Consider the following 47,452-nt stretch of genomic DNA (forward strand, 5'->3'; position numbering starts at 1 on the left):
GGAAGGCGACAAGGTCAACGCGATGGTGATCAACATCGATCGCAAGTCGCGCGGTATCAACCTGTCGATCAAGGCGAAGGATTCGGCCGAACAACAGGAAGCGATTCGCGGCCTGCAATCGGACTCCAGCGCTGCTGCGACCGGTACGACCAACCTCGGCGCGCTGCTGAAGGCGAAGCTCGACGGCCAGAACCAGTAAGCCTCACGAGGTCTGCTGAAGTATGACCAAATCCGAGTTGGTCGCGCAGCTGGCATCGCGATTTCCGCAACTTGTCCTCAAGGATGCGGATTTCGCGGTGAAAACGATGCTCGATGCGATGTCTGAAGCCCTGGCGAAAGGGCATCGCATCGAAATTCGGGGTTTCGGCAGCTTCGGCCTCAACCGTCGCCCGGCGCGTGTCGGACGCAACCCGAAGTCGGGGGAGAAAGTGCAGGTGCCCGAGAAGTTCGTGCCGCACTTCAAGCCTGGCAAGGAATTGCGTGAACGCGTCGACGGCCGCGCCGGTGAGCCGCTGAAGGCTGATGATCCGGACGACGAGCGTTGAGCGTCGTTCGGTTTGCCCGGAACCTGTCCGGCGAAGGCTGAAGAAAAAAGCGCCCCTAGCGGGCGCTTTTTTCGTTTCCGGCAGCCGCGGCGCAATGGGGCGAGCAGGATGTGCGCAGCCGCTGAAACGCATCCTTTACAATACGGGTCGATTCGGTGGGCGAAGGGGAGTCGCGCGCCGCGGCAAACCTCAACAAAGAGAGGGCTTCATGAAGTTTATCGTCTGGCTGATCCGGGTACTGGTGTTCGTACTGCTGCTGGTGCTCGCGCTGGCCAATACGCAAACCGCGACGCTGAATTTTGTTGCCGGCTATGCATGGCAAGCGCCGCTGATCCTGATCGGCCTCGCGTTCTTCGCCGTGGGGCTGGTGGCCGGCCTGCTGTCCGCGCTGCCTTCGATCTTCCGTCTGCGTCTCGAGAACGGGCGCCTGAAGCGCGATCTGCGCGCGGCGCGTGAAACGCCTGCCGTCATCGACCAGCCGCCGATGCCGCCCGTCATTTAACACGGACGCCGCGCGATAATCGCGCGGTTTTCGTCTCTGCTTCGATATTTCGCATGGATCTGGATTTCTGGTGGTTGCTCGCGATTCCGGTTGCGTTCGCGCTCGGTTGGGCGGCGTCACGCTATGACCTGAAGAATCTCCTGTCGGAGAGTGCCAACCTGCCGCGATCGTATTTTCGCGGCCTGAATTTTCTGTTGAACGAACAACCCGACAAGGCGATCGACGCGTTCATCGAGGTCGCCAAGCTCGACCCCGAGACGGTCGAGCTGCACTTCGCGCTCGGCAACCTGTTCCGCCGTCGCGGCGAAACCGACCGCGCGATCCGCGTGCACCAGAACCTGCTGAGTCGCACGGATCTGCCGGTCAACGAGCGCGACCACGCGCTGTACGAGCTCGGCCAGGATTTCCTGAAAGCAGGCCTGCTCGACCGCGCCGAGGAGGCGTTCCACAAGCTCGCCGACGGCGATTACGCGCTCGGCGCACAGCGGGCGCTGCTGACGATCTATGAGATCGAGAAGGACTGGAACAAGTCGATCGATACTGCGAAGCGCATCGAGTCGATGAGCGACAAACCGCTCGGCACCGAAATCGCGCAGTTTCACTGCGAACTCGCGCAGGACGCGCTGCAGCGCAAGAACGCGGCTGCGGCCGCGGAACAACTGCGGCTCGCGTTGACCGTGAACCCGCAGAACGTTCGCGCGACGATCCTGTCCGGCGATGCCGCCGAGGCGGAGGGCAATCACGCGGCCGCGATCGAGCACTGGAAGCGCGTCGAAGCGCAGAACCCGGCGTATCTGCCGGTCGTCGCCGACAAGCTGATGAAGGCCTATGTCGCGCTCGGCAAGAACGTCGACGGCGCGGAACTGCTGATGGGGTATGTCGACCGCTATCCGTCGAACGACCTGCTCGACATTGCCTATCAGCACATCGCGGGGTTGCGCGGCCAGGATGCGGCGCACACGCTCGCGCGCGCGCAGATGGAGAAGTCGCCGAACCTGTCGGGGATGCTGCACCTGCTCGATGCGCAGATCGCGGCGGCCGACGAACCGCGTCGTAAGGAACTTGAAATGATGCGTGCGCTGATCAAGCAGCGCACGAAAAATCTGCCACGGTATACGTGCCAGAATTGCGGTTTCCGGGCGCGGCTCTTCTACTGGCAGTGCCCCGGATGCAGCGGCTGGGAAACCTATGCGCCGCGCCGCGTCGAACCTGCGATGTCGAGCTGATCCCGGCACGCGGAGCCAACGCGCAGCGGTTGTCGCCGGGTTCGTCCCGGCGGCCAAGTTAGTCAATTACCGGGAAGTACCGGAACATCTATGAAAATCACCATCATCGGCACCGGCTATGTCGGCCTCGTCACGGGCGCATGCCTCGCGGAGATCGGTCACGACGTGTTCTGTCTCGACGTCGATTCGCGCAAGATCGACATCCTGAATAACGGCGGGATGCCGATTCACGAACCGGGGCTGCTGGACATCATCGCGCGCAACCGCACGGCGGGGCGCCTGCGCTTCTCGACCGACATCGAGGCGAGCGTCGCGCACGGCGAGATCCAGTTCATTGCGGTCGGTACGCCGCCCGACGAGGACGGCTCGGCCGACCTGCAATACGTGCTCGAGGCGGCGCGCAACATCGGCCGCTACATGACGGGCTTCAAGGTGATCGTCGACAAGTCGACGGTGCCGGTCGGCACCGCGCAGCGCGTGCGCGGCGTGGTCGACGAGGCGCTTGCCGCGCGCGGGCTCGCGGGCAGCGTCGCGCATCGCTTCTCGGTCGTGTCGAACCCGGAATTCCTGAAGGAAGGCGCCGCGGTCGAGGACTTCATGCGCCCTGACCGGATCATCATCGGTGTCGACGGCGACGAGACGGGCACGATCGCGCGCGAGAAGATGAAGAAGCTTTACGCGCCGTTCAACCGCAACCACGAGCGGACGATCTACATGGACGTGCGTTCGGCCGAATTCGCGAAATATGCGGCGAATGCGATGCTCGCGACGCGTATCTCGTTCATGAACGAGATGTCGAATCTCGCCGACAAGGTCGGTGCCGACATCGAGGCCGTGCGCCGCGGGATCGGCTCCGATCCGCGCATCGGCTACCACTTCCTGTACGCGGGCGTCGGCTACGGCGGCTCGTGCTTCCCGAAGGACGTCCAGGCGCTGATTCGCACCGCGGGCGAGAACGGCCAGCCGCTACGCATCCTGGAAGCAGTCGAGGCAGCCAACCATGCGCAGAAGGACGTGCTGATCGGCAAGATCGAGCAGCGCTTCGGCGCCGACCTGACCGGCCGCGAGTTCGCGGTCTGGGGGCTTGCGTTCAAGCCGAACACCGACGACATGCGCGAGGCGCCGAGCCGCCGCCTGATCGCCGCGCTGCTCGAGCGCGGCGCGATCGTGCGCGCGTACGATCCGGTCGCGGTCGACGAGGCGCGGCGCGTGTTCGCGCTGGATTTCGGCGACGATGCGAACGCGCTCGCGCGGCTGCAGCTCGTCGATACGCAGGACGTTGCCGTGACGGGTGCGGACGCGCTCGTGATCGTGACCGAATGGAAGGAATTCCGGAGCCCCGATTTCACGCGCCTGAAGGCTGAACTGAAGGCGCCGGTGATCTTCGACGGGCGTAACCTGTACGAGCCGGACGCGATGGCCGAACTGGGCATCGACTACTACGCGATCGGCCGGCCGTATGTCGATCCCCAGTCGTTCTCCCGTGGCTGATCACACGATGAATACTCTTCGCGAAATCGTTCCGGTGCCGCGCGAGCAGCTCGCGCGCTCGCGTGTGCTTGTCGTCGGCGATGTGATGCTCGACCGTTACTGGTTCGGCAACGTCGATCGAATTTCGCCGGAAGCGCCCGTGCCGGTCGTGCACGTGCAGCGTCAGGAAGAGCGGCTCGGCGGTGCGGCCAACGTCGCGCGCAATGCCGTGACGCTCGGCGGCCAGGCCGGGTTGCTGTGCGTCGTCGGTTGCGACGAACCCGGCGAGCGGATCGTCGAGTTGCTCGGCAGCAGCGGCGTGACGCCGCATCTCGAGCGCGACCCGGCGTTGCCGACCACGATCAAGCTGCGCGTGCTCGCACGCCAGCAGCAACTGCTGCGCGTCGATTTCGAGGCGATGCCGACGCACGAGGTGCTGCTCGCAGGGCTCGCACGCTTCGACGCGCTGCTGCCGCAGCACGACGTCGTGCTGATGTCCGATTACGCGAAGGGCGGCCTGACGCACGTCACGACGATGATCGAGAAAGCGCGTGCGGCCGGCAAGGCCGTCCTCGTCGACCCGAAGGGCGACGACTGGGAGCGCTATCGCGGCGCTTCGCTGATCACGCCGAATCGCGCGGAACTGCGCGAAGTGATCGGGCAATGGAAATCGGAAGACGACCTGCGCGCGCGTGTCACGAATCTGCGTGCGGAACTCGGCATCGACGCACTGCTGCTCACGCGTTCGGAAGAGGGCATGACGCTCTTTTCCGCCACCGGCGAACTGCACGCACCGGCGCTCGCGCGCGAGGTGTTCGACGTGTCGGGCGCGGGCGATACCGTGATCGCGACGGTCGCGACGATGCTCGGCGCAGGCGTGCCGCTCGTCGACGCGGTCGTGCTCGCGAATCGCGCGGCAGGCATCGTGGTCGGCAAGCTCGGCACGGCCACGGTGGACTACGACGAACTGTTTCACTGAGCGCATTCGGCGGCGCGACGAGCGCGTCGCACGAATGGCTCGCACTTTTCAGGCAGGACGATCATGACCCTCATCGTCACCGGCGCAGCCGGTTTTATCGGCGCGAATATCGTCAAGGCGCTCAACGAGCGCGGCGAGACGCGCATCATCGCGGTCGACAACCTGACGCGCGCGGACAAGTTCCGGAATCTCGTCGATTGCGAGATCGACGACTATCTGGACAAGACGGAATTCGTCGAACGCTTCGCGCGCGGCGATTTCGGCAAGGTGCGCGCGGTGTTCCACGAAGGCGCCTGTTCGGACACGATGGAAACCGACGGCCGCTACATGATGGACAACAACTTCCGCTACAGCCGCGCGGTGCTCGACGCGTGCCTCGCACAGGGCGCGCAGTTCCTGTACGCATCGTCGGCCGCGATCTACGGCGGCTCGACGCGTTTCGTCGAGGAGCGCGAGGTCGAGGCGCCGCTGAACGTGTACGGCTATTCGAAGTTCCTGTTCGACCAGGTGATCCGTCGCGTGCTGCCGACCGCGAAGAGCCAGATCGCCGGCTTCCGCTATTTCAACGTGTACGGCGCGCGCGAGACGCACAAGGGGCGCATGGCCTCGGTTGCGTTCCACAACTTCAACCAGTTCCGCGCGGAAGGCAAGGTGAAGCTGTTCGGCGAGTACAACGGCTATGCACCGGGCGAGCAGACGCGTGACTTCGTGTCGGTCGAGGACGTCGCGAAGGTGAACCTGTTTTTCTTCGATCATCCGGAGAAGTCGGGCATCTTCAATCTCGGCACGGGCCGTGCGCAGCCGTTCAACGACATCGCGTCGACGGTCGTGAATACGCTGCGCGCGCTCGACAACCTGCCGCCGCTGACGCTCGCGCAGCAGGTCGAGCAGGGGCTGATCGAATACGTGCCGTTCCCCGATGCGTTGCGCGGCAAGTACCAGTGCTTCACGCAGGCCGATCAGACGAAACTGCGCGCGGCCGGCTACGATGCACCGTTCCTGACCGTGCAGGAAGGCGTCGACCGCTACGTTCGTTGGCTGTCCGGCCAGGTTTAAGCGGAAGCGTTGTATCGATAGACTGGGTCTCACGGTCGGCAGTCGCCGGCCGTTTTCAACGGAGATCCAGCACATGATCAGAAAATGGTTTGCCGCAGCGGTCATGCTCGGCGCAGTCGCGTCGGCCTGGGCGGCCGTCGACGTCAACACCGCGAACGAGGATGCGCTCGTCGGCATCAAGGGCATCGGTCCGGCCCGGGCGAAGGCGATTCTGGACGAACGCGGCGCGCGTGGTCCGTTCAGGAGTGCGGAAGATCTCGCGTCACGCGTGAAAGGCATGGGCGGCCATACCGTCGAGCGACTCCAGCAGGAAGGGCTGACGGTAGGTGCGGCCGGCGCAGGTGCGGCCGGCTCGGGCACTGCAGCCGCGCCGGTCGTGGGCAAGGCGGCAGCGGCAAAGCCCGCCGCTGCGCCTGCCCGCACCGCGCAGAAGTAACGCGTCGCGCGCGACCGACGAAGAGCTCCTTCAGTCGCCGTCATTGCGACGGCTTCCCGCGGCATGCCGCGGGTTTTTTGCGTGCGCACTACGTGCGCGGCGATCGCGAATCGCGGGGCATGCGTATTCCATCGTCGCAAAGGGGTTGCCGGCGCGAGCGGCGGTGCTGGTTTACAATCGATCGATTGATCGGCCTCGTACTCACGGTATACCCATGGCTTACAAAACTATCGAAGACACGATCGGCAATACGCCGCTCGTGCAACTGGTCCGCTTGCCGGACGACGAGATTCGCGCGCGCAACAACGTGGTGCTCGCGAAGCTCGAAGGCAACAATCCGGCCGGTTCCGTGAAGGATCGCCCGGCGCTGTCGATGATCGGCAAGGCCGAGGCGCGCGGGCGCATCAAGCCGGGCGATACGCTGATCGAGGCGACGAGCGGCAATACGGGCATCGCGCTCGCGATGGCTGCGGCGATCCGCGGCTACAAGATGGTGCTGATCATGCCGGAGGATCTGTCGGTCGAGCGCCGTCAGAGCATGGCCGCCTATGGCGCCGAGATCGTCCTCACGCCGGTGAAGGGCGGAATGGAACTGGCGCGCGACCTCGCTGACCAGATGCAGCGCGAAGGCAAGGGCGTGATCCTCGACCAGTTTGCAAATCCCGACAATCCCGTTGCGCACTACGAAGCGACGGGCCCGGAGATCTGGCGCGATACCGACGGGCGCGTGACGCACTTCGTGTCGGCGATGGGCACGACCGGCACGATCATGGGCGTGTCGCGGTATCTGAAGGAACAGAATCCCGCGATCGAGATCGTCGGTGCGCAGCCGGAAGAAGGTTCGCGCATTCCGGGCATCCGCAAGTGGCCGGAAGCCTATCTGCCGACGATCTTCGATCGCAGCCGCGTCGATCGCGTCGAGAGCGTGAGCCAGGCCGCCTCCGAAACGATGGCGCGCCGGCTGGCGGCTGTCGAAGGCATCTTCGCGGGCATTTCGTCGGGCGGCGCGTGCGAAGTCGCGATGCGCATCGCGCGTCAGGTCGAGAACGCGACGATCGTGTTCATCGTTTGCGATCGCGGCGACCGTTATCTGTCCACGGGCGTGTTCCCGGCCTGAGCCCGGCCAGCACGCGATAAAAAAACGCCGCAGTTGCGGCGTTTTTTGTTTGGGCGGGTGCGTTGCTTACTGCGCTTGCTCGTCTGCATTGGCCGGCTTCGGCGCGCCGCTCGCTTCCATCTGCGCCTTCACGGCCTCGCCGAGCTGATACACGGTAAGTGCGTAGAAGAAGCTGCGGTTGTAGCGCGTCAGCACGTAGAAATTCTTGAGCCCGAGCATGTATTCGGTCGCGCGCCCCGGCGACGGCAGGTCGACCACGGTCACCGGCGTGCCGGCTTCGGTGGTGATGTTGACCGCCGGCTCGTTCAGCGTCATGCCCGCGCGCATCAGTTGCGACAGCGCCCAGTGCGGTTCGGGCTGGCCGTCGGCGGCAGCCTGTGCGATGCCCAGGCTGCCCGTATCGGGCGTGATCTGCCAGACCACCGGTCGGTCGGTTTCCCAGCCGTGCTGTTTCAGGTAGTTCGCGACGCTGCCGATCGCGTCGACAGGACTGCTGCGCAGATCGACGTGGCCCGTGCCGTCGAAGTCGACTGCATATTCGCGGATGCTGCTCGGCAGGAATTGCGGAATCCCGATCGCGCCCGTGTACGAGCCGAGCACGGTGCTCGGGTCGAGCTGGTTGTCGCGGGTCCAGACCAGGAAATCCTCGAGATTCTTGCGGAACGTTGCCTGGCGGCTGTCGCGATTCGGCGTGTCCGGATAGTCGAACGTGAGCGTCGTCAGTGCGTCGAGCACGCGGAAATTGCCCATGTAGCGGCCATAGATCGTCTCGACGCCGATGATGCCGACGATCACCTCGGGCGGCACGCCGAATTCCTCGGATGCGCGCTGCAGCGTCGCCTGGTTGGCCTTCCAGAACTTCACGCCCGCGTTGATGCGGATCGGCTCGATGAAGCGCGAGCGATAGACGCGCCAGTTCTTGACCGTCGGCGACGCGGCGGGTTTCACGAGCTTGACCGCCGTCGCCGAATAGCTGATGCGCGAAAACAGCGCATGCAGGCTCGCGGAGTCGAAACCGTTGCGGCTCACCATCTCGTCGATGAATGCGTCGACCTTCGCGTTGTTCGCGTAACGCTGCGGAACGATTTCCTCTTCGAAGGTCTGGCCTTGCGGCGCCGGCTGCTGGGGCTGGGCCTGTGCGACGCGCGTACCGGCAGGCTTCGCAGGCTGCGTCTGCGCGCCGGCAGGCGCGGCGCCGAGGGCTACGGCGACGGCGGCGACGACGAGCGGAGCGCGAACACGGAGCAGCGCGGAGAGAAGGGCGGCAGGCTTGCTGGAATTCATGTCGAAGCGGGCGGACGGGGCGATTGGGTTCGGCGCAGTATACCCGACGCATCAGGCGTGCCGGGGCGAAGCGGGGCTCCGTTGTGGTAAGTTAGCGGCGAATTCGCGGCAGACGATGGACATCATTGATGGAGACCTGCGGCGCACCGCGCGCTGCGGATGACAGCTTATGGCAACCGCTTTCTATACGCACCCCGACTGCATGCTGCACGAGATGGGGGAATGGCATCCGGAATGCCCTGCCCGATTGTCGGCGATCCAGGATCAACTGATTGCGAGCCGCATCGACGACCTGATCGTGCACGAAACCGCGCCGTTCGCGAGCGAGGTGGCGCTGGGTCGTGTGCATACGCAGGCGCACATCGACTACATCCGGAGCATGACGCCGGTCGACGGCTACGTCGAGATCGATCCCGATACGCTGATGAACCGCGACACGTGGCGCGCGGCGCTGCGCGCGGCCGGTGCCGCGATCGCGGCGACCGACGCGGTGATCGAAGGCCGCTACGCGAATGCGTTCTGCAGTGTCCGCCCGCCCGGTCACCATGCGGAGCCCGCGCGCGCGATGGGTTTCTGCTTCTTCAACAACGTCGCGATCGCCGCGCGGCATGCGCTCGACGTACACGGCATCGAGCGTGTCGCGATCATCGATTTCGACGTGCACCACGGCAACGGCACCGAGGCTGCGTTTGCAAACGACGAGCGCGTGCTGATGTGCAGTTTCTTCCAGCATCCGCTGTACCCGTTCTCGGGCGTCGATCACCAGGCGCCGAACATGGTCAACCTGCCGATGCCCGCGCGCAGCAACGGGATGGCGATCCGCGAAGCCGTCGACATGTTCTGGCTGCCGCGTCTCGACGCGTTCAAGCCGCAGATGCTGTTCGTGTCGGCGGGTTTCGACGCGCATCGCGAGGACGACATCGGCAACCTCGGCCTCGTCGAGGCCGATTTCGAATGGCTGACCGCACAGATCGTCGACGTGGCGCGTCGTCATGCGCAGGGCCGCATCGTGAGCTGTCTCGAGGGCGGCTACAACCTGTCCGCGCTCGGGCGCAGCGTCGTCGCGCACCTGCGCGTGCTGGCCGGCATCTGACCGGTCGGCCGCTGCCGTCGGGGGTGCGCGCTCAGCGCGCCGGCACGCGCGCGTGAATCCACGCGATCAGCGCGTCGATCACGCGGTCGCGTTCGAGATCGTTCATCGTTTCGTGGAAGCCGCCTTCGTATAGCGTCAGCGTGCGATCGGGCGAGCCGACGTGCGCGCCGAACGCGCGGCTGCCGTCGGGTTCGGTCAGCTTGTCCTCGGTGCCGTGATAGACGAGCACCGGGACGCGCAACGCGTCGCGGCCGCGTTCGATGCGCGTCATCGCGTCGAGAATCTCCGCGCCGGTGCGCGCGGGCACCGCGCCGTGATGCACGAGCGGATCGGCGCGGTTGGCCGCGACGATGGCCGGGTCGCGCGACAGCAGCGCCGCATCGATCCTGATCGCGGGAAAGGTCGGCCACGCGCGGCTGATGACGCGGCTCACCGCGAGCATCCAGCGCGGCACGTCGCGCCCCGGTGCGAGCGCCGGGCTCGACAGCACGAGGCCCGTCAGCGCATGGTCGCGGGCCGGCGCGCGTTCGATCGCGTACAGCGCGGCGACCGCGCCGCCCATGCTGTGTCCCATCAGGAACAGCGGCGTATCTCCGCGCCCGGCTTCGGCGACCAGCGCATCCGCATCGTCCAGGTAACCGTCGAAACGCTCGACCCAGGCTCGCTTGCCGGGCGACTGGCCGTGCCCGCGCAGATCGATCGCGAGCACGTCGATGCCGGCCGCGTTCAGCCTGCCTGCGAGCGCGGCATAGCGGCCCGCGTGCTCGGCGAGGCCGTGCACGAGCGCGATCGTCGCGCGCGGCGGCGCGGTGCCGTCGCCGGCCGGCCAGCGGTACGACGCCAGTTCGAGCCCGTCCGCGGTGCGCAGCCGGCCCATTTTCGGCGCGGGCGGCGACGAAGGCGCCGATCCGGCGGTGGCGGGCGCGGTGGCCGGCGTGGTGGTGGCGGTCATCTGGCGTGTCCCCTGTTCGTTTGTCGGTGTTCCGGATCATAGTCGCGGCATTGTCGCGACGGGCCAGCGGCGCTCCTCTAATTTCGTGAGGTTATGAAAAGATCGAAATCGATTATTAAGGGGAATGAGGGGTTTGCGGTAAAATCGCCGGCTATTCCAGATGCATCGGTGGCCGACTGGCGGGCCTGCTCACCAGTCGGCCGCCGTTTTGTTTACATGATCGAATTACGCAATCTTTCGCAGCGTTTCCCCGGGCCGAGCGGCTGGGTCGAGGCGCTGCACAACGTCAACCTGACGATCCCGCAGGGCGAGGTGTTCGGCATCATCGGCCGAAGCGGCGCCGGCAAGAGCACGCTCGTGCGCACCATCAACCTGCTCACGCGGCCGACCGAAGGCAATGTCGTCGTCGGCGGGCGCGATCTCACGCTGCTGCCGGCCGGCGCGCTGCGCGAGGCGCGCCGCGAGATCGGCATGATCTTCCAGCACTTCAACCTGCTGTCGTCGCGCACGGTGTTCGACAACGTCGCGCTGCCGCTGGAGCTGGCCGGCGCAAGCCGTGTCGACATCGAGGCCGCCGTGCTGCCGCTGCTCGACCTCGTCGGGCTGTCCGCGCAGAAGGATCGCTACCCGTCGCAGATCAGCGGCGGACAGAAGCAGCGCGTCGGCATCGCACGCGCGCTCGCGAGCCAGCCGAAGGTGCTGTTGTCGGACGAAGCGACGTCCGCGCTCGATCCCGAGACGACGCGTTCGATCCTCGACCTGCTGAAGCGTATCAACCGCGAACTCGGCCTGACGATCGTGCTGATCACTCACCAGATGGAAGTGATCAAGCAGGTGTGCGATCGCGTCGCGGTGCTCGACGCGGGGCGTGTGGTCGAGGACGGCCGCGTGATCGACGTGTTCCTGCAGCCGCATCACGAAGTGACGCGCGCGCTGATCGGCGACGTGATCGCGCAGGAACTGCCGCCCGCGCTGAAGGTGCGTGTGGCCGAGCGGCTGAAGACGGGCAGCGGGCATCTGCTGCGGCTCGCGTTCACGGGCTCGGGAGTCGACCAGCCGATCCTGTCGGAGACGATCCGCCGTTACGAACTCGATTTCAACATCCTGCACGGCCAGATCGACGAGATCCAGGGGCAGGCATTCGGTTCGCTCGCGGTGCTCGCGGGCGGCGAGCCGGGCAAGGTCGGGCAGGCGCTCGCGTTCCTGCGCGAGCAAGGTGTGGTGGTAGAGGAGCTTTCGTATGTTGAGTGAGATGTTCGATATGTTCGTGCAGTCGTTCTGGGAGACGCTGATCATGGTCGGCATCTCCGGAGCGGTTGGCGCGCTCGTCGGTCTGCCGCTCGGCGTGCTGCTCTACCTGACCGATCGCCAGGGCGTGCTGCAGAACCTCGCGTTGAATCGCGTGCTCGGCGGTATCGTGAACGCCGTCCGCTCGACGCCGTTCATCATCCTGCTGGTCGCGGTGATTCCGTTTACGCGGCTCGTCACGGGGTCGTCGATCGGCACGGCCGCGGCGGTCGTGCCGCTGACGCTGGCGGCCGCGCCGTTCATCGCGCGTCTCGTCGAGACGGCGCTGCGCGAAGTCGACCGCGGGCTGATCGAGGCTGCGCAATCGATGGGGGCGACCACGTCGCAGATCGTATTCAAGGTGCTGTTGCCCGAATCGCTGCCGGGCGTCGTGGCGGGCCTGACGATCACGTTCGTGTCGCTGGTCGGTTATTCGGCGATGGCGGGCGCGATCGGCGGCGGCGGGCTCGGCGATCTCGGGATTCGCTATGGTTATCAGCGCTATCTGCCGGAAGTGATGTGGACGGTCGTCGCGATCCTGATCGTGTTCGTGCAGATCGTGCAGTCGTTCGGCGACTGGCTCGTCCGCCGGCTGAGCCACAAATAAGACGAAATTGATCCATTAAGGGAGAGACGATGCAACGACGCTTCATGCTGAAGTTCGCGGCGGCACTCGGCGCAGCCGCGCTGTTCGCGGGTGCGCACGCACAGGCCGAAACCATCAAGGTGGGTGTGACGGGCGGGCCGCACGCGCAGATCATGGAAGCGGTGAAGAAGGTCGCGGCGAAGAGCGGCCTCGAGATCCGCATCGTCGAATTCTCCGATTACGTGCAGCCGAACGCGGCCCTCGCGTCGGGCGATCTCGACGCGAACAGCTACCAGCACGATCCGTATCTGCAGGCGCAGGTGAAGGATCGCGGCTACAAGCTGATCAAGGTCGCGGATACCGTCACGTTCCCGATGGGCATCTATTCGAAGCGCGTGAAGTCGCTGGCCGAACTGAAGCCCGGCGCGCGCATCGCGGTCCCGAACGATCCGACCAACGGCGGCCGTGCGCTGCTGTTGCTGCAAAAGCAGGGTCTCCTGAAACTGCGCGCGGATGCGGGGCTGAAGGCGACGCCGCTCGATATTGTCGACAATCCGCGCAAGCTGAAGATCGTCGAGCTCGATGCAGCGCAGATTCCGCGCTCGCTCGGCGACGTCGACGCGGCCGCGATCAATACCAACTACGCGATGGAAGCGGGGTTGAAACCGAAACAGGACGCGATCGCGATCGAGGGTCCGAACGGCCCGTACGCGAACATCCTCGCGATTCGCGACGCGGACCGGAACAAGCCGTGGGTCGCGAAACTGATCGCGGCCTATCATTCGGCCGACGTGAAGCAGTTCATCGAAGCCAAGTTCGGCGGCGCGGTCATTGCTGCCTGGTAACGGGCAGAGCACGGGGCGCCCGGCGGGATTAGAGTTGGTGATCGAAAACCCGGGCTTTGCGTCCGGGTTTTTTCTCTTTTAAAATAGAACGACCGTTCGCTATCATTGGCGCGTCGCCAAGAAGCGGTATCCTCGACAGCCACGATGGATGGGTCCGCTTGGCCGCGCAGTCATGAGGCCTCGCTATAGAATGGCCTCTGGTCGTATTCGTAACTTTGGAGCGTGTGCATGAAAATCCTGGTGCCAGTGAAAAGAGTGGTCGATTACAACGTGAAGGTCCGCGTGAAGTCGGACAACACGGGTGTCGACATCGCGAACGTGAAGATGTCGATGAACCCGTTCGACGAAATCGCCGTTGAAGAAGCCGTGCGCCTGAAGGAAGCGGGCGTCGCGACCGAAGTGATCGCGGTGTCGGTCGGCGTCACGCAGGCGCAGGAAACGCTGCGCACGGCGCTGGCGATCGGTGCGGATCGCGCGATCCTGGTCGAGTCGACCGACAGCGTCGAGCCGCTGGCCGTCGCGAAGATTCTGAAGGCGCTGGTCGACAAGGAACAGCCGCAGCTGGTGATCCTCGGCAAGCAGGCGATCGACGACGATTCGAACCAGACGGGCCAGATGCTGGCCGCGCTGGCCGGCCTGCCGCAAGCGACGTTCGCGTCGAAGGTGACGGTTGCCGACGGCAAGGCGACGGTTGCGCGTGAAGTCGACGGCGGCGCGGAAACGCTGTCGCTGACGCTGCCGGCGGTGATCACGACCGACCTGCGCCTGAACGAGCCGCGCTACGTGACGCTGCCGAACATCATGAAGGCGAAGAAGAAGCCGCTGGAAACGGTGAAGCCGGAAGACCTGGGCGTGGACGTCGCGCCGCGTCTGAAGACGCTGAAGGTGGTCGAGCCGCCGAAGCGCGCGGCCGGCGTGAAGGTGCCGGACGTGAAGACGCTGGTCGAGAAGCTGAAGACCGAAGCCAAGGTGCTGTAAGAGGGAGCGGATAGAAATGACGATTCTGGTGATTGCAGAACACGACAACGCGTCGATCAAGGCCGCGACGCTGAACACGGTGGCGGCGGCGGCGAAGATCGGCGGTGACATTCACGTGCTGGTCGCGGGCCACAATGCGCAAGCGGCTGCAGACGCGGCAGCGAAGATCGCGGGTGTTTCGAAGGTGCTGCTGGCCGACGCGCCGCAGCTCGAAGCGGGCCTCGCGGAAAACGTCGAAGCGACCGCGCTGAACATCGCGAAGGATTACTCGCACATCCTGGCGCCGGCCACCGCCTACGGCAAGAACATCGCGCCGCGTATCGCCGCGAAGCTGGACGTCGCGCAGATTTCGGACATCACGGCGGTCGATTCGGCCGATACGTTCGAGCGCCCGATCTACGCAGGCAACGCGATCGCGACGGTGCAGTCGAGCGACCCGATCAAGGTCATCACGGTGCGCGCGACGGGTTTCGATCCGGTTGCGGCCGAAGGCGGCAGCGCAGCAGTCGAGAAGATCGAAGCGGCGGTCGATGCAGGCAAGTCGCAGTTCGTGAGCCGTGAAGTGACGAAGCTGGACCGTCCGGAGCTGACGTCGGCAAGCATCATCGTGTCGGGCGGCCGTGGCCTGGGCAGCGGCGAGAACTACACGAAGGTGCTGGAGCCGCTGGCCGACAAGCTGAGCGCGGCACTGGGCGCATCGCGCGCGGCAGTCGACGCCGGCTACGTGCCGAACGACTACCAGGTCGGCCAGACCGGCAAGATCGTCGCACCGCAGCTGTACATCGCGGTGGGCATCTCGGGTGCGATCCAGCACTTGGCAGGCATGAAGGATTCGAAGGTGATCGTCGCGATCAACAAGGATCCGGAAGCGCCGATCTTCAGCGTGGCCGACTACGGCCTCGTCGGCGATCTGTTCGCGCTCGTGCCGGAACTCGTGGCCGAGCTCGGCTGACGCGGCGTGACGCTTCAGCGGTAAGCACACGGAAAAAGGGGCGCTACGAGCGCCCCTTTTTTTCGATGCCGGCCGGCCCGCATCGCTGCGGGCCGCCGCGGCTTATGCGTATGCCGGGCGCGTCTGGCCGGCCACTTCCTTCAGGTAACGGTGCACCGACAGATCGTCGGCCTGGATCGCCGGCTTCTTGCCCGAGATCAGGTCCGCGAGCAGTTGGCCTGAACCGCACGACATCGTCCAGCCGAGCGTGCCGTGGCCGGTGTTCAGGAACAGGTTCGACACCGGCGTGCGGCCGACGATCGGCGTGCCGTCCGGCGTCATCGGGCGCAGGCCCGTCCAGAACGTCGCCTTCGACGTGTCGCCGCCGCCCGGGAACAGGTCGTTCACGCACATCTCGAGCGTTTCGCGGCGTGCGGCGCGCAGGTTCTTGTCGAAGCCGACGATTTCCGCCATGCCGCCGACGCGGATGCGCTGGTCGAAACGCGTGATCGCGATCTTGTAGGTCTCGTCGAGCACGGTCGACACGGGTGCGGCTGCCTCATTGACGATCGGCGCGGTGATCGAATAGCCCTTCAGCGGATAGACCGGGATCTTCATCAGGTTCGAGATGAAGTTGGTCGAGTATGACCCGAGCGCGACGACGTACGCGTCCGCGCGCACCGTCTCGCTGCCGCATTGCACGCCGGCGATCTTGCCGCCGGCAATCGCGAGCGCATCGATTGGCGTGTTGTAGCGGAACTTGACGCCGAGCGATTCGGCGAGCGCCGCGAGGCGCGTCGTGAACAGCTGGCAATCGCCCGTTTCGTCGCCCGGCAGGCGCAGGCCGCCCGTCAGCTTGTGCGACACCGCGGCGAGAGCCGGTTCGGCATTCTTCAGGTCGGCCGGCGACAGCAGTTCGAACGGCACGTTCGCTTCCTGCAGCACGGCGATGTCCTTCGCCGCGCCGTCGAGTTGCTGCTGCGTGCGGAACAGCTGCAGCGTGCCGCCCGTGCGCCCTTCGTACTGGATGCCGGTGTCGGCGCGCAGCGCCTGCAGGCAGTCGCGGCTGTATTCGGCGAGGCGGACCATGCGGCCCTTGTTGACTGCATAGCGCTCGGTCGTGCAGTTGCGCAGCATCTGCCACATCCACTGGAGCTGGAAACGCGTGCCGTCGAGACGGATCGCAAGCGGCGCGTGCTTTTCGAACATCCACTTGACGGCCTTCAGCGGCACGCCGGGCGCGGCCCACGGCGCGGCATAACCGGGGGAGATCTGGCCCGCGTTCGCGAAGCTCGTCTCGAGCGCGGGGCCGGCTTCCCGGTCGATCACAGTGACCTCATGACCCGCGCGCGCGAGGTAATACGCGCTTGCCACGCCCACTACACCGCTGCCCAGAATGACGACTCGCATAGCTGCTCCAGATGGAAGGGACCAGATCGAGGCCGGGCGCACCCGCGGCTCCGTGTAACCTCTAGCTGATCTAGTTTTTTGAGCTATGGTATTGTCGAATGTGCAGGTTTTGTTATCGTATTTTTGAGGTTTTCAGCAGAAACAAATGAGAACGCAACGTCAGCCCGTACGCTCGCTCGACAAGCTCGACCGGCGCATCCTCAAACTGCTCCAGGACGACGGCAGGATGGCGATGAAAGACCTCGCGGAACAGGTCGGATTGACCGTCACGCCGTGCATCGAGCGCGTGCGGCGCATGGAGCGGGACGGCGTGATCACCGGCTATCACGCACGGGTCGACCCGGGCCAGCTGGGTGCCGCGCTGCTGGTGTTCGTCGAGATCACGCTCGGCCACAAGGGCGGCAACATGTTCGAGCAATTTCGTCGGGAAGTGATGAAGATCGACGAGGTGCTCGAATGCCACCTCGTATCCGGCGATTTCGACTACCTGATCAAGGCGCGGATCGGCGAGATGGCCGACTACCGGAAGCTGCTCGGCGACATCCTGCTGCAGTTGCCCGGCGCCGTGCAGTCGAAGAGCTATGTCGTGATGGAGGAAATCAAGGAAACGCTGACGATCGCGGTCGGCGAGTGACGTGCCGGCGGCCCCGCCGGCGGCCCGTTACCGGGCCCCTTATCCCGCCCTTGGCATGCTGCGCCCAATACTGTATAAATGTACAGTATTGGGCGCAGGCGAATGGGTGGGCACATGGACGATCGGTCCGACAACGAATTTCCGGTAGCGGCGCCCGTGCCCCGCAAGGGGCGCGGTGCGGTCGACAACCTGCAGGGACGGTACGAGATCGCGCAGCGCGAAGCGGTCGACGACGGCTGGACGCACGAGTCGGACGATGCCGACTTCCCCGCGCCGCTGCGCACGCAGGTGTTCGAGGAGCGTGCGAAGAGCATACTGACGCACAACCAGTCGCCCGATATTCCGTTCAGCGTCTCGCTCAATCCGTATCGCGGTTGCGAGCACGGCTGCATCTACTGCTTCGCGCGGCCGACGCACAGCTATCTCGGCCTGTCGCCGGGGCTCGATTTCGAAAGCCGTATCTACGCGAAGGTCAATGCGGCCGAACTGCTCGAGCGCGAGATTTCGCGCAAGCGCTACGTACCTGAGCCGATCGCGCTCGGCGTCAACACCGACGCCTACCAGCCGGTCGAGCGTGACCTGCGCATCACGCGCAGCGTGATCCAGGTGATGCACGATCGCGGGTTGCCGTTCGCCGCGATCACGAAGTCGTCGCTGATCGAGCGCGATCTCGACCTGCTTGCACCGATGGCGGAGCGCGGGCAGGTGATGGCGGCAGTCACGATCACGACGCTCGATGCCGATCTCTCGCGCACGCTCGAGCCGCGGGCGGCGACACCGGCGCGCCGGTTGCGCACGATCCGCGCGCTGCGCGATGCGGGCGTGCCGGTCGGCGTGAGCATTGCGCCGGTGATTCCGTTCGTCACCGAGCCCGACATGGAGCGCGTGCTCGAAGCGTGCGCGGAAGCGGGCGCGACGCACGCGAGCTACATCATCCTGCGGTTGCCGTGGGAGGTCGCGCCGCTGTTCAAGAACTGGCTCGCCGCGCATTTTCCCGATCGCGCGGAGCGCGTGATGAACCGCGTGCGCGACATGCGCGGCGGGAAAGACTACGACTCGGATTTCTCGAAACGGATGAAGGGCGAGGGGATCTGGGCCGACCTGTTGCGGCAGCGGTTCCGCCAGGCCGTCAAGCGGCTCGGGCTGAACGAGCGCACGAACGGCATCCTCGATCTGTCGCAGTTTCGCGGCGCGCCGGCCGCCGCGGTGCCCGCGCCGCGCGTTGCAGTTCGCGCAGCCGGCGCGAAGTCGCGCGACGACATGCAGTTGAACCTGTTCTAAGCGGCGCGCAATCCCGGTGCCCGTCGGCACTGGTGCATTGCGCTCGTTGCGCTTACTGCGAAATCTGCTTTGCCGCTTCGACCTGCGATTCGAAATACGTCTGGAACGACAGCGCGAGCGCGGTCATCAGCAGGAACGCACCGATCAGCAGCGAGGAGATCACGACAAAGATCACGGTCCAGCCCGACCGGCTGTGCTTGCCCGTTTCCGCGTTGAATTGCGCGTCCCACTTTTCGTCGGGGCGCAGCCCGTAGACGAGTGCGGCGAGGAACGCAGCCAGCAGCGAGATTGCGCCGGGTACCGCGAGCCACCAGCCGAGACCGGCGCTGCGCTGGGTCGCAGCGAGCAGCAGGAAGCCCGGGATGCCGACGATCGTCGCGAGCAGGTGCGCCCAGCCGTACACGTCGCGAAAGCCGTACAGATAGAAGCGGTGCGCGCCGAGCGATCCGAACAGGAATGCGAGGGCGGCGGTGAGCGTCTTGGAGCGGAAGCGGCGGGACGGTGCGGTGCTGCTGGACATGGATGGCGGCGTATTGTCGTTGGCATGGGCGGCCCCTGCGGGCCGGCGCGGGCGCGCGGCCCGGCACGCATTCTACGATGCTCGGTCGGGCCCGGTCACCCCCGGCCTGCGTCAAGGTGCCGCATAGGTTACGCGGTAGATTGCACCTGCGTAGTCGTCGCTGACGAGCAGCGAACCGTCCGGCAGCGGCAGCACGTCGGCCGGGCGTCCCCATACCGTGCCGTCGGGCCGCAGCCAGCCCGTGACGAACGGGGTCTGGCGCGCCTGGCTGCCGTCCGCCGACACGACCACGCGCATCACGCGGTAACCGACCTTCGTGCTGCGGTTCCATGAGCCGTGCTCGGCGATGAACACGTTATTACGATACGAAGCCGGAAACATCGGCCCGGTATAGAAGCGCATGCCGAGCGCCGCGACGTGCGCGCCGAGTTTCAGTACGGGCGGCACATAACGACGGCATACGTCGGCGCTGCCGAATTCGGGGTCGGGCGTATCGCCGCCATGACAATACGGAAAACCGAAGTCGAGGCCGGCGCGAGGCGCGCGGTTGAGCTTGTCGTCGGGCACGTCGTCACCCATCATGTCGCGCCCGTTGTCGGTAAACCAGAGCTCGCCCGAATCGGGGTGCCATGCGAAGCCGACCGTATTGCGCACGCCGCGGGCGACAACCTCGCTTCCGCTGCCGTCGGCCTTCATGCGCGCGATGATCGCGTAGCGGCTGCGATCGGCGAGACAGACGTTGCACGGTGCGCCGGTCGGCATGTAAAGCTTGCCGTCGGGGCCGAACGCGATGAATTTCCAGCCGTGATGGTGTTCGGTCGGCAGCGCGTCGGTCACGACGACAGGGGGCGGTGGCTTGGCGAGCCGGTCATCGATGCGATCGAGGCGCAGGATGCGCGACACGGCTGATATATAGAGCGCACCGTCGCGGTAGGCTACTCCGACGGGCATGTCGAGCCCGGACGCGATCACGTGGCGCGCGCTGATCCGGCCCTCGTGCATCTCGAACGCATGGACGCGGCCTTCCCGCGTGCCGACATACAGGATGCCGCGCGGCGACCACGCCATTTCGCGCGCAGACGGTACCGCGTCGGTCAGCACGTCCACGTGGAAGCCGGGCGGCACGACGAGTTCGCCCACCGGCAACGGCGCGGCGAACGCTGTTGCGAACGCGAGGCAGGCAAGGCCGGCAAGCAGCGGCATGAAACGGTGCTGCGCGCGGCGCGCCGGGGCGGCGCGAAGGAGCGGCATGACGGTCGGGAGCGTCCTGGACACGACGATTGTATGCCCGGCGAACGGGCCGTCCGTGGATTTTTTGCGCGTAAGTGTTTGTTGTGCCTCTGGTTTCCGGCTATAATCGCGTGTTTCAGTAGTTTCGAACCCGGTTTTCCGAAGGACATCATATGGTTATCATCCGTCTGGCTCGTGGCGGCTCGAAGAAGCGCCCGTTCTACAACATCGTTGCTACCGATTCGCGTAACCGTCGTGACGGCCGCTTCATCGAGCGCGTTGGCTTCTACAACCCGGTCGCCACGAAGGGCGAATCGCTGCGTATCGCTCAGGACCGCCTGACGTACTGGCAAGGTGTTGGCGCGCAACTGTCGCCGACCGTCCAGCGTCTCGTGAAGGAAGCGCAAAAGGCGCAACCGGCTGCCTGACATGGCACGGTGTGCCGGTCGTGCCGGCTGTGAGGTGCATTGATGGCGGGTCACGATTCCGGTAATGCAAGGCGCGGGCGTGCGTCATTCGGCGCATTCGTCCGCAAGCCGGTCGAGCGCGACGTTGTCGCGAACGCCGGACAGGCTGCCGAACAGGGCGGTCTCGAAGCGACGCAAGCCTGGCCCGACGATGCTGTCGAGGTCGGGGCGGTGGTCGACGCCTACGGCCTGAAGGGCTGGATCAAGGTGGCGACGCATGCCGACGCCGGTCGCGGCGGCGACGCGCTGTTGAACGCGCGCCGCTGGTGGCTGGAACGAGGTGCGGAGCGGCTTTCCGTCCGCATCATGCAGTCGAAGACGCACAGCGACACGGTCGTTGCGCAACCCGTGGGCGTCAGCGACCGCGATGCCGCGCTGGCCATGCGCGGCTTTCGCGTGTTCGTGCGCCGGGAAGATTTCCCGGCATTGGCCGCGGACGAATTCTATTGGGTCGACCTGATCGGTCTCGATGTCGTCAACGAGCAATCGGTGGCGCTCGGGAAGGTGAGCGGGATGATCGACAACGGCGTGCATTCGATCATGCGTGTCGAGTATCCGGCGACCGGCAAAGACGGTCAGCCGACCACCGACGAACGGTTGATCCCGTTTGTCGGCGTATACGTCAAAACGGTGGATCAGGCGGCGCGTCGCATTGTCGTCGACTGGGAAGCCGATTACTGAAATGAACCAGGTTACCGAGAGCGCGGTGCAGTTCGACGTCGTCACGCTCTTCCCCGAGATGTTCCGCGCACTGACCGACTGGGGAATCACCAGCCGGGCCGTCAAGCAAGGGCGCTTCGGGCTGCGCACCTGGAACCCGCGTGATTTCACGACGGACAACTACCGCACGGTCGACGATCGTCCGTACGGCGGCGGTCCGGGCATGGTGATGCTGGCCAGGCCGCTCGAAGCCGCGATCGGCGCCGCGAAAGCAGCGCAGGCGGAGCAGGGCATCGCGAGCACGCGCGTCGTGATGATGTCGCCGCAGGGCGCGCCGCTCACGCACGAGCGAGCGGTGCGGATGGCGCAGGAGCCGGGTGTCGTCGTGCTGTGCGGCCGCTATGAAGCGATCGACCAGCGCTTGCTCGACCGTTGCGTCGACGAGGAAATCAGCCTCGGCGATTTCGTGTTGTCGGGCGGGGAACTGCCGGCGATGGCGATGATGGATGCGGTCGTGCGGCTGCTGCCCGGTGTGTTGAACGATTCGCAGTCGGCCGTGCAGGACAGTTTCGTCGACGGCCTGCTCGATTGTCCGCACTACACGCGCCCCGAGGAATATGACGGCGTGCGCGTGCCGGACGTGTTGCTCGGTGGGCATCATGCCGAGATCGAGCGGTGGCGGCGCCAGGAAGCATTGCGGAATACGTTGCGGAAGCGGCCGGACCTGATCGTCCGGGCGCGTCGCGAAAAGTTGTTGAGCCGTGCCGACGAGGCGTGGCTTGCGAACCTCGCACGCGAAGCGAAGGACGCCTCCTGAGGCGGTGTCGCGAGCGGGAATTGGCGGTGCCGTGCATGCGTGCGCGGCGCCTGATGTGAATCCATCCTCTATCGGGGCCATGCCTGGAAGCAGGCAGGCGCAAACGCCGACACGATGGCAATAGGAGTCAGTGATGAACCTCATCGCAAAACTTGAGCAGGAAGAAATCGAGCGCGCGCTCGCCGGCAAGACGATCCCCGAATTCGCCCCGGGCGACACGGTGATCGTGAACGTGAACGTGGTTGAAGGTAACCGCAAGCGCGTTCAGGCTTACGAAGGCGTCGTGATCGCGATTCGCAACCGTGGCCTGAACTCGAACTTCATCGTCCGCAAGATCTCGTCGGGCGAAGGCGTCGAGCGTACGTTCCAGACGTACTCGCCGCTGCTGGCGAGCATCGTCGTGAAGCGCCGCGGTGATGTGCGTCGCGCGAAGCTGTACTACCTGCGCGAGCGTTCGGGCAAGTCGGCTCGTATCAAGGAAAAGCTGGTGTCGAAGGATCGCACCGCAGCAGCTTCCCAAGAGTAAGAGCTGTAAGGAAAAAGCACCCACCCGGGTGCTTTTTTCATTCTGGCGCGACAATATGCTCGATACGACACGAACCAGAGAGCCCCATTGAACCGCCGCCCCATCATCGATCCCGAAGTATTGCCGGTCGAAGGCACCGGCGCCGGCCTGCCCGCCATCGATCCCCGCCTGATGACGCCGTCCGGCTTGCGCGATCGTTTCGCGCGCACGCTCGACTGGAACGTCGAGCCCGGAGAGGCGAGGCTGCAGGAAGGCGTCGATCCGCGCAGCGCGGCCGTCCTCGTGCCGCTCGTCACCCGCGAGTCGGGCCTCACCGTGCTGCTGACCCAGCGCGCCGATCACCTGAACGACCACGCCGGGCAGATCAGCTTTCCCGGCGGCCGTCGCGAACCGTTTGATCGCGACGCGACCGCCACCGCGTTGCGCGAAGCGAAGGAAGAGATCGGGCTGGCCGCCGAACGCGTCGAGATCCTCGGCGCGCTGCCCGACTACCTGACCGGCACCGGCTTCTGCGTGGCGCCGGTGGTCGGCCTCGTGCATCCGCCGTTCACCGTGCAGGCCGACACGTTCGAAGTCGCCGAGATCTTCGAGGTGCCGCTCGCGTTCCTGATGAATCCCGCGAACCATCAGGTCCGCGTGTTCCGTTGGGAAGGCGGGGAGCGTCGTTTTTTTGCGATGCCCTATCCGACGGGCGAACCGGGCGGGCATTACTTCATCTGGGGCGCAACTGCCGCCATGTTTCGCAATCTGTACCGCTTCTTGGCCGCCGCATAGACGCGTGCACCGGCTCACGCGCGCGGCCGGCCGCCGGGCGACCGCGCCGGCAGCCATGCGCGGCTTACGCTGTGCTATCGTTATGCAAAAAATGACATAACTCCGAAGACGGCGCCACGCATGACTTTCTTTTCGGTTCTCCTCGCCCTCATCATCGAACAGGTCCGCGCGTTGTCGCCGAACAATCCGGTGTTCGCGCTGTTCCAGTTTCATGCGGAGACCGTCGCGCATGGTCTCGACGCAGGCAAGCAGAAGCACGGCATCCTCGCGTGGCTCGCGGTCGTGCTGCCGTGGGTGCTGGTCGTCGCGCTGATCTATTTCCTGCTGTACAAGGTGAGCTTCGTGCTCGCGTTCCTGTGGAACGTGGTCGTCGTGTATTTCACGCTTGGCTTCCGCCAGTTCAGCCATTACTTCACCGACATCCATCTCGCGCTCAACAACGACGACGTGCCGCGCGCGCGCGAAATCCTGCGCGAGTGGACGGGCATCGACACGGTCGACATGCCGGTCGGCGAAATCGTCCGCCATACGCTGATCCACGCGGTTGTCGCATCGCATCGCCACGTGTTCGGCGTGTTCTTCTGGTATGTGCTGCCGATCGGGCCGGCCGGCGCCGTGCTGTACCGGATTTCCGAATACCTCGCGCGTAGCTGGTCGACGCCGGGCGACGACCGCACGGCGGCCTTCTCGACGTTCGCGCAACGCGCGTTCTTCGTGATCGACTGGATTCCCGCGCGACTGACCGCACTCGGCTTCGCGATCGTAGGCAATTTCGAGGATGCGATCTACGCGTGGCGCAACCACACGCGCCAGTGGCCCGACCCGAACGACGGCGTGCTGCTGGCTGCCGGCAGCGGGGCGCTCGGTGCGCGTCTCGCCGGGCCGCTCGCGGAACCGTCGAGCCTCGACGCGCTGGCAGTCGGCGACAGCGGTCCGCTGACGGTCGGTGATGATTGCACGCCGCGTACGCTGCAGTCGGCGGTCGGCCTCGTCTGGCGTGCGGTGATCTTGTGGATGATCCTGCTGCTGATGCTGACGCTCGCCGTCTGGGTGTCGTGACGGGGCAGCGCAGCGCCCGATGAAAGGCAAAGGCCGGCTTGATGCCGGCCTTTTTGCTGTGGGTCAGTCGTCGAGCGGATCGCGCACGGCGCCGCATTGCCAGCACGCGGTGAACTGGGCCTCGAGCGCTTCGCCGCACTGTCGGCAGCGCCACGGCGCGGCGCCGGCCGACGGGCCGTGCGACGCGGCATCGAGCAGCCGGCGAGCGAGCGCGTCGTCGCGTTCGTCGTCGAGCCACAGCTCGGGCGTGCACGCGTCGGCGGGCAGGCCGCCGAGTGCGCCGGTCGCGTAGCAGTTATGCAGCTCGCAACGGACGCCGGCCACTTGGAGCACGTTGGCCCAATGCTGTGCCGTCGCAAGATCGGGTGCCTTGAAACGCATGGCGGCTCCTGTCGATGAAGGCCGGCCCGAACGGCACCGGCCGTCGTGCGCCAGTCGCGCGATCAGCGGACGATCTGGCTCGCCTCGTGCACGAGCTGCGCGTACAGTGCGTGCCGCGACGGCGCGATGCGGCCGTCGGTGACCGCTTCGAGAATCGCGCAGCCGGGCTCGTGCAGATGATGACAATTATAGAAACGGCAGTCCGCGAGCAGCGGCCGGAACTCAGGAAACGCGCGCTCGAGACGGCCTTCCGTCAGATGGTAGAGGCCGAATTCCTGGAAGCCCGGCGAATCGATCAGCGCGCCGCCGCCCTCCAGCGGGTAGAGGCGAGTGAACGTCGTCGTGTGGCGGCCGCTGTTGAGCGCGGCCGAGATCTCGCGCGTCGCGGCTTCGGCATCGGGAACGAGCAGGTTCACGAGCGTCGACTTGCCCATCCCGGACTGGCCGAGCAGGATCGTCGAATGGCCGGCGAGGTGCGGCATCAGTTGTGCGCGTGCGTCGTCGGGCGAGCCCTTTACCGACAGCTCGAGCACGTCGTAGCCGAGTGCGCGGTACGGCGCGAGGCGCTCTCGCGCGACCGGCAGCGCGGCTTCGACGTCGATCTTGTTCAGCACGACGAGCGGCTTCAGCTCGTTCGCCTCGGCGGCGATCAGCGCGCGGCCGAGCAGGTCTTCGCTGAAATAGGGCTCGGTCGCGAGCACGATCAGCAACTGGTCGAGGTTGGCTGCGAAGAGCTTCGACTTGAACTGGTCGGAACGGTACAGCAGGTTGCGCCGTTCGCCGATCTCGACGATCACGCCCTGGTCGGCCGACGCGTGTTCGTACACGACGCGGTCGCCGACCGCGATGTCGCTCTTCTTGCCGCGCGGGAAGCACTGCAGCATCGGGCCGCCGTCGTCGGGCGCGACGATGTAGTGGCGGCCGTGCGCCGCGATCACGCGGCCTTCGACACGTTGCGCGCCCGACGCGCGCGGGGCCGGCTTGCGGGAAGGCGGCCGGCTCATGCGAGCTGCAGCAGGCGGTCGATCCGCTGCGATGCGGGCGGATGCGAGTAGTAGAAGGCCGTGTAGACGGGGTCCGGCGTCAGCGTCGACGCGTTGTCCTCGTAGAGCTTCACGAGTGCGCTGACGAGATCCTGCGCGTCGGTCTGGCTGGCCGCGAACGCGTCGGCCTCGAATTCGTGCTTGCGCGACGTGAGGCTGCTGAACGGCGTCGCGAAGAACAGGAACACGGGAATCGCGAGGAAGAACAGCACGAGCGCGGCGCCCGCGTTGCTCGTGTCGAGCGACGGCGTGACGCCGAGCCCCGTATAGAACCAGGTGCGTTGCGCAAGCCAGCCGAGCAGCGCGAGCAGCGCGAGGCTCAGCACGAACGACACGAGCATCCGCTTCATCACGTGGCGGCGCTTGAAATGGCCGAGTTCGTGCGCGAGCACGGCTTCGATTTCCTGGCCGGACAGGCGCGCGAGCAGCGTGTCGAAGAACACGATCCGCTTCGATGCGCCAAAGCCCGTGAAGTAAGCATTGCCGTGCGCGGAGCGACGGCTGCCGTCCATCACGAACAGCCCCTTCGCCGCGAAGCCGCAGCGCTTCATCAGCGACTCGATGCGCGAGCGCAGCGCGTCGTCCTTCAGCGGTTCGAACTTGTTGAAGAGCGGTGCGATGAAGGTCGGGTAGATCAGCAGCACGAGCATCTGGAACGCGACCCAGACGATCCAGGTCCACAGCCACCACAGGCTGCCGGCCTGGTTCATCAGCCACAGCACGACGAACAGCAGCGGCAGGCCGAGCGCGGCGCCGAGCAGCGAGTTTTTGAGCATGTCGGTGAAGAACAGCCGCTTCGTCATCCGGTTGAAGCCGAAACGCTGCTCGATCCCGAACTGGCGGTAATACTCGAACGGGATGTCGATCACGCTCGTGATCACGAGCACCGCGGCGACGAGCGCGACCTGCTGCCCGTAGCCGCGGCCGAGCCAGCCGGTCAGCAGCGTGTCGAGCGCGCCGACGCCGCCGAGCAGCGTGAGGCCGACCAGCACGGCCGCGCTGACGACGATCTCGAGCATCGTCAGCCGGGTGCGCTCGACCGTATAGTCGGCCGCGCGCTGGTGGGCGGTCAGCGGGATGGTTGCGCTGAACTGCGCGGGCACGCCGTTGCGGTGCGCGGCGACGAAGCGGATCTGCCGCGACGCGAGCCACAGCTTGGTGACGACCATCGCGAGCACGGCGAGCGCGAACAGCAGGGTGAACGAAAAGGGTGACATCGAAGGCGCCAAAGGGTTCTATGCGAGAATTATATGTTCTTGCGGACCGGGCCCGCTGATGCGATGCCGGCCGCCTGGGCGGCGCCGCGCGCCGTCCGCCATTTTCCAGGATGACTCATGACCGATACCGCCGCTTCCGCCAGCCAGCCCGCGCTCGTGCGCAACGAGTTGAACCTCGTCTGGCTCGACATGGAGATGACGGGCCTCGACCCGGATAACGACCGCATCATCGAGATCGCGGTCGTCGTGACCAATTCCACGCTCGACGTTGCCGTCGAAGGCCCCGTGTTCGCGATCCACCAGAGCGACGAAACGCTCGCGAAGATGGACGACTGGAACAAGTCGACGCACGGCCGCTCGGGCCTGATCGACCGCGTGCGCGCGTCGACCGTGACCGAGGCGGACGCCGCCGCGCAACTGCAGGCGTTCCTCGCGCAGTACGTATCGCCCGGCAAGTCGCCGATGTGCGGCAACTCGATCTGCCAGGACCGCCGCTTCATGGCGCGCTGGATGCCGGAATTCGAGAAATTCTTCCACTACCGCAACCTCGACGTCAGCACGCTGAAGGAGCTGTGCCGCCGCTGGCAGCCCGCGATCTACAAGGGCTTCCAGAAGCGCGCGATGCACACGGCGCTCGCGGACATCCACGAGTCGATCGACGAGCTGAAGTACTACCGTGAGCATTTCCTGATTCCGGCCGCGTCGGCGTCGGCAGGCGAGTCCGCGCCGGCCGCCTGAGCGGGCCGGCACGCGCTCAGCGCGGCGCGCGCTGCGCGCTTTTCGGCCGGAACGCCGCGACCACCGCGGCGTCGGTCTCGATGTACGGGCCGCCGATCAGGTCGATGCAGTAGGGCACCGCGGCGAAGATGCCGGGCACCGTCGACTTGCCGTCGGCGTCGCGCAGCCCTTCGAGCGTTTCCCGGATCGACTTCGGCTGGCCGGGCAGGTTGACGATCAGTGCCGCATGGTCGGCCGTCTCGCGGATCACCGCGACCTGCCGCGACAGGATCGCGGTCGGCACGAAATTCAGGCTGATCTGCCGCATCTGTTCGCCGAATCCCGGCATTTCCTTCGTCGCCACGGCCAGCGTGGCCTCGGGCGTCACGTCGCGGCGCGCGGGGCCCGTGCCGCCCGTCGTCAGCACGAGGTCGCAGCCGGCGACGTCGACGAGCTCGGCGAGGGTCGCGGAGATCGTCGGCGCGTCGTCCTGGATCAGCCGCGTTTCGGCCCGCCACGGCGAGACCAGCGCGCCGGCGAGCCATTCCTGCAGCGCCGGAATGCCTTTATCTTCGTAGACGCCCGTGCTGGCACGGTCGCTGATCGACACGAGACCGACGACGAGTTCGTCCGGGTGCTTAGACTTCGTCGTCGTCATGGTCGTCTCCGGCGTCGTCGGCCGCTTCGTCATCCCCACCGGGCGTGCCACTCGCGGTCTTGACCCACTGGAACAGCTCGCGGAAATAGCGCGGCGGCTTGCCTTGCTGCGCTTCCTTGCGCGCGTTGCGGATCAGCGTGCGGCCTTCCTGGATGTCGGCGTCGGGGTGCTGGCGCAGGAATTCGGTCAACGCGTCGTCGCTGGCGAGCAACTTTTCGCGCGTGCGTTCGATCCAGTGCAGGCGGGCCGTCGCGGCCTTGTTCACGCCGCGCTGCGCGTCGAGCGCGGTGCGCAGCGCGGCCGTCTCGTCGTCGGCCAGCGAGCGCATCACGCGGCCGACGTACTGGAGCTGGCGGCGCTTGCCTTCGTGATCGGTGATCCGGCGCGCCTCGCGAACGGCGTCCGCGAGGGCTTCCGGCATCGGCATGCGCTTGAGCGCGTCCTTCGGCAGGTCGACGAGCGCCTGGCCGAGCTCCTGCAACGCGTGCATCTCGCGCTTCAACTGGGATTTGCTGGGGCGATCGTAGCCGTTGTCGTCGTCTTCGACGGCAGGCTCGATCGGCTGAATTCGGGTTTTGCGTGTCATGGGCGGCATTGTATCGCGGCGCGGACACCCCAAGCTTGTCTGTGTCCGTCCCCGGACCTTGCTATGATCGCGGGATACGCAACATTTTGAACATGCGGGCGCCCGCCCGCCACCGGATACCAAGACGATGGCAGCCAATCTCGACGTACAAGCGCGCTATTTCCCGCACACGCAGGACCAGCTCAAAGAAATCGCGTCGGACATCCTTCGCCATGCGAAGGCACTCGGCGCGACGGACGCCGCGACCGAAATCTCCGAGGGCGACGGCCTGTCGGTGTCGGTGCGCCGCGGCGAAGTCGAAACGATCGAGCACAACCGCGACAAGATGGTCGGCGTGACCGTGTTCATCGGCAAGAAGCGCGGCAACGCGAGCACGTCCGATTTTTCGCCGGCCGCGATCAAGGATACCGTCGCTGCCGCCTACAACATCGCACGTTTCACGGCCGAGGACGAAGCGGCCGGCCTTGCCGAGGCCGAGTTGCTCGAAACCGACCCGCGCGACCTCGATCTCTATCATCCGTGGGCGCTGACGGCCGACGAGGCCGTCGAACTCGCCCGCCGCGCGGAAGACGCCGCATTCGCGGTCAGCCCGCAGATCCGCAATTCGGAAGGCGCGAGCGTGTCGGCGCAGCATTCGCAGTTCGTGCTCGCGACGTCGCGCGGCTTCCTGTCCGGCTATCCGTACTCGCGCCATTACATCGCATGCGCGCCGATCGCGGGCAGCGGCCGTCACATGCAGCGCGACGACTGGTATTCGTCGAAGCGCAGCGCGATCGATCTCGCGGCACCCGAAGCGGTGGGCCGTTACGCGGCCGAGCGTGCGCTCGCGAGGATGGGCGCGCGCCGTCTCGACACCCGCAAGGTGCCCGTGCTGTTCGAGGCGCCGCTCGCGGCCGGCCTGCTCGGCGCATTCGTGCAGGCCGTGAGCGGCGGCGCGCTGTACCGCAAGACGTCGTTCCTCGTCGACAGCCTCGGCAAGCCGGTGTTTGCGCCGCACATCCAGGTCGTCGAGGATCCGCACGTGCCGCGCGCGATGGGCAGCGCGCCGTTCGACGAGGAAGGCGTGCGTACGCGCGCGCGCAGCGTCGTCAAGGACGGCGTCGTAGAAGGCTACTTCCTGTCGACCTATTCGGCACGCAAGCTCGGCACGCAGACCACCGGCAACGCAGGCGGCTCGCACAACCTCGCGCTGCGCAGCTCGAACACGCAGCCGGGCGACGATTTCGACGCGATGCTGAAGAAGCTCGGTACGGGCCTGCTGCTGACCGAGCTGATGGGGCAGGGCGTGAACTATGTGACGGGCGACTATTCGCGCGGCGCGGCAGGGTTCTGGGTTGAGAACGGCGTGATCCAGTATCCGGTCGAGGAAATCACCGTCGCGAGCACGCTGCAGGAGATGTTCCGCCATATCGTCGCGATCGGCGCCGATTCGATCGTCCGCGGTACGAAGGAAACGGGCTCGGTGCTGATCGAGCAGATGACGATCGCAGGGCAGTAAGCGGTGCGCGGCGCAGGCCGCCATGAAACGAAAAAACCCGACCGGCTCACGCCGGTCGGGTTTTTCTCATTGGGCGTGACGTGTCAGACGCGCTTGCGCTCGTAGACGACGAACGCATAACGGAACGTGTTCGGCGCGGCAGCCTGGTGTGCATCGCGCGACACTTCCTGCCAGTGTGCGGCGTCGGGCGCAGGGAACGATGCGTCGCCGTCGAAGTCGGCATCGATCTCGGTGACGACCAGTTTATCCGCGAGCAAGATGCCTTCCGCATAGAGTTGCGCACCGCCGATCAGGAATGCCTCGGGCACGCCGTCACGGGCGGCGAGCGCCAGCGCGTCGGCGAGCGACGTGACCGTGTCGCAGCCGTCGAAGCGGCGCGCTGCGTCGCGTGTGACGACGATATTGCGGCGGCCCGGCAGCGGCCGGCCGATCGATTCGTGGGTCTTGCGGCCCATCACGATCGGTGCACCCATCGTCGTGCGCTTGAAGAACGCGAGATCCTCGGGAAGTTTCCAGGGCAACTGGTTGTCGCGGCCGATGATGCCGTTGCGGGCACGCGCGACGATCAGGGTCAACGTCGTCATGAAGGTCGGGTAAGAGGAAAACCGGAATGGCGCCGATTCTACCGGAACGGCAGTGCATGCCGGATTCCGCGCGCGTGCATCGGCTCGTCGGTGCCGTGCGCCGCGACGCGCGATGCAATGCGACGCAGCGACGAATTGAATAAAAAGAGTGCCCGCCGGGGGACGGAGCACAAAACCGTTTCATGCTGCGAGGTCGGTGAGGATGGTTACGATCGATGCAGTCCGGCCGATTCGAGTAAATTCGGAATGCTAATGGAGTGTGTGGGCGCATGCTCACTGGTGCGTCGTGCCTTGTGCGTTCTTTTCCATCGCGTGCTGCGGGTCATGTGGCTGCGGTACCGGGAGCGGTGTCGGCAATTGAGGCGGAGGCGGGATCTCGTCCCATAGCGTCACCGAAGTCTTGCCGGCCGGCAGCGGTTGCGGTGACGACACGGTCACGATGCCGAACCCGTTGCCGGGCTGCATGCCCGGCGTGTTTTCGGCAAGCAGCATCGCGCGATCCAGCTTCACGTTTTCATCCGCGTGCGCCGGCGCGGGCGGGCCGGCAGCCGAGAGCGAAATCGCCATCGGCACAAAAGAAAGTAACAGATGTTTTCGCATGGTCGCTGTCTCCGATGTATTCCATATTCAGCGAAATACATGCCATCATGCCGGGACCCTTGTCACGACTGCGATTCGCGCGCTAGCGTCGATAATTGAGGCGGAAAACGCCTGAAAATGTTTCAGGCCTGAAACGAGGGGGCTCGGGAATACTGCGGATTCAATCGATACGCTACAAGGATGAAAATCGACGCGTGTGTCGATGAAAGAACACGTCGCTGCGCAAGTGCTATGTGCAGATGATTGACATGCGTCGACTTCCCGAGCGATTCGACCGCATCGCCCGAGGTGCTGAAATGGGTTTGTCGCATTCAGTGCCTATAACTAAGCTGTCTTGAAAAAAACGGACGCGAGATAAGCGCCATCATGCGAGGCTTTGTCGTTGCCGCGCATCGGCATGGCGAATCGAGCCACCTTTGGCTGACCCGATTCGATCCTTTCGCACGCGACCTGGCGTGCGTGGCAATCGTTAGATGGTTGATGAACGGGGTGGGCATATGGGAGCCGATCAGCGACACGTGATCTATTATTCGCGCGAACCAAGCGACGCATTGCGCGGCCATTTCGACGAATGCGGTTGGCGGGTCGATCTCGCGGAGACCGTGCGCGACGTACGGCGCGTCGTGCAGCACGGTGTTGCAACGGCCGGCCTGCTCGATTTCTCGCCGGGCTTCAAGCCGTCGGACCTGCGCGAACTCGAATCCTGCCTGAGCATCCAGCACATCGGCTGGATCGCGGCGACGCGGCGCGGCCAGTTGCAGGATGCCACGCTGCGCCATCTCATTCGCGACTATTGCTTCGACTACGTGACGATGCCGTACGAGATGTCGCGGATCGTCGAGACCGTCGGTCATGCGCATGGCATGGTCGCGCTGACCGAGCCCGTTGTGCCGCCCGCCGGTGCAGGACGCAGCGAAGGCGAGATGGTCGGCACTTGCGATGCGATGCTCGGACTCTTCAGGACGATCCGTCGCGTCGCGGCGACCGATGCGCCGGTGTTCATCTCCGGCGAATCGGGCACGGGCAAGGAACTGACGGCGGTCGCGATTCACGAGCGCTCGTCGCGCGCGCAGGCGCCGTTCATCGCGATCAATTGCGGTGCGATTCCGTCGACACTGCTGCAGGCCGAGCTGTTCGGCTATGAGCGCGGTGCCTTCACCGGCGCGAACCAGCGCAAGATCGGCCGCGTCGAGGCCGCCAACAGCGGCACGCTGTTTCTCGACGAGATCGGCGACCTGCCGCTCGAAAGCCAGGCGAGCCTGCTGCGCTTCCTGCAGGAAGGCAAGATCGAGCGGCTCGGCGCACACGTGTCGGTGCCGGTCGATGTGCGCGTGATCTGCGCGACGCACGTGGACATGGAAGCGGCGTTGCGCGAAGGGCGATTCCGCGAGGACCTGTTCCATCGCCTGTGCGTGCTGAAGATCGAGGAGCCGCCGCTGCGCGCGCGCGGCAAGGACATCGAGGTGCTCGCGCGCCACATGCTCGAGCGTTTCAAGGGCGACGCGCATCGCCGCCTGCGCGGCTTTTCTCCTGATGCGGTGGCCTCGCTGTACGGCTATTCGTGGCCGGGCAACGTCCGTGAGCTGATCAATCGCGTGCGCCGCGCGATCGTGATGTCGGAGGGCCGTATGATCACCGCGGCCGATCTCGAGCTGAACGACTACGCGACGCTCGCGCCCGTGTCGTTGCTGGAGGCGCGGGAGGCGGCCGAACGGCAGGCGATCGAGCAGGCACTGCTGCGCCATCGCGGCCGTTTCGCGGACGCCGCGCGCGAACTCGGCGTGTCGCGTGTCACGCTCTACCGGCTGATGTGTGCGCACGGAATGCGCGATCGCGGCGACACGCTGACAGGGTTTCCGACGTCGTTGCCGGACCTTCCGCATCACGCTTGCTAAAATTGGCGGGTACGGCCGCCCTCGCGGCCGAAGGAACCCGCATGAAACAGTATCTCGACCTCGTTCGTACCATTCTCGATACCGGCACCTGGCAGGAGAACCGCACGGGGATCCGCACCGTCAGCATGCCGGGCGCGATGCTGCGCTTCGACCTGCAGCAAGGCTTCCCGGCCGTCACGACCAAGAAGCTTGCGTTCAAGTCCGCGATCGGTGAACTGGTCGGCTTCCTGCGCGCGTCGCGCAGCGCGGCCGATTTCCGCGCGCTCGGCTGCAAGGTGTGGGACGCGAACGCGAACGAGAACGCGCAGTGGCTCGCGAACCCGTATCGCCACGGCGTCGACGATCTCGGCGACGTGTACGGCGTGCAATGGCGCCAGTGGCCGGGCTACAAGGTGCTCGATGCGGGCGCCGATGCGCAGATCGCCGATGCGACGCGCCGCGGTTTCCGGATCGTCACGCATTTCGACGAAGACGGCGCGCCGAAGGTGCTGCTGTACAAGGCGATCGACCAGCTGCGCCAGTGCCTGGACACGATCATGGAGAACCCGGCCGACCGTCGTATCCTGTTTCACGCGTGGAATCCGGCCGTGCTCGACCAGATCGCGCTGCCCGCATGTCATCTGCTGTACCAGTTCCTGCCGAATGCGACGAAGCGCGAGATCTCGCTGTGCCTGTACATCCGCAGCAACGACGTCGGGCTCGGCACGCCGTTCAACCTGACGGAAGGGGCCGCGCTGCTGTCGCTCGTCGGCCGGCTGACGGGCTACACGCCGCGCTGGTTCACGTATTTCATTGGCGACGCGCACATCTACGAGAACCAGCTCGACATGCTGCAGCAGCAGCTCACGCGCGAGCCGTACGAAAGCCCGCGGCTCGAGATTGCGGAGCGCGTGCCCGACTACGCGAAGACGGGTGTCTATGCGCCCGAGTGGCTCGAGCAGATCGAGCCGTCGGACTTCTCGCTCGTCGGCTATCGTCACCATGAGCCGCTGACCGCGCCGATGGCGGTCTGATCGCGCGGCCCGGGCGGTTTCACCGACCCGCGGCTCCCGCAGAAAGAAGGCCCGACCGGCATCAGCCGGTCGGGCCTTCTTGTTTCACGTTTGCGGCACTTACTGGCGGTGCCGCTCTTCGTGACCGCCTTGCGGCGGCGGGTTGCTCGGGCGCGGCGCCTCGACGTGCGGCGCCGGTTGCGACCGCGGTTCCATCCGGGGCGCTGGCATCGACTGGCGCGGTTCCACGTGCGGCGCGGGCATCGACGGCCGTGGCTCCATGCGCGGCGCCTGCGGTTGCGGGCGCGGCGTTTCATGTACGGCGGGGGCCGGCGGACGGTACTCGTTCACGCGCGGCGGTGCGACTTCGCGGCGTGGCGCCGGTTGCGCGAATTCGGGGCGCGGTTGCGGCGCGGGGGCGGCCCGTTCCGGTTGCGGCTGCGCATGCTGGGCCGGCGTCGGGAGTTCGGGGCGCGGACGCGGTTGCGGGATCTGCGCCGTATTGTCGAACCTCGGTTGCGGCAGCGCGCGCGGCGCTTCGTTCCGGCCGCCGGGCTGCGCGCCCTGCGGAGCCGGCGAGCCGTCCGGATGCGGCACCGGCACCGCGCTGCGCACGGGGGGCAGCGCATTCTGTCCTGCCGCGTGCAGCGCGGTCGGCGGGGTGGGGCGTTGACGCTCCATCGGCGTGTGCGGCTGCATCCACGCAGGTGACGGCGCCTCGGCTGCGTGCGCGTTGCCGTTGCCCGACGGGAAATTGCCGGCCACCGGCGGATGCGGGACGCCGTTTCCGGGCCCGAATGCCTGATGCGGCGCCGGGTTGCCCGGTGCCTGCGGCATGCCGCCGTTGGCGAAGCGCGGCGCATTGGGGTTTTCGCCGTTCGCCGGCCGTGCGACATTCGGCGCGCCCGGCACCGGCACCGGTGCGCCCGGCCGTCCGGCCTGCACGGCTGGCGGCTGGCCTTCGCGCGGCGCGCGTGCCGGCTGCACGACGGGGCCGTGCGGATTCACGAGCTGCACGTTGTGCATCGCCCAGGCGCCGCCGTTCGGGTTGCCCGGAACGCGAACCGGGCGAGCCGTGTAGTCGGCCGGCACGTTCGTCTTCACGACGGGGGCGCCGGCGCCCGGTACGCGCCCGCCTTGCTGCGCGAGGTGGGCGGCGGCCTGGTCGCGATACGCGGCCGGCACGGCAGGATTGCGCGTCGCGACGTACGGGTGCTGCGCGATCGCCTCCGGCGGACGGTAGGCGGCATTGCGCAGCCCGCCGGTAAAACTCTGGCGCACCGGTGCGATACCGGGCGTACCCGGGGTCACGTGCGCATTGCGCCATTGCTGCGGATCGACGTGCTGCGAGAAGTGCGCAACAGGCTGACCGTGCACGAACGCGGAGGCCGGCACGGCCGTGATTGCATGCGGCGCATGGAAGTTCACGTACGTCTTGTTGATGTTGGTGATATTGGTGATGTTCGTCACGTTCACGGTCTTGTTCACGTTGACGTTGACGTTGTTCACCACGATGTTGCGGTTCACGCGGTCGTAGTAGTGCGGGCTCCAGCCGCCCCAGCCGGGGTGCCACGGCTCGCCCGGGCCGAGCGCGAACCATGCGCAGCCGGCCGCGGCGACGCCGCCGACGGTGAGCGCGACGCTCCAGTCGGGACCGCCGCCGCCACCGACGAACGCGACGAGCGCCGGCGCATAGACGGGAGGCTCGCTGACGACCATCGGGCCGGGCACCCACGCCCAGCTATCGTCCACATACGCCCAGCGACCGTAGTGATAAGGCGCGAAGCCCCACGGCGCATCGTCGACCCACGTCCAGCCCCACGGCGCCTGCCAGATCCAGTGGCCGTCGTGATACGGTGCCCAGTCGGCCGGCGTATCGTTCGGCACCCATACCGAGCCGTAATTCGGGGTTTCGCGCCACGTGCCGTTCGCGTCGAGATCCTGGTAGCCGGGAATGTCGCGGGACACATAGCGGGCCGACACCGAGCGCTCCTCGGCCGCGTCGCGGCTGGCGGCCCACTGGTCGAGCGCATCGGGGCCCGGCGCGGGTGATTGCTGCGCAACCTGCAGGTCGGTGCCCGTAAACACGACCTGCTGTCCGGGCGACAGCGGGTACTGCCCGTTGCTGCCGTAGACGGTCGCGCTGCCGCTGCGCACCGTAACCGTCGTGCTTGCGCCGTCCGGCGCGACAGCGACACGATAGTCGCCGGGGCCCGTGATGCCGAGCGCGAGGTTCGGTGTGTCGATTTCATACGACTTGCCGGCCGGCAGCTCTCGCACGTGCGTCGATACGGTGCCGAGGCCAACCTTCAGCTGCGTCGTCGTGTCGTCGAGGTTCAGCACCGACAGGCTCGTCGAATCGCCGAGCCGCACCGCGGTCGAGCCGATGTGCAGTTCCGAGCGCGCGCCGGCATCGTTCCAGAGCTGGTCGCCGGTCGTCAGCGGCCGGTTCACGGCGGCATACGACCAGGTATCGGTGCCGGCCGGTTCGGTCGTCACGGCGCCAGACAGGTAATTGAGCCGTGCGACGCGGCCCGGCGGATCGCCGCCCGGTTGCCGGGCCGTGGCCGCATACGGCGGGGCATCGGCTGATTGCGCGAATGCGGGGGGCAGTGCCGCAAGCGCGACGAACGCGAGCAGTGTGCAGCGGGCGGTTCGCTTGAGCGTGAACAGGGGTGCCATGGTGAGCGTCTTCGTCGTTATCGCGGCGCGTCGATTCGTGCCGTTGAGTTCACGATATCCGCTCGGCCTGTTTCAGTGCTCGGTGTTTTGTAAGCCGGATGGCACGCCATGTAACAAAACCTGTCCAGCGCGCGCCGTTGTCGTGCAGCTGCAATGCAGGCGTCAAGCGGACGTAAGCCACCCGTCGAAAACCTGCTGTCCGGGCACGGTGACGCGCAGCACGCGCGGCCGGGCGGAGCGCTCGATCCAGCCATGTGCACAGAAGCTGTCGAGCAGTGCGGCGCCGAGCGCGCCGCCGAGATGCGAGCGCCGCTCGCTCCAGTCGAGACAGCCGCACGCGAAGCGGCGCCGGCGCGCGCGCTGCTGGGCGACGTCGATGCCCCATTGCGCGAGCGCCCGGGTGCCGAGTTCGGTGGTCTCGATCTCATCGCCGTCCGCGCGCAGCCAGCCGCGCGCGGTGAGCCCGTCGAAGATGCGTACCGCGAGTTCGCCGGCCATGTGGTCGTAGCAGGTGCGTGCGTAGCGCAGTTCGGCCGGCACCGTGCGCGACGGCGGCGGAACCGGGCGGTGCGGCGCGGCCGCGCGGGCGACGTTCGCGAGCGCCTCGAGCGATGCCGCGATGTCGGACGATGCGATCCGGTAGTAGCGATGCCGGCCGCGCACGTCGAGCGCGAGCAGGCCGCCTTCGGTCAGCCGCGCGAGGTGCGCGCTTGCCGCGGACGGCGACAGCCCCGCGATCATCGTCAGTTCGCCGGCCGGTCGTGCGCTGCCGTCCATCAGCACCCACAGCATCGCGGCGCGCCCCGGGTCGGCGATCAGCGCGCCGATGCGGCTCAGGCCCGGAAAGTGGTGGTCGTCTTGATCGGTCATCGTCGTGTCTCGTCAGGCGGGATGACTTGCAGTGTAGTGGGTGCGGGCATTCGATGTTTCGGATCCGGCTGAAATGTCGGATGCAGCGGTGCCGGCACGGGCACAGACCATGCGGCGGACCGAACTGCGACCCCGTGCGGGGCGCGCGTAGAATGGCCGGACGCGGCGGCAGCGGGCCGCCGCACGTGACACGAAGCAATGATGAAGACGATTTTCTGCCTGTTGGCGGCCGCGCTCGTCTGCGCGGCCTGTGCGCAGGGCGGCGCGGGCGCCGCCGGCGAGCGGGGCGGCAGCCTCGAGATGTACGGGACGATCGACCAGGGCATCACGATACGCCGCTGACGGGTGCCGATCCGTATGTGTTCAGGTGCCGCGCTACCGTCGCGCCACGCGGGGCGCGCCGCGACGCGTTGCCGCAGTGCAACGTATAATGGCCTGATTACAGCGCCCCTGCCGCCTGGAGCCAACAAGATGTCCCAACCGTCCCCCGTACCGGCCGCCCTCGACCGCACCGAAACCGTCTTCCGCTTCCTCGCCGAGCCGTCGTCCGTGAACTTCGGCGGCAAGGTGCATGGCGGTGCATTGATGAAGTGGATCGACGAGGTCGCGTATGCGTGCGCGGCCGTCTGGTCGAGCCGCTATTGCGTGACGGTCAGCGTCGGCAACATCCGTTTCCAGCGTCCGATCCTGGTCGGCAATCTCGTCGAGCTGAAGGCGCGCGTCGTCGCGACGGGGCGCACCAGCATGCACATCCATGTGTCCGTGCACGCCGGCGATCCGAAGGGCGGCGTGCTGCGCCAGACCACCGATTGCCTCGTCGTGTTCGTCGCGGTCGACGAGAACGGCAACCCGGTGCCGGTGCCGCCGTTCGTACCCGAGACCGACGAGCAGAAGGTGCTCGCGAAATATGCGGCCGACGTGCGGGCCGCGCTCGACAAGATCGTCGAGATGAAGCCGGAAGAGGTCGCGAAGGGCACGGTCTGAGCGTCGCGGGCGCCGCGCCTTTCGCGCAGCGCCCGTCGTTCCGCCGTTACCGCGACCCGATCATCTGCTCGGGACGCACCCACGCATCGAATTCCGCCTCGGTCAGATAGCCGAGCGCGAGCGCGGCGGCCTTCAGCGTCGTGCCTTCCTTGTGCGCCTTCTTCGCGATCTGCGCGGACTTGTCGTAGCCGATATGCGGATTGAGCGCCGTCACGAGCATCAGCGATTCGTTCAGCAGCAGGTCGATGCGCGCGCGATTCGGCTCGATGCCCGCCGCGCAGTGGTCGTTGAAGCTCCGCGCGCCGTCGGCGAGCAGCCGCACCGATTGCAGCACGTTGTGCGCGATCATCGGCCGGAACACGTTCAACTCGAAATTGCCGCTCGCACCGCCGACGTTGACCGCGACGTCGTTGCCGAACACCTGGCAGCACAGCATCGTCACGGCCTCCGACTGCGTCGGGTTCACCTTGCCCGGCATGATCGAGCTGCCCGGCTCGTTCTCCGGAATCGACAGCTCGCCGAGCCCGCAGCGCGGCCCGCTCGCGAGCCAGCGGACGTCGTTCGCGATCTTCATCAGACCGGCCGCGACGGTCTTCAGCGCGCCGTGCGCGAACACCAGCGCGTCGGCCGCCGCCATCACCTCGAACTTGCTCGGCGCCGTCACGAACGGCAGCTTCGCCAGCCGGCCGATTTCGTCGGCGACGCGCACCGCGAACTCCGGGTGCGCGTTCAGCCCGGTGCCGACCGCGGTGCCGCCGAGCGCGAGCTCGTACAGGTGCGGCAGCGCCGATTCGACGTGACGGATGCCCTGGTCGAGCTGCGCGACATAGCCGGAAAACTCCTGGCCGAGCGTGAGCGGTGTCGCGTCCTGCAGGTGCGTGCGGCCGATCTTCACGATGTCGGCGAACGCCTTCGATTTCGCGTCGAGCGTTGTGCGCAGCGTGCGCAGCGCCGGCAGCAGGTGGTTGACGATCGCGTATGCGGCCGCGACATGCATCGCCGTCGGGAACACGTCGTTCGACGACTGGCCGCGGTTCACGTCGTCGTTCGGATGAACCTTGCGCGCTTCGCCGCGCTCGCCGCCCATCAGCTCGCTCGCGCGGTTCGCGATCACCTCGTTGAGGTTCATGTTGGTCTGCGTGCCGGAGCCCGTCTGCCAGACCGCGAGCGGGAATTCGCGCGGATGCTTGCCGGCGATGATCTCGTCGGCCGCGTCGATGATCGCGCGCGCCTTGTCGTCGGCCAGCACGCCGAGCGACTGATTCACGGCCGCAGCGGCGCGCTTGACGATCGCCAGTGCGTGGATCAACTCGGGCGACTGCTTCTCCGTCGAGATCCGGAAATTCTGCAGCGAGCGCTCGGTCTGCGCGCCCCAGAGCCGGTCGGCCGGCACGGCGATCTCGCCGAACGTGTCGCGTTCCATCCGAACTGCTTCGTTCATGATGCACTCCTCTTGGAAAGGGGGAAGGCCGCGTGTCGCGCGGCATCGGGCGTATCGTGAGGCAGTCGCGCCGCTCGCGCGGCGTCTTCGGGACTTCAACCGACAAGCATAGCGCCGGCCGCGATTTCGTGTCGCGTCGCGCTCAGTGCCGCGCCGCGATGAGCGACGCGGTCTTCAGATGAAAGCGCCAGGCCATCAGCGCCGCGACGCTCGCGAGGCCGGCCGCGAGCCCCCACCACAGGCCGCGCGCGCCGAGGCCCGCGTGGAACGCGAACCAGTAGCCGGTCGGGAAGCCGATGCCCCAGTAACCGAAGGTCGCGGCGAGCATCGGGATGCGCGTGTCCTTCAGGCCGCGCAGTGCGCCCGATGCGACGGTCTGCATCCCGTCGACGATCTGGAATACCGCGGCGATGCTGAGCAGCGACGCCGCGAGCGACACCGTGGCTGCGTTGGCCGGGTCGTCGAGGTGAAGGTACAGGCCGACGATCGTGTGTGGCGCGACGATCATCACGATGCCCGACAGCGACATGAACGCGACGCCGAGCGCGAGTGCGACGAAGCCCGCATGCCGCGCGGCGACGGGCGAGCCCGCGCCGACCCAGTAGCCGACCCGGACGTTGGCGGCCTGGCCGATCGCGAGCGGCACCATGAACGACACCGACGCGACGTTCAGCGCGATCTGGTGCGCGGCCAGCGACGTCGCGCCGAGCACGCCGACCGTGAGGCCGGTGCCGAGGAACAGCGTTGATTCGACCCCGTACGTGATCGCGACGGGCCAGCCGATGCCGATCAGCTCGCCCATCACGGGCAGCTTCGGGCGTGCCGCGGTCACGAAATGGCGGAAGCGCTGCCGGCCGTGCAGCAGCCAGATCAGCGCGAGCGCGGTGAGCCAGATCGTGATCGTCGTCGCGACCGCGGAACCGAGAAAGCCGAGGCGCGGCAGCCCGAATGCGCCATGGATCAGCCCGTAGTTCAGCACGCCGTTGATGCCGACACCGCCGATCGACACCCACAGCAGCCGCCGTGCGGCGCCGATCGCCGGCAGGAACGCGCGCATCAGCCCGACGCCGATCAGGCTGCCGAGTGCCGCGAAGCGCAGGATGCCCGTGTATTCGCCGACGTGATGCGCGAGCAGCGGCGGCTCGTGAAACATCAGCAGGATCGGTTCGGCCAGCGACAGCGCGACGATCGCCGGAATCGCGAGCAGCACGGACAGTGCGAAGCCCGTCCAGTAGATGTGCGGCACGCGGTCCTCGGCCTGGGCGCCGCGCGCATGCGCGACGCTCACGCTGACCGACGACAGCACGCCTTGCAGAATGGTGACGATGACGAAGAAGAAGTTCGCGCCGAGACCGCCGGCCGCGAGCGAATCGGGGCCGAGCGAACCGAGCAGCACCGTGTCGGTGACGCTCATCGCCATTTGTGAAAGTTGCGCGATCGCGAGAGGTGCGGCGAGGCGCGCGGTATCGGCGGCGTGACTGGACAGGGACGGCGGCGCGGCGGCCGTCCGAGTGAGACCGGAATGCGACATGGAATGGGCGCTCGCGCGGGTGCGGGCCCGCGCTGTCTGTATTTATTTTGAGAGACGGCTAGCTTACGGCTTTATTCGTACGGTGTCGAACGCGCGCGCCGATGGCCATGTCGCGGACAGGGGGAACAGGCCCTAAGCCTCGCGCACCGCGATGCGCGTGTCGCCGAGCAGCACGACCTGGCCCGCGCGGATCTTGCAGGTCTTGCGAAGCTCGACCGCGCCGTCGACTTTCACCGCGCCGGACGCGACGATCAGCTTCGCGGTGCCGCCGCTGTCCGCGAGGCCGGTGATCTTGAGAAGGTTGTGCAGCTCGACGTATTCGCCGGTCAGCGTGAAATCCAGGTTGGGCATGACGAAGAAGGTGCGCAAAGCGCGGAAGGAATCGCCTCGCATCATACGGCACCGCGGGCCGGCGCGCGAGCGCGGGCGGCCGCGGCACGCAGTTGTTAAGGACTGTGAGCGATTCGTCAGCAAATGAAACGGTGGGTAACAGTCTGAGAGATTCGAGAACCGGGGGTGCGGGCCGCGGGTCTTTTGTCGTACCTGCTGCGTGTTGCGGCGGGGGACGCGACGGACCGCATCGCTGCGGTTCGCGCCCACAACTTCTTGAGGAGGATTGTCATGTCCAAGATTCGTACGATGCTGATCGGTGCCGCGCTGACGGCGTTCGCCACTTCGGCCGCGTTTGCCCAGACTGGTACGGCGGCGCAGGGCGCGGCAGGTGCCGGCGTGCAGGCGCAGACCCCGGCGGCGGGTGTCGGCGCGGGCGTGCAGGGCAGCGCCGGCGCGAACGCGTCGGGCAATGCGGTCGGCGGCGCAACCGATGCGGCCGGCGCGGCAGCCGACGGCGCGAAGGATACGGCGTCGTCGGCCGTCCACTCGGCCAAGAAGCACGCGAAGCACACTGCGAAGTCGGCCAAGAGCCATGTCGGCTCGGCCAAGGCGAAGGCCGGCGAAGCGACCGAAGGCGGCACATCGGTCGGCGCGGAGGGCGGTGCATCGGCCCAGGGCGCCACGCAGTAAGCGGTGTCTGGCGCCGCGCGACGCTCGCCCCGGACGGCGCGTCGTGACGGAGGCCGTCCGGCGGCCCGGCTCGCTTCGTGCGAACCGGGCCGTTTTCATGAGTTCATGCTTTCAGCGGGGCGGGCGCGCGGTCACGGCCGGTGTTGTCCTTGCCCTTGTCCCTGGCCCTGCGCGGGGCGCGCGGCAGCCGGCGTGAATACGCTGCGCAGCCACACGGCGAGCCGCGCGAAGACGTCGTACGGCTCTTCGACGAAGATCTCCGGTTTCAGCAGCCGCAGATATTCCATGATCTGCTGCGCTTCCTGTTTCTGGAACGAGCCGTGTGCGAGCCCGAGCCGCAGCAGCCCGCGCAGTTCGCCGAGCTTGTCGCGTGCGGTGCTGCCGACACTCATCTCGCACGCGAGCTTGGCCTCGTAGATCCGTTGCCGCAGCGATTCCGCGAGCCGCCACGCGGGCGTCTGCATCAGTTCCTCGAGCGCCTGGATGTCCTGTGCCGCGCCCTTGATCTGCGACGCGAGCGGGTCGATCTGCGACGGGTCGCCCTGCGCTTCGGCGACGATCGCCTTCGCCCAGTCGCGGCAAGCCTTCGCGAGTTCGTCGGGCGTCCATTCGGAGCGCGACGCGAAGCCGAAGCCGAATTCGCCGGCCTGCCGCATCAGGATCGCGACGACGTCCGGAAATTCCTTGTCGAGCGTGCGCTTGGCCCACGCGTACTGGCCGCCCTGCAGCATCCGCTGCACCGCGTGCTCGGTCAGCGGCACCATGTTGTCGAGCAGCTTCGCGCGCAGGAAATCCTCGAACGACGGCGTCGCGAACTGCGGGTCGAGTTTCAGCGACACGCGGACGAACGCATCGTAGTCCTTGCGCAGGGACTCGAGCGTGTCGTCCTTGAGGGAAAGGGTGATCTGGCCCATGAATCGTCTCGATGGCGGCCCGCGCAAGCCGGCGGCCGGCACGGCGCACCGGTGCGGGCGCAGCGTCGACTGACCGGTGCGTGCCGAGGCCGGTGGCGGGTTTTCATTCCCTTTATCGGCACGCCGGGCGGAAACTTGAGCGCGCGTGGCCGAGCGTTCGCTCAGGCGGCTAGCCAGTGCGGCAGCACGATCCCTTGCCAGAAAAAGAACACCGCGAGCCCCGCCGCGATCGTCACGAGCGGGCGGCGGGTCGTCGCCGACACGAGCACGGCGGCGAGCGCGCCGACGAGCTGCGGATTGCGCCAGGTCAGTTCGGCCGTGCCGCCATGCGGCGAGACGGTCATCGGCACGATGATCGCGGTCAGTACGGTGACGGGCACGAAGCCGAGTGCGGTCCGCACCAGCGGCGGGAAGGTCAGCCGCTCGCCGAACAGGAACAGCGTCGTGCGGATTGCGTACGTGATGACGGCCATCCCGAGGATCAGCAGCGCGTAGCTCACGATGCGGCCTCCGTGCGTGACCGTGCGCGTGAGCGCTCGTGCTGCAGCGTGAGCGCGACGCCGATCGCGACGCCGGCGGCAACCGCGCCGAGCAGCCCGAGCTTGTATGGCCAGCCCTGCCAGAAGTACGCGAGCGTGCCGGCCGTCGCGGCCGCCGCGAAATAGCGCAGCGTGCCGAGCTGCGGGACGACGATCGCGATGAAGGTCGCCGCCATCGCGAAATCCAGGCCGAGCGACTGCAGGCCCGGAAATGCCGCGCCGAAGCCGATGCCCGCGAGCGTCCAGACCTGCCAGTTCAGGTACATCGCGAGCCCGGAGCCGAAAAAGTAGTGGGGGCCGATCGTGCCGGGCGGGAAGTGCCGGTAGTGCGCATAAGCGACTGCGAACACTTCGTCGGTCATCAGCGCGCCGAGCGTGGCGCGCCAGCGCAGCGGCAGGTGCGCGACATAGGGCGCGAGCGTCGCGCTGTACAGCAGGTGGCGCAGGTTCACGATCAGCGTCGTCGCGAGTACGACGACGAAGCTCGCGCTGCCCGCGATCAGGCCGAGCGCGATGAACTGCGCGGAGCCTGCGAACACGGCGAGCGACATCAGCACGCCGTGCCACGCGGCAAGCGGGCCGCCGCCGACGAGCGTGCCGAAAATCACGCCGAACGGTGCCGCGCCGATCATCATCGGGATCGTGTCGCGCGCGCCGTCGAGCCATTCGTTGAGCGGACGGCGAGGGGGTGATGCGGGTGTCGGGTTCAAAGCGCGCTCCTCCATGCGTTGGAGGATAGCGGGCCGGTGGTTTGCTGGCTTGTATGTTCTTGCGGTCGCGGGCGTTTGCCGGCGCGGCGGCAAGCGAGCGGCCGGATGCGGGAAGCCGCGCGTCAGCTCGCCTGCCAGCGCCCGGGCGGCACGCCGAACATCCGTTTGAAATGCCGCGTGAAGTGGCTCTGGTCGACGAAACCGCTGGCCGCCGCGACGTCGGCGACGGGCACGCCCGCGCGCAGCGGTGCCAGCGCGCGCTGCAATCGCAACTGGTTGCGCCACGCATGCGGCGGCATGCCGGCCGTACGGGTGAACAGGCGCGCCGCGTGGAACGGCGACAGGCCGGCCGCCTGAGCGATTTCGTCGAGCGTCACCGTGCATGTGAGATCGGCGGCGAGCTGCTCGCGCATTGCTTCGACGCGCGGTTCGTCCGCCGAGAGCGGCGCCGGTCGTGGCTGCGCATCGGCATGGCGCACGATCAGCGTCGACAGTGCGTCAAGCATCGCGGTTTCGGCGGCGAGCGGATCATAGATGCGCGGTGCGGCGGCCGCCGGATCGCCGGCCGCCGGGTCGCCGGCCGCCGCATCGTCGGCCGGCTGCCCGTGCGCATGGGAGGACAGTGCGCGCTCGCTGCCTGCCTCCATCATCCGGTGCGCCAGCGCGAGCCGGGCCGCGAGATCGGCGTCGCGAATCACGTCGGTGGCAAACCACGGTGCGTCCTGCGGGCGGCCGGCGATCGCACTCGTGAGTTCGCGGATGAATTCGACCGGCATGTAGCTGACGCGATAGCACCAGCCTTCGTCCGCCGCACGCGAGCCCGTATGCACTTCGCCGGGATTGATCACGGGCACGGTGCCCGTTTCGGCAACATGGCCGCTGCCGCGATAGGTGAAGCGTTCCGCGCCTTCGAGAATCACGGGGATCGTGTACGCGTCGTGCCAGTGGGGCGCGAACGTGTGGTTGCGATAGGTCGCCGTGACGAGATCCGCGTCCGGCAGCAGCGGCGTGCGCCAGTAGCGTGCGGAGTCTGGAAGGCGGGTGGCGGACATGATCGGGCGCGGGAGCGGTCGAACCGACAGTGTATCGCTCGCGCGCCCGTCAGGTGCGGGCCTTACTTGACCGGAATCGTCGTGCCGGCCGGCATCGGCACCGCGGTGACGGCGTTCTTCGGGCTGCCGCTGACGATGCGGTCGCTGTAGGTCAGGTAGACGATCGTGTTGCGCTTCTTGTCGACCACGCGCACGACGTGCAGCGTCTTGAAGATGAACGACATGCGTTCGCTGAACACGTCGGTCTGCTGCTTGAGCGGTTCCTTGAACGTGATCGGGCCGACCTGCCGGCACGCGATCGACGCCTCGCTCGGATCCTCGGCGACGCCGAGCGTGCCCTTGATGCCGCCCGTGCGGGCGCGCGACACGTAGCAGGTCACGCCGCTCACGACCGGATCGTCGTACGCCTCGACGACGACGCGGTCGGAGCCCGTTACGCGGAAGTGGGTGTTGACGCTGCCGACTTCCTCCGCGTGCGCGAGCGGCGCGGCGGCGAATGCGGAGAGCAGGAGGGCGAAGGGTGCGGCGCGGAGGAGGCGGTGCTTCATCGACGGAACCGGATGCGAATGCGGGACAAAGACTCTAGCATGCGCGGGACCGGGCCACGAAAACGCGAAAGGGCGGCCGGAAAAACAAAAGGCCCGTCGAATGACGGGCCTTTCGCTGCCTGGCTCCCCGACCTGGGCTCGAACCAGGGACCTACGGATTAACAGTCCGGCGCTCTACCGACTGAGCTATCGGGGAATAAATCGGTACATCTGCGTGTTCGGTTACCAGCAAAAAGCCCGTTCACTTTCAACGGGCCTATGCGTTTTTGGCTCCCCGACCTGGGCTCGAACCAGGGACCTACGGATTAACAGTCCGGCGCTC

General features: G+C 66.7%; 52 protein-coding genes and 1 tRNA gene (1 of these 53 only partly in view). 30 read left to right on the forward strand and 23 right to left on the reverse strand.

The genetic code is table 11. The annotated features are described in order from the left end of the window. From rpsA to cysM, 9 genes are all read left to right on the forward strand, one after another. Nucleotides 1-199, forward strand: partial view of a 30S ribosomal protein S1 gene (gene rpsA / locus OEJ37_RS28850; protein ID WP_034183438.1) — the final stretch only. It extends 1,514 nt beyond the left edge of the window; 199 of the gene's 1,713 nt are visible here — the last part of the coding sequence; the start codon falls outside the window, past its left edge; the stop codon is at nt 197-199. Between the two features lie 22 nt (nt 200-221). Further along, nucleotides 222-545 carry an integration host factor subunit beta gene (locus tag OEJ37_RS28855; protein ID WP_072436057.1) on the forward strand — a complete coding sequence of 108 codons (324 nt, stop codon included), beginning with the start codon at nt 222-224 and terminating at the stop codon, nt 543-545. A 208-nt stretch (nt 546-753) separates the two neighbouring features. Next, complete coding sequence (locus tag OEJ37_RS28860) at nt 754-1,047, forward strand: lipopolysaccharide assembly LapA domain-containing protein (RefSeq protein WP_077218847.1); 294 nt, start codon at nt 754-756, stop codon at nt 1,045-1,047. 53 nt (nt 1,048-1,100) lie between these two features. Next, nucleotides 1,101-2,273, forward strand: coding sequence for a lipopolysaccharide assembly protein LapB (lapB, locus tag OEJ37_RS28865; protein ID WP_263347863.1), 1,173 nt, complete (start codon nt 1,101-1,103; stop codon nt 2,271-2,273). A gap of 90 nt (nt 2,274-2,363) precedes the next feature. After that, entirely contained in the window at nt 2,364-3,764 is a 1,401-nt protein-coding gene (locus tag OEJ37_RS28870; protein ID WP_174417748.1) for a UDP-glucose dehydrogenase family protein, read from the forward strand. A 7-nt stretch (nt 3,765-3,771) separates the two neighbouring features. Then, nucleotides 3,772-4,722, forward strand: coding sequence for a D-glycero-beta-D-manno-heptose-7-phosphate kinase (gene rfaE1, locus OEJ37_RS28875; protein WP_174417747.1), 951 nt, complete (start codon nt 3,772-3,774; stop codon nt 4,720-4,722). A gap of 63 nt (nt 4,723-4,785) precedes the next feature. Beyond that, nucleotides 4,786-5,778, forward strand: coding sequence for an ADP-glyceromanno-heptose 6-epimerase (rfaD, locus tag OEJ37_RS28880; RefSeq protein WP_152855417.1), 993 nt, complete (start codon nt 4,786-4,788; stop codon nt 5,776-5,778). Between the two features lie 73 nt (nt 5,779-5,851). Then, nucleotides 5,852-6,214: a ComEA family DNA-binding protein gene (locus OEJ37_RS28885; protein ID WP_174417746.1), complete on the forward strand. Its 363-nt coding sequence runs from the start codon at nt 5,852-5,854 to the stop codon at nt 6,212-6,214. A 214-nt stretch (nt 6,215-6,428) separates the two neighbouring features. After that, entirely contained in the window at nt 6,429-7,331 is a 903-nt protein-coding gene (gene cysM / locus OEJ37_RS28890; RefSeq protein ID WP_174417745.1) for a cysteine synthase CysM, read from the forward strand. A gap of 66 nt (nt 7,332-7,397) precedes the next feature. Here the strand turns inward: cysM and mltB are convergent, their stop codons facing one another. Further along, nucleotides 7,398-8,615: a lytic murein transglycosylase B gene (gene mltB / locus OEJ37_RS28895; protein ID WP_263347866.1), complete on the reverse strand. Its 1,218-nt coding sequence runs from the start codon at nt 8,613-8,615 to the stop codon at nt 7,398-7,400. 169 nt (nt 8,616-8,784) lie between these two features. On the opposite strand from mltB, the gene OEJ37_RS28900 reads away from it, so the two are divergent. Next, the gene (locus OEJ37_RS28900; protein WP_057928104.1) at nt 8,785-9,708 is read left to right on the forward strand and encodes a histone deacetylase family protein; all 924 of its coding nucleotides are present in this window, start codon (nt 8,785-8,787) and stop codon (nt 9,706-9,708) included. A gap of 31 nt (nt 9,709-9,739) precedes the next feature. Here OEJ37_RS28900 and OEJ37_RS28905 read toward each other — a convergent pair whose 3' ends face one another. Beyond that, nucleotides 9,740-10,660: an alpha/beta hydrolase gene (locus OEJ37_RS28905; protein WP_263347871.1), complete on the reverse strand. Its 921-nt coding sequence runs from the start codon at nt 10,658-10,660 to the stop codon at nt 9,740-9,742. A 216-nt stretch (nt 10,661-10,876) separates the two neighbouring features. On the opposite strand from OEJ37_RS28905, the gene OEJ37_RS28910 reads away from it, so the two are divergent. The 5 genes from OEJ37_RS28910 (at nt 10,877) to OEJ37_RS28930 (ending at nt 15,308) form a co-directional block, all read left to right on the forward strand. After that, nucleotides 10,877-11,911, forward strand: a complete 1,035-nt coding sequence (locus tag OEJ37_RS28910; RefSeq protein WP_174417741.1) for a methionine ABC transporter ATP-binding protein — start codon at nt 10,877-10,879, stop codon at nt 11,909-11,911. Next, the gene (locus OEJ37_RS28915) at nt 11,901-12,554 is read left to right on the forward strand and encodes a methionine ABC transporter permease (RefSeq protein ID WP_263347875.1); all 654 of its coding nucleotides are present in this window, start codon (nt 11,901-11,903) and stop codon (nt 12,552-12,554) included. Before OEJ37_RS28910 ends, OEJ37_RS28915 begins: the two co-directional genes overlap by 11 nt. A gap of 29 nt (nt 12,555-12,583) precedes the next feature. Continuing rightward, a complete protein-coding gene (locus OEJ37_RS28920) occupies nt 12,584-13,378 on the forward strand; it encodes a MetQ/NlpA family ABC transporter substrate-binding protein (protein WP_175918920.1) in 795 nt (264 codons plus the stop codon). 228 nt (nt 13,379-13,606) lie between these two features. Beyond that, complete coding sequence (locus OEJ37_RS28925; protein WP_047900131.1) at nt 13,607-14,356, forward strand: electron transfer flavoprotein subunit beta/FixA family protein; 750 nt, start codon at nt 13,607-13,609, stop codon at nt 14,354-14,356. A gap of 16 nt (nt 14,357-14,372) precedes the next feature. Then, complete coding sequence (locus OEJ37_RS28930; RefSeq protein WP_174417739.1) at nt 14,373-15,308, forward strand: electron transfer flavoprotein subunit alpha/FixB family protein; 936 nt, start codon at nt 14,373-14,375, stop codon at nt 15,306-15,308. A gap of 102 nt (nt 15,309-15,410) precedes the next feature. Here the strand turns inward: OEJ37_RS28930 and OEJ37_RS28935 are convergent, their stop codons facing one another. Then, entirely contained in the window at nt 15,411-16,697 is a 1,287-nt protein-coding gene (locus OEJ37_RS28935; RefSeq protein WP_072436046.1) for a D-amino acid dehydrogenase, read from the reverse strand. 145 nt (nt 16,698-16,842) lie between these two features. Here OEJ37_RS28935 and OEJ37_RS28940 point away from each other — a divergent pair, with 145 nt between their 5' ends. After that, entirely contained in the window at nt 16,843-17,331 is a 489-nt protein-coding gene (locus OEJ37_RS28940; protein WP_012492860.1) for an Lrp/AsnC ligand binding domain-containing protein, read from the forward strand. A 102-nt stretch (nt 17,332-17,433) separates the two neighbouring features. Then, nucleotides 17,434-18,612, forward strand: a complete 1,179-nt coding sequence (locus tag OEJ37_RS28945) for a PA0069 family radical SAM protein (protein ID WP_263347885.1) — start codon at nt 17,434-17,436, stop codon at nt 18,610-18,612. Between the two features lie 52 nt (nt 18,613-18,664). On the opposite strand, the gene OEJ37_RS28950 is transcribed toward OEJ37_RS28945, so the two are convergent. Next, on the reverse strand, nt 18,665-19,132 hold the full coding sequence (locus tag OEJ37_RS28950; protein ID WP_174417735.1) for an NINE protein: 468 nt from the start codon (nt 19,130-19,132) through the stop codon (nt 18,665-18,667). Between the two features lie 111 nt (nt 19,133-19,243). Beyond that, nucleotides 19,244-20,383 (reverse strand): PQQ-dependent sugar dehydrogenase, encoded by a 1,140-nt coding sequence (locus OEJ37_RS28955; protein WP_263347890.1) that lies wholly within the window; start codon nt 20,381-20,383, stop codon nt 19,244-19,246. Between the two features lie 152 nt (nt 20,384-20,535). Here OEJ37_RS28955 and rpsP point away from each other — a divergent pair, with 152 nt between their 5' ends. The 6 genes from rpsP to OEJ37_RS28985 all read left to right on the forward strand — a co-directional run bounded on the left by rpsP (nt 20,536) and on the right by OEJ37_RS28985 (nt 24,665). Next, nucleotides 20,536-20,790 carry a 30S ribosomal protein S16 gene (gene rpsP / locus OEJ37_RS28960; protein ID WP_006476550.1) on the forward strand — a complete coding sequence of 85 codons (255 nt, stop codon included), beginning with the start codon at nt 20,536-20,538 and terminating at the stop codon, nt 20,788-20,790. Nucleotides 20,791-20,832: 42 nt separating this feature from the next. Beyond that, nucleotides 20,833-21,510, forward strand: coding sequence for a ribosome maturation factor RimM (rimM, locus tag OEJ37_RS28965; RefSeq protein ID WP_174417734.1), 678 nt, complete (start codon nt 20,833-20,835; stop codon nt 21,508-21,510). 1 nt (nt 21,511) lies between these two features. Further along, complete coding sequence (gene trmD, locus OEJ37_RS28970) at nt 21,512-22,306, forward strand: tRNA (guanosine(37)-N1)-methyltransferase TrmD (RefSeq protein WP_034183054.1); 795 nt, start codon at nt 21,512-21,514, stop codon at nt 22,304-22,306. Between the two features lie 133 nt (nt 22,307-22,439). Next, a complete protein-coding gene (rplS, locus tag OEJ37_RS28975) occupies nt 22,440-22,832 on the forward strand; it encodes a 50S ribosomal protein L19 (RefSeq protein WP_011883860.1) in 393 nt (130 codons plus the stop codon). An 87-nt stretch (nt 22,833-22,919) separates the two neighbouring features. Then, nucleotides 22,920-23,606: a CoA pyrophosphatase gene (locus OEJ37_RS28980; RefSeq protein ID WP_174417732.1), complete on the forward strand. Its 687-nt coding sequence runs from the start codon at nt 22,920-22,922 to the stop codon at nt 23,604-23,606. A 120-nt stretch (nt 23,607-23,726) separates the two neighbouring features. Continuing rightward, entirely contained in the window at nt 23,727-24,665 is a 939-nt protein-coding gene (locus OEJ37_RS28985; protein ID WP_111017560.1) for a CobD/CbiB family protein, read from the forward strand. 63 nt (nt 24,666-24,728) lie between these two features. On the opposite strand, the gene OEJ37_RS28990 is transcribed toward OEJ37_RS28985, so the two are convergent. The 3 genes from OEJ37_RS28990 to OEJ37_RS29000 form a co-directional block, all read right to left on the reverse strand. Next, the gene (locus tag OEJ37_RS28990) at nt 24,729-25,046 is read right to left on the reverse strand and encodes a DUF2007 domain-containing protein (protein ID WP_263347897.1); all 318 of its coding nucleotides are present in this window, start codon (nt 25,044-25,046) and stop codon (nt 24,729-24,731) included. 62 nt (nt 25,047-25,108) lie between these two features. Then, complete coding sequence (gene rsgA, locus OEJ37_RS28995; RefSeq protein ID WP_174417731.1) at nt 25,109-26,050, reverse strand: ribosome small subunit-dependent GTPase A; 942 nt, start codon at nt 26,048-26,050, stop codon at nt 25,109-25,111. Further along, a complete protein-coding gene (locus OEJ37_RS29000; RefSeq protein ID WP_174417730.1) occupies nt 26,047-27,306 on the reverse strand; it encodes a M48 family metallopeptidase in 1,260 nt (419 codons plus the stop codon). The genes rsgA and OEJ37_RS29000 overlap by 4 nt, the downstream gene beginning before the upstream one ends. Before the next feature lie 117 nt (nt 27,307-27,423). On the opposite strand from OEJ37_RS29000, the gene orn reads away from it, so the two are divergent. Beyond that, on the forward strand, nt 27,424-28,044 hold the full coding sequence (orn, locus tag OEJ37_RS29005; protein ID WP_152855399.1) for an oligoribonuclease: 621 nt from the start codon (nt 27,424-27,426) through the stop codon (nt 28,042-28,044). Between the two features lie 16 nt (nt 28,045-28,060). On the opposite strand, the gene mog is transcribed toward orn, so the two are convergent. Continuing rightward, nucleotides 28,061-28,681 (reverse strand): molybdopterin adenylyltransferase, encoded by a 621-nt coding sequence (gene mog / locus OEJ37_RS29010; RefSeq protein ID WP_174417729.1) that lies wholly within the window; start codon nt 28,679-28,681, stop codon nt 28,061-28,063. Then, nucleotides 28,662-29,267 carry a ribosome biogenesis factor YjgA gene (gene yjgA / locus OEJ37_RS29015; RefSeq protein ID WP_279613005.1) on the reverse strand — a complete coding sequence of 202 codons (606 nt, stop codon included), beginning with the start codon at nt 29,265-29,267 and terminating at the stop codon, nt 28,662-28,664. The genes mog and yjgA overlap by 20 nt, the downstream gene beginning before the upstream one ends. A 127-nt stretch (nt 29,268-29,394) precedes the next feature. On the opposite strand from yjgA, the gene pmbA reads away from it, so the two are divergent. Further along, nucleotides 29,395-30,765, forward strand: a complete 1,371-nt coding sequence (gene pmbA / locus OEJ37_RS29020) for a metalloprotease PmbA (protein ID WP_152855396.1) — start codon at nt 29,395-29,397, stop codon at nt 30,763-30,765. An 83-nt stretch (nt 30,766-30,848) separates the two neighbouring features. Here the strand turns inward: pmbA and OEJ37_RS29025 are convergent, their stop codons facing one another. Further along, nucleotides 30,849-31,349 (reverse strand): dihydrofolate reductase, encoded by a 501-nt coding sequence (locus OEJ37_RS29025; protein ID WP_174417727.1) that lies wholly within the window; start codon nt 31,347-31,349, stop codon nt 30,849-30,851. 273 nt (nt 31,350-31,622) lie between these two features. After that, nucleotides 31,623-31,949, reverse strand: a complete 327-nt coding sequence (locus OEJ37_RS29030; RefSeq protein WP_174417726.1) for a hypothetical protein — start codon at nt 31,947-31,949, stop codon at nt 31,623-31,625. A 497-nt stretch (nt 31,950-32,446) separates the two neighbouring features. Here OEJ37_RS29030 and OEJ37_RS29035 point away from each other — a divergent pair, with 497 nt between their 5' ends. Both OEJ37_RS29035 and OEJ37_RS29040 read left to right on the forward strand, forming a co-directional pair. Continuing rightward, the gene (locus tag OEJ37_RS29035) at nt 32,447-33,844 is read left to right on the forward strand and encodes a sigma-54 dependent transcriptional regulator (protein ID WP_174417725.1); all 1,398 of its coding nucleotides are present in this window, start codon (nt 32,447-32,449) and stop codon (nt 33,842-33,844) included. 41 nt (nt 33,845-33,885) lie between these two features. Beyond that, nucleotides 33,886-34,857, forward strand: a complete 972-nt coding sequence (locus OEJ37_RS29040; RefSeq protein ID WP_175945705.1) for a thymidylate synthase — start codon at nt 33,886-33,888, stop codon at nt 34,855-34,857. A 99-nt stretch (nt 34,858-34,956) separates the two neighbouring features. Here the strand turns inward: OEJ37_RS29040 and OEJ37_RS29045 are convergent, their stop codons facing one another. Further along, nucleotides 34,957-37,518: a DUF6600 domain-containing protein gene (locus tag OEJ37_RS29045; protein ID WP_263347905.1), complete on the reverse strand. Its 2,562-nt coding sequence runs from the start codon at nt 37,516-37,518 to the stop codon at nt 34,957-34,959. 162 nt (nt 37,519-37,680) lie between these two features. Further along, nucleotides 37,681-38,388: an ArsR/SmtB family transcription factor gene (locus OEJ37_RS29050; protein ID WP_175945694.1), complete on the reverse strand. Its 708-nt coding sequence runs from the start codon at nt 38,386-38,388 to the stop codon at nt 37,681-37,683. Nucleotides 38,389-38,586: 198 nt separating this feature from the next. Here OEJ37_RS29050 and OEJ37_RS29055 point away from each other — a divergent pair, with 198 nt between their 5' ends. Together OEJ37_RS29055 and OEJ37_RS29060 are read left to right on the forward strand one after the other, a co-directional pair. After that, a complete protein-coding gene (locus tag OEJ37_RS29055) occupies nt 38,587-38,730 on the forward strand; it encodes a hypothetical protein (RefSeq protein WP_174417662.1) in 144 nt (47 codons plus the stop codon). A 129-nt stretch (nt 38,731-38,859) separates the two neighbouring features. Further along, entirely contained in the window at nt 38,860-39,372 is a 513-nt protein-coding gene (locus OEJ37_RS29060) for an acyl-CoA thioesterase (protein ID WP_014897688.1), read from the forward strand. Between the two features lie 46 nt (nt 39,373-39,418). Here the strand turns inward: OEJ37_RS29060 and fumC are convergent, their stop codons facing one another. From fumC to OEJ37_RS29075, 3 genes are all read right to left on the reverse strand, one after another. Then, entirely contained in the window at nt 39,419-40,813 is a 1,395-nt protein-coding gene (gene fumC / locus OEJ37_RS29065; protein WP_258282221.1) for a class II fumarate hydratase, read from the reverse strand. 142 nt (nt 40,814-40,955) lie between these two features. Continuing rightward, nucleotides 40,956-42,344, reverse strand: coding sequence for a multidrug efflux MATE transporter NorM (gene norM / locus OEJ37_RS29070; protein WP_263347913.1), 1,389 nt, complete (start codon nt 42,342-42,344; stop codon nt 40,956-40,958). Nucleotides 42,345-42,476: 132 nt separating this feature from the next. Further along, a complete protein-coding gene (locus tag OEJ37_RS29075; protein WP_006486208.1) occupies nt 42,477-42,695 on the reverse strand; it encodes an RNA-binding S4 domain-containing protein in 219 nt (72 codons plus the stop codon). Between the two features lie 270 nt (nt 42,696-42,965). Here OEJ37_RS29075 and OEJ37_RS29080 point away from each other — a divergent pair, with 270 nt between their 5' ends. Then, entirely contained in the window at nt 42,966-43,367 is a 402-nt protein-coding gene (locus OEJ37_RS29080; RefSeq protein WP_263347916.1) for a hypothetical protein, read from the forward strand. Between the two features lie 131 nt (nt 43,368-43,498). On the opposite strand, the gene OEJ37_RS29085 is transcribed toward OEJ37_RS29080, so the two are convergent. From OEJ37_RS29085 to OEJ37_RS29110, 6 genes are all read right to left on the reverse strand, one after another. Then, nucleotides 43,499-44,281 carry a DUF4088 family protein gene (locus OEJ37_RS29085; protein WP_175918910.1) on the reverse strand — a complete coding sequence of 261 codons (783 nt, stop codon included), beginning with the start codon at nt 44,279-44,281 and terminating at the stop codon, nt 43,499-43,501. Between the two features lie 161 nt (nt 44,282-44,442). Beyond that, complete coding sequence (locus tag OEJ37_RS29090; protein ID WP_175945682.1) at nt 44,443-44,781, reverse strand: AzlD domain-containing protein; 339 nt, start codon at nt 44,779-44,781, stop codon at nt 44,443-44,445. Beyond that, nucleotides 44,778-45,545 (reverse strand): AzlC family ABC transporter permease, encoded by a 768-nt coding sequence (locus tag OEJ37_RS29095; protein WP_174417716.1) that lies wholly within the window; start codon nt 45,543-45,545, stop codon nt 44,778-44,780. Before OEJ37_RS29095 ends, OEJ37_RS29090 begins: the two co-directional genes overlap by 4 nt. 107 nt (nt 45,546-45,652) lie before the next feature. Beyond that, a complete protein-coding gene (locus tag OEJ37_RS29100) occupies nt 45,653-46,582 on the reverse strand; it encodes an AraC family transcriptional regulator (RefSeq protein WP_263347919.1) in 930 nt (309 codons plus the stop codon). A gap of 62 nt (nt 46,583-46,644) precedes the next feature. After that, nucleotides 46,645-47,130, reverse strand: a complete 486-nt coding sequence (locus OEJ37_RS29105; protein ID WP_174417714.1) for a CreA family protein — start codon at nt 47,128-47,130, stop codon at nt 46,645-46,647. A gap of 120 nt (nt 47,131-47,250) precedes the next feature. Next, a tRNA-Asn gene (locus OEJ37_RS29110) sits at nt 47,251-47,326 on the reverse strand. Nucleotides 47,327-47,452: the final 126 nt, after the last annotated feature.

Origin of the sequence: Burkholderia sp. BKH01 (genome assembly GCF_025685725.1) — a bacterium.
GTDB lineage: Bacteria > Pseudomonadota > Gammaproteobacteria > Burkholderiales > Burkholderiaceae > Burkholderia > Burkholderia pyrrocinia_C.

What these genes read in the sequence shown, in the direction of transcription:
- OEJ37_RS28855 (WP_072436057.1), top strand. Translation starts at nt 222, where the DNA reads ATGACCAAATCCGAGTTGGTCGCGCAGCTGGCATCGCGATTTCCGCAA.
- OEJ37_RS28860 (WP_077218847.1), top strand. Translation starts at nt 754, where the DNA reads ATGAAGTTTATCGTCTGGCTGATCCGGGTACTGGTGTTCGTACTGCTG.
- lapB (WP_263347863.1), top strand. Translation starts at nt 1,101, where the DNA reads ATGGATCTGGATTTCTGGTGGTTGCTCGCGATTCCGGTTGCGTTCGCG.
- OEJ37_RS28870 (WP_174417748.1), top strand. Translation starts at nt 2,364, where the DNA reads ATGAAAATCACCATCATCGGCACCGGCTATGTCGGCCTCGTCACGGGC.
- rfaE1 (WP_174417747.1), top strand. Translation starts at nt 3,772, where the DNA reads ATGAATACTCTTCGCGAAATCGTTCCGGTGCCGCGCGAGCAGCTCGCG.
- rfaD (WP_152855417.1), top strand. Translation starts at nt 4,786, where the DNA reads ATGACCCTCATCGTCACCGGCGCAGCCGGTTTTATCGGCGCGAATATC.
- OEJ37_RS28885 (WP_174417746.1), top strand. Translation starts at nt 5,852, where the DNA reads ATGATCAGAAAATGGTTTGCCGCAGCGGTCATGCTCGGCGCAGTCGCG.
- cysM (WP_174417745.1), top strand. Translation starts at nt 6,429, where the DNA reads ATGGCTTACAAAACTATCGAAGACACGATCGGCAATACGCCGCTCGTG.
- mltB (WP_263347866.1), bottom strand. Translation starts at nt 8,615, where the DNA reads ATGAATTCCAGCAAGCCTGCCGCCCTTCTCTCCGCGCTGCTCCGTGTT.
- OEJ37_RS28900 (WP_057928104.1), top strand. Translation starts at nt 8,785, where the DNA reads ATGGCAACCGCTTTCTATACGCACCCCGACTGCATGCTGCACGAGATG.
- OEJ37_RS28905 (WP_263347871.1), bottom strand. Translation starts at nt 10,660, where the DNA reads ATGACCGCCACCACCACGCCGGCCACCGCGCCCGCCACCGCCGGATCG.
- OEJ37_RS28910 (WP_174417741.1), top strand. Translation starts at nt 10,877, where the DNA reads ATGATCGAATTACGCAATCTTTCGCAGCGTTTCCCCGGGCCGAGCGGC.
- OEJ37_RS28915 (WP_263347875.1), top strand. Translation starts at nt 11,901, where the DNA reads ATGTTGAGTGAGATGTTCGATATGTTCGTGCAGTCGTTCTGGGAGACG.
- OEJ37_RS28920 (WP_175918920.1), top strand. Translation starts at nt 12,584, where the DNA reads ATGCAACGACGCTTCATGCTGAAGTTCGCGGCGGCACTCGGCGCAGCC.
- OEJ37_RS28925 (WP_047900131.1), top strand. Translation starts at nt 13,607, where the DNA reads ATGAAAATCCTGGTGCCAGTGAAAAGAGTGGTCGATTACAACGTGAAG.
- OEJ37_RS28930 (WP_174417739.1), top strand. Translation starts at nt 14,373, where the DNA reads ATGACGATTCTGGTGATTGCAGAACACGACAACGCGTCGATCAAGGCC.
- OEJ37_RS28935 (WP_072436046.1), bottom strand. Translation starts at nt 16,697, where the DNA reads ATGCGAGTCGTCATTCTGGGCAGCGGTGTAGTGGGCGTGGCAAGCGCG.
- OEJ37_RS28940 (WP_012492860.1), top strand. Translation starts at nt 16,843, where the DNA reads ATGAGAACGCAACGTCAGCCCGTACGCTCGCTCGACAAGCTCGACCGG.
- OEJ37_RS28945 (WP_263347885.1), top strand. Translation starts at nt 17,434, where the DNA reads ATGGGTGGGCACATGGACGATCGGTCCGACAACGAATTTCCGGTAGCG.
- OEJ37_RS28950 (WP_174417735.1), bottom strand. Translation starts at nt 19,132, where the DNA reads ATGTCCAGCAGCACCGCACCGTCCCGCCGCTTCCGCTCCAAGACGCTC.
- OEJ37_RS28955 (WP_263347890.1), bottom strand. Translation starts at nt 20,383, where the DNA reads ATGCCGCTCCTTCGCGCCGCCCCGGCGCGCCGCGCGCAGCACCGTTTC.
- rpsP (WP_006476550.1), top strand. Translation starts at nt 20,536, where the DNA reads ATGGTTATCATCCGTCTGGCTCGTGGCGGCTCGAAGAAGCGCCCGTTC.
- rimM (WP_174417734.1), top strand. Translation starts at nt 20,833, where the DNA reads ATGGCGGGTCACGATTCCGGTAATGCAAGGCGCGGGCGTGCGTCATTC.
- trmD (WP_034183054.1), top strand. Translation starts at nt 21,512, where the DNA reads ATGAACCAGGTTACCGAGAGCGCGGTGCAGTTCGACGTCGTCACGCTC.
- rplS (WP_011883860.1), top strand. Translation starts at nt 22,440, where the DNA reads ATGAACCTCATCGCAAAACTTGAGCAGGAAGAAATCGAGCGCGCGCTC.
- OEJ37_RS28985 (WP_111017560.1), top strand. Translation starts at nt 23,727, where the DNA reads ATGACTTTCTTTTCGGTTCTCCTCGCCCTCATCATCGAACAGGTCCGC.
- OEJ37_RS28990 (WP_263347897.1), bottom strand. Translation starts at nt 25,046, where the DNA reads ATGCGTTTCAAGGCACCCGATCTTGCGACGGCACAGCATTGGGCCAAC.
- rsgA (WP_174417731.1), bottom strand. Translation starts at nt 26,050, where the DNA reads ATGAGCCGGCCGCCTTCCCGCAAGCCGGCCCCGCGCGCGTCGGGCGCG.
- OEJ37_RS29000 (WP_174417730.1), bottom strand. Translation starts at nt 27,306, where the DNA reads ATGTCACCCTTTTCGTTCACCCTGCTGTTCGCGCTCGCCGTGCTCGCG.
- orn (WP_152855399.1), top strand. Translation starts at nt 27,424, where the DNA reads ATGACCGATACCGCCGCTTCCGCCAGCCAGCCCGCGCTCGTGCGCAAC.
- mog (WP_174417729.1), bottom strand. Translation starts at nt 28,681, where the DNA reads ATGACGACGACGAAGTCTAAGCACCCGGACGAACTCGTCGTCGGTCTC.
- yjgA (WP_279613005.1), bottom strand. Translation starts at nt 29,267, where the DNA reads ATGACACGCAAAACCCGAATTCAGCCGATCGAGCCTGCCGTCGAAGAC.
- pmbA (WP_152855396.1), top strand. Translation starts at nt 29,395, where the DNA reads ATGGCAGCCAATCTCGACGTACAAGCGCGCTATTTCCCGCACACGCAG.
- OEJ37_RS29025 (WP_174417727.1), bottom strand. Translation starts at nt 31,349, where the DNA reads ATGACGACGTTGACCCTGATCGTCGCGCGTGCCCGCAACGGCATCATC.
- OEJ37_RS29030 (WP_174417726.1), bottom strand. Translation starts at nt 31,949, where the DNA reads ATGCGAAAACATCTGTTACTTTCTTTTGTGCCGATGGCGATTTCGCTC.
- OEJ37_RS29035 (WP_174417725.1), top strand. Translation starts at nt 32,447, where the DNA reads ATGGGAGCCGATCAGCGACACGTGATCTATTATTCGCGCGAACCAAGC.
- OEJ37_RS29040 (WP_175945705.1), top strand. Translation starts at nt 33,886, where the DNA reads ATGAAACAGTATCTCGACCTCGTTCGTACCATTCTCGATACCGGCACC.
- OEJ37_RS29045 (WP_263347905.1), bottom strand. Translation starts at nt 37,518, where the DNA reads ATGGCACCCCTGTTCACGCTCAAGCGAACCGCCCGCTGCACACTGCTC.
- OEJ37_RS29050 (WP_175945694.1), bottom strand. Translation starts at nt 38,388, where the DNA reads ATGACCGATCAAGACGACCACCACTTTCCGGGCCTGAGCCGCATCGGC.
- OEJ37_RS29055 (WP_174417662.1), top strand. Translation starts at nt 38,587, where the DNA reads ATGATGAAGACGATTTTCTGCCTGTTGGCGGCCGCGCTCGTCTGCGCG.
- OEJ37_RS29060 (WP_014897688.1), top strand. Translation starts at nt 38,860, where the DNA reads ATGTCCCAACCGTCCCCCGTACCGGCCGCCCTCGACCGCACCGAAACC.
- fumC (WP_258282221.1), bottom strand. Translation starts at nt 40,813, where the DNA reads ATGAACGAAGCAGTTCGGATGGAACGCGACACGTTCGGCGAGATCGCC.
- norM (WP_263347913.1), bottom strand. Translation starts at nt 42,344, where the DNA reads ATGTCGCATTCCGGTCTCACTCGGACGGCCGCCGCGCCGCCGTCCCTG.
- OEJ37_RS29075 (WP_006486208.1), bottom strand. Translation starts at nt 42,695, where the DNA reads ATGCCCAACCTGGATTTCACGCTGACCGGCGAATACGTCGAGCTGCAC.
- OEJ37_RS29080 (WP_263347916.1), top strand. Translation starts at nt 42,966, where the DNA reads ATGTCCAAGATTCGTACGATGCTGATCGGTGCCGCGCTGACGGCGTTC.
- OEJ37_RS29085 (WP_175918910.1), bottom strand. Translation starts at nt 44,281, where the DNA reads ATGGGCCAGATCACCCTTTCCCTCAAGGACGACACGCTCGAGTCCCTG.
- OEJ37_RS29095 (WP_174417716.1), bottom strand. Translation starts at nt 45,545, where the DNA reads ATGGAGGAGCGCGCTTTGAACCCGACACCCGCATCACCCCCTCGCCGT.
- OEJ37_RS29100 (WP_263347919.1), bottom strand. Translation starts at nt 46,582, where the DNA reads ATGTCCGCCACCCGCCTTCCAGACTCCGCACGCTACTGGCGCACGCCG.
- OEJ37_RS29105 (WP_174417714.1), bottom strand. Translation starts at nt 47,130, where the DNA reads ATGAAGCACCGCCTCCTCCGCGCCGCACCCTTCGCCCTCCTGCTCTCC.